General features: G+C 70.3%; 57 protein-coding genes and 2 pseudogenes (1 of these 59 cut by a window edge). 39 read left to right on the top strand and 20 right to left on the bottom strand.

Annotated features, from left to right (window positions below; genetic code table 11):
• From ACIQ7D_RS10360 to ACIQ7D_RS10335, 6 genes and pseudogenes are all read left to right on the top strand, one after another.
• Nucleotides 1-452 (top strand): annotated as a pseudogene (locus tag ACIQ7D_RS10360) (hypothetical protein); the annotation flags it as partial.
• Nucleotides 449-643, top strand: a complete 195-nt coding sequence (locus tag ACIQ7D_RS10355) for a hypothetical protein (protein ID WP_403935804.1) — start codon at nt 449-451, stop codon at nt 641-643. The pseudogene ACIQ7D_RS10360 and the gene ACIQ7D_RS10355, both read left to right, overlap by 4 nt.
• Before the next feature lie 251 nt (nt 644-894).
• A complete protein-coding gene (locus ACIQ7D_RS10350) occupies nt 895-1521 on the top strand; it encodes a plasmid mobilization protein (RefSeq protein ID WP_403935802.1) in 627 nt (208 codons plus the stop codon).
• Nucleotides 1518-3266, top strand: a complete 1749-nt coding sequence (locus ACIQ7D_RS10345) for a relaxase/mobilization nuclease domain-containing protein (protein ID WP_403935800.1) — start codon at nt 1518-1520, stop codon at nt 3264-3266. Before ACIQ7D_RS10350 ends, ACIQ7D_RS10345 begins: the two co-directional genes overlap by 4 nt.
• A 263-nt stretch (nt 3267-3529) precedes the next feature.
• The gene (locus tag ACIQ7D_RS10340) at nt 3530-3973 is read left to right on the top strand and encodes a hypothetical protein (protein ID WP_403935798.1); all 444 of its coding nucleotides are present in this window, start codon (nt 3530-3532) and stop codon (nt 3971-3973) included.
• A gap of 82 nt (nt 3974-4055) precedes the next feature.
• The gene (locus tag ACIQ7D_RS10335) at nt 4056-4751 is read left to right on the top strand and encodes a hypothetical protein (protein ID WP_403935796.1); all 696 of its coding nucleotides are present in this window, start codon (nt 4056-4058) and stop codon (nt 4749-4751) included.
• A 398-nt stretch (nt 4752-5149) separates the two neighbouring features.
• Here the strand turns inward: ACIQ7D_RS10335 and ACIQ7D_RS10330 are convergent, their stop codons facing one another.
• Both ACIQ7D_RS10330 and ACIQ7D_RS10325 read right to left on the bottom strand, forming a co-directional pair.
• Entirely contained in the window at nt 5150-5953 is an 804-nt protein-coding gene (locus ACIQ7D_RS10330) for a DUF317 domain-containing protein (protein ID WP_403936103.1), read from the bottom strand.
• A 26-nt stretch (nt 5954-5979) separates the two neighbouring features.
• On the bottom strand, nt 5980-6270 hold the full coding sequence (locus ACIQ7D_RS10325) for a hypothetical protein (RefSeq protein WP_403935794.1): 291 nt from the start codon (nt 6268-6270) through the stop codon (nt 5980-5982).
• Nucleotides 6271-6933: 663 nt separating this feature from the next.
• Here ACIQ7D_RS10325 and ACIQ7D_RS10320 point away from each other — a divergent pair.
• Entirely contained in the window at nt 6934-7080 is a 147-nt protein-coding gene (locus ACIQ7D_RS10320; RefSeq protein ID WP_403935792.1) for a hypothetical protein, read from the top strand.
• A 160-nt stretch (nt 7081-7240) separates the two neighbouring features.
• On the opposite strand, the gene ACIQ7D_RS10315 is transcribed toward ACIQ7D_RS10320, so the two are convergent.
• The 17 genes and pseudogenes from ACIQ7D_RS10315 to ACIQ7D_RS10235 form a co-directional block, all read right to left on the bottom strand.
• Nucleotides 7241-8263 carry a SpaA isopeptide-forming pilin-related protein gene (locus ACIQ7D_RS10315; protein WP_403935790.1) on the bottom strand — a complete coding sequence of 341 codons (1023 nt, stop codon included), beginning with the start codon at nt 8261-8263 and terminating at the stop codon, nt 7241-7243.
• 36 nt (nt 8264-8299) lie between these two features.
• Nucleotides 8300-9001, bottom strand: coding sequence for a DUF317 domain-containing protein (locus tag ACIQ7D_RS10310; protein WP_403935788.1), 702 nt, complete (start codon nt 8999-9001; stop codon nt 8300-8302).
• Nucleotides 9002-9651: 650 nt separating this feature from the next.
• On the bottom strand, nt 9652-10527 hold the full coding sequence (locus ACIQ7D_RS10305; RefSeq protein ID WP_403935786.1) for a DUF317 domain-containing protein: 876 nt from the start codon (nt 10525-10527) through the stop codon (nt 9652-9654).
• 14 nt (nt 10528-10541) lie between these two features.
• Nucleotides 10542-11741: an ATP-grasp domain-containing protein gene (locus ACIQ7D_RS10300; RefSeq protein ID WP_403936101.1), complete on the bottom strand. Its 1200-nt coding sequence runs from the start codon at nt 11739-11741 to the stop codon at nt 10542-10544.
• Between the two features lie 87 nt (nt 11742-11828).
• On the bottom strand, nt 11829-12152 hold the full coding sequence (locus tag ACIQ7D_RS10295) for a hypothetical protein (RefSeq protein WP_403935784.1): 324 nt from the start codon (nt 12150-12152) through the stop codon (nt 11829-11831).
• A 7-nt stretch (nt 12153-12159) separates the two neighbouring features.
• Nucleotides 12160-13377 carry an MFS transporter gene (locus ACIQ7D_RS10290; protein ID WP_403936100.1) on the bottom strand — a complete coding sequence of 406 codons (1218 nt, stop codon included), beginning with the start codon at nt 13375-13377 and terminating at the stop codon, nt 12160-12162.
• Nucleotides 13378-13406: 29 nt separating this feature from the next.
• Nucleotides 13407-13895 (bottom strand): hypothetical protein, encoded by a 489-nt coding sequence (locus ACIQ7D_RS10285; protein WP_403935782.1) that lies wholly within the window; start codon nt 13893-13895, stop codon nt 13407-13409.
• Complete coding sequence (locus tag ACIQ7D_RS10280; RefSeq protein ID WP_403935780.1) at nt 13892-14743, bottom strand: winged helix-turn-helix transcriptional regulator; 852 nt, start codon at nt 14741-14743, stop codon at nt 13892-13894. The genes ACIQ7D_RS10285 and ACIQ7D_RS10280 overlap by 4 nt, the downstream gene beginning before the upstream one ends.
• Nucleotides 14744-14780: 37 nt before the next feature.
• Nucleotides 14781-15194 carry a hypothetical protein gene (locus ACIQ7D_RS10275; RefSeq protein ID WP_403935778.1) on the bottom strand — a complete coding sequence of 138 codons (414 nt, stop codon included), beginning with the start codon at nt 15192-15194 and terminating at the stop codon, nt 14781-14783.
• 13 nt (nt 15195-15207) lie between these two features.
• Nucleotides 15208-15639, bottom strand: a pseudogene (locus tag ACIQ7D_RS10270) (hypothetical protein); the annotation flags it as partial.
• Between the two features lie 7 nt (nt 15640-15646).
• Nucleotides 15647-16156 (bottom strand): hypothetical protein, encoded by a 510-nt coding sequence (locus ACIQ7D_RS10265; RefSeq protein WP_403935776.1) that lies wholly within the window; start codon nt 16154-16156, stop codon nt 15647-15649.
• A 50-nt stretch (nt 16157-16206) separates the two neighbouring features.
• Complete coding sequence (locus ACIQ7D_RS10260) at nt 16207-16554, bottom strand: SH3 domain-containing protein (RefSeq protein ID WP_403935774.1); 348 nt, start codon at nt 16552-16554, stop codon at nt 16207-16209.
• A 150-nt stretch (nt 16555-16704) separates the two neighbouring features.
• Nucleotides 16705-17424: a hypothetical protein gene (locus ACIQ7D_RS10255; RefSeq protein WP_403935772.1), complete on the bottom strand. Its 720-nt coding sequence runs from the start codon at nt 17422-17424 to the stop codon at nt 16705-16707.
• A gap of 26 nt (nt 17425-17450) precedes the next feature.
• Nucleotides 17451-18119, bottom strand: coding sequence for a hypothetical protein (locus ACIQ7D_RS10250; RefSeq protein WP_403935770.1), 669 nt, complete (start codon nt 18117-18119; stop codon nt 17451-17453).
• A 58-nt stretch (nt 18120-18177) separates the two neighbouring features.
• Complete coding sequence (locus ACIQ7D_RS10245; protein ID WP_403935768.1) at nt 18178-18651, bottom strand: type II toxin-antitoxin system RelE/ParE family toxin; 474 nt, start codon at nt 18649-18651, stop codon at nt 18178-18180.
• On the bottom strand, nt 18648-19205 hold the full coding sequence (locus tag ACIQ7D_RS10240) for a DUF4913 domain-containing protein (RefSeq protein WP_403936098.1): 558 nt from the start codon (nt 19203-19205) through the stop codon (nt 18648-18650). Before ACIQ7D_RS10240 ends, ACIQ7D_RS10245 begins: the two co-directional genes overlap by 4 nt.
• A gap of 243 nt (nt 19206-19448) precedes the next feature.
• Entirely contained in the window at nt 19449-20204 is a 756-nt protein-coding gene (locus tag ACIQ7D_RS10235; RefSeq protein WP_403935766.1) for a DNA-methyltransferase, read from the bottom strand.
• A gap of 455 nt (nt 20205-20659) precedes the next feature.
• Between ACIQ7D_RS10235 and ACIQ7D_RS10230 the strand changes: the two genes are divergently transcribed.
• From ACIQ7D_RS10230 to ACIQ7D_RS10120, 23 genes are all read left to right on the top strand, one after another.
• Nucleotides 20660-21775, top strand: coding sequence for a C40 family peptidase (locus ACIQ7D_RS10230; RefSeq protein ID WP_403935764.1), 1116 nt, complete (start codon nt 20660-20662; stop codon nt 21773-21775).
• A 339-nt stretch (nt 21776-22114) separates the two neighbouring features.
• Nucleotides 22115-22432 carry a DUF6112 family protein gene (locus ACIQ7D_RS10225; RefSeq protein WP_403936096.1) on the top strand — a complete coding sequence of 106 codons (318 nt, stop codon included), beginning with the start codon at nt 22115-22117 and terminating at the stop codon, nt 22430-22432.
• On the top strand, nt 22432-23118 hold the full coding sequence (locus tag ACIQ7D_RS10220) for a hypothetical protein (protein ID WP_403935762.1): 687 nt from the start codon (nt 22432-22434) through the stop codon (nt 23116-23118). Before ACIQ7D_RS10225 ends, ACIQ7D_RS10220 begins: the two co-directional genes overlap by 1 nt.
• 17 nt (nt 23119-23135) lie before the next feature.
• The gene (locus ACIQ7D_RS10215; RefSeq protein ID WP_403935760.1) at nt 23136-24530 is read left to right on the top strand and encodes an ATP-binding protein; all 1395 of its coding nucleotides are present in this window, start codon (nt 23136-23138) and stop codon (nt 24528-24530) included.
• A gap of 81 nt (nt 24531-24611) precedes the next feature.
• A complete protein-coding gene (locus ACIQ7D_RS10210; RefSeq protein ID WP_403936094.1) occupies nt 24612-26084 on the top strand; it encodes an SCO6880 family protein in 1473 nt (490 codons plus the stop codon).
• A 67-nt stretch (nt 26085-26151) separates the two neighbouring features.
• Complete coding sequence (locus ACIQ7D_RS10205) at nt 26152-26598, top strand: DUF6238 family protein (RefSeq protein WP_403935758.1); 447 nt, start codon at nt 26152-26154, stop codon at nt 26596-26598.
• 28 nt (nt 26599-26626) lie between these two features.
• The gene (locus ACIQ7D_RS10200; protein WP_403935756.1) at nt 26627-28138 is read left to right on the top strand and encodes an ATP-binding protein; all 1512 of its coding nucleotides are present in this window, start codon (nt 26627-26629) and stop codon (nt 28136-28138) included.
• A 276-nt stretch (nt 28139-28414) separates the two neighbouring features.
• The gene (locus ACIQ7D_RS10195) at nt 28415-28807 is read left to right on the top strand and encodes a hypothetical protein (protein WP_403935754.1); all 393 of its coding nucleotides are present in this window, start codon (nt 28415-28417) and stop codon (nt 28805-28807) included.
• 133 nt (nt 28808-28940) lie between these two features.
• Nucleotides 28941-29507: a hypothetical protein gene (locus ACIQ7D_RS10190; protein ID WP_403935752.1), complete on the top strand. Its 567-nt coding sequence runs from the start codon at nt 28941-28943 to the stop codon at nt 29505-29507.
• A 278-nt stretch (nt 29508-29785) separates the two neighbouring features.
• Entirely contained in the window at nt 29786-30742 is a 957-nt protein-coding gene (locus ACIQ7D_RS10185) for a hypothetical protein (RefSeq protein ID WP_403935750.1), read from the top strand.
• 50 nt (nt 30743-30792) lie between these two features.
• Complete coding sequence (locus ACIQ7D_RS10180; protein ID WP_403935749.1) at nt 30793-31308, top strand: hypothetical protein; 516 nt, start codon at nt 30793-30795, stop codon at nt 31306-31308.
• A 111-nt stretch (nt 31309-31419) separates the two neighbouring features.
• Complete coding sequence (locus tag ACIQ7D_RS10175; RefSeq protein ID WP_403935747.1) at nt 31420-31959, top strand: hypothetical protein; 540 nt, start codon at nt 31420-31422, stop codon at nt 31957-31959.
• Between the two features lie 290 nt (nt 31960-32249).
• Entirely contained in the window at nt 32250-33086 is an 837-nt protein-coding gene (locus ACIQ7D_RS10170; RefSeq protein WP_403935745.1) for a hypothetical protein, read from the top strand.
• A gap of 15 nt (nt 33087-33101) precedes the next feature.
• Nucleotides 33102-33668 (top strand): hypothetical protein, encoded by a 567-nt coding sequence (locus ACIQ7D_RS10165; RefSeq protein WP_403935743.1) that lies wholly within the window; start codon nt 33102-33104, stop codon nt 33666-33668.
• 27 nt (nt 33669-33695) lie between these two features.
• The gene (locus ACIQ7D_RS10160) at nt 33696-34802 is read left to right on the top strand and encodes a hypothetical protein (RefSeq protein WP_403935741.1); all 1107 of its coding nucleotides are present in this window, start codon (nt 33696-33698) and stop codon (nt 34800-34802) included.
• Between the two features lie 40 nt (nt 34803-34842).
• Nucleotides 34843-35280, top strand: coding sequence for a hypothetical protein (locus ACIQ7D_RS10155; protein WP_403935739.1), 438 nt, complete (start codon nt 34843-34845; stop codon nt 35278-35280).
• A complete protein-coding gene (locus ACIQ7D_RS10150) occupies nt 35277-36464 on the top strand; it encodes a hypothetical protein (protein ID WP_403935738.1) in 1188 nt (395 codons plus the stop codon). The genes ACIQ7D_RS10155 and ACIQ7D_RS10150 overlap by 4 nt, the downstream gene beginning before the upstream one ends.
• A 313-nt stretch (nt 36465-36777) precedes the next feature.
• Nucleotides 36778-36999 (top strand): hypothetical protein, encoded by a 222-nt coding sequence (locus tag ACIQ7D_RS10145; protein ID WP_403936092.1) that lies wholly within the window; start codon nt 36778-36780, stop codon nt 36997-36999.
• A 193-nt stretch (nt 37000-37192) separates the two neighbouring features.
• Nucleotides 37193-38335, top strand: a complete 1143-nt coding sequence (locus tag ACIQ7D_RS10140; protein WP_403935736.1) for an AAA family ATPase — start codon at nt 37193-37195, stop codon at nt 38333-38335.
• Nucleotides 38332-40131 (top strand): hypothetical protein, encoded by a 1800-nt coding sequence (locus ACIQ7D_RS10135; RefSeq protein WP_403935734.1) that lies wholly within the window; start codon nt 38332-38334, stop codon nt 40129-40131. Before ACIQ7D_RS10140 ends, ACIQ7D_RS10135 begins: the two co-directional genes overlap by 4 nt.
• A gap of 262 nt (nt 40132-40393) precedes the next feature.
• Complete coding sequence (locus ACIQ7D_RS10130; RefSeq protein WP_403936090.1) at nt 40394-40831, top strand: hypothetical protein; 438 nt, start codon at nt 40394-40396, stop codon at nt 40829-40831.
• 101 nt (nt 40832-40932) lie between these two features.
• Complete coding sequence (locus ACIQ7D_RS10125; protein ID WP_403935732.1) at nt 40933-41358, top strand: hypothetical protein; 426 nt, start codon at nt 40933-40935, stop codon at nt 41356-41358.
• Nucleotides 41355-42134 (top strand): hypothetical protein, encoded by a 780-nt coding sequence (locus ACIQ7D_RS10120; protein WP_403935730.1) that lies wholly within the window; start codon nt 41355-41357, stop codon nt 42132-42134. Before ACIQ7D_RS10125 ends, ACIQ7D_RS10120 begins: the two co-directional genes overlap by 4 nt.
• A gap of 458 nt (nt 42135-42592) precedes the next feature.
• On the opposite strand, the gene ACIQ7D_RS10115 is transcribed toward ACIQ7D_RS10120, so the two are convergent.
• Nucleotides 42593-43168: a hypothetical protein gene (locus tag ACIQ7D_RS10115; protein ID WP_403935728.1), complete on the bottom strand. Its 576-nt coding sequence runs from the start codon at nt 43166-43168 to the stop codon at nt 42593-42595.
• Nucleotides 43169-43690: 522 nt separating this feature from the next.
• On the opposite strand from ACIQ7D_RS10115, the gene ACIQ7D_RS10110 reads away from it, so the two are divergent.
• From ACIQ7D_RS10110 to ACIQ7D_RS10070, 9 genes are all read left to right on the top strand, one after another.
• Nucleotides 43691-44206 (top strand): hypothetical protein, encoded by a 516-nt coding sequence (locus tag ACIQ7D_RS10110; RefSeq protein WP_403935726.1) that lies wholly within the window; start codon nt 43691-43693, stop codon nt 44204-44206.
• An 11-nt stretch (nt 44207-44217) separates the two neighbouring features.
• Nucleotides 44218-45003 carry a hypothetical protein gene (locus ACIQ7D_RS10105; protein ID WP_403935724.1) on the top strand — a complete coding sequence of 262 codons (786 nt, stop codon included), beginning with the start codon at nt 44218-44220 and terminating at the stop codon, nt 45001-45003.
• Nucleotides 45004-45027: 24 nt separating this feature from the next.
• Nucleotides 45028-45432 carry a hypothetical protein gene (locus ACIQ7D_RS10100; RefSeq protein ID WP_403935722.1) on the top strand — a complete coding sequence of 135 codons (405 nt, stop codon included), beginning with the start codon at nt 45028-45030 and terminating at the stop codon, nt 45430-45432.
• Nucleotides 45433-45541: 109 nt separating this feature from the next.
• On the top strand, nt 45542-45928 hold the full coding sequence (locus ACIQ7D_RS10095) for a hypothetical protein (RefSeq protein ID WP_403935720.1): 387 nt from the start codon (nt 45542-45544) through the stop codon (nt 45926-45928).
• Nucleotides 45925-46725 carry a DUF317 domain-containing protein gene (locus tag ACIQ7D_RS10090; protein WP_403935718.1) on the top strand — a complete coding sequence of 267 codons (801 nt, stop codon included), beginning with the start codon at nt 45925-45927 and terminating at the stop codon, nt 46723-46725. The genes ACIQ7D_RS10095 and ACIQ7D_RS10090 overlap by 4 nt, the downstream gene beginning before the upstream one ends.
• 60 nt (nt 46726-46785) lie before the next feature.
• A complete protein-coding gene (locus tag ACIQ7D_RS10085) occupies nt 46786-47607 on the top strand; it encodes a DUF317 domain-containing protein (RefSeq protein ID WP_403935716.1) in 822 nt (273 codons plus the stop codon).
• A gap of 108 nt (nt 47608-47715) precedes the next feature.
• Nucleotides 47716-48222 (top strand): hypothetical protein, encoded by a 507-nt coding sequence (locus tag ACIQ7D_RS10080; RefSeq protein WP_403935714.1) that lies wholly within the window; start codon nt 47716-47718, stop codon nt 48220-48222.
• Nucleotides 48223-48225: 3 nt separating this feature from the next.
• Nucleotides 48226-49005 (top strand): DUF317 domain-containing protein, encoded by a 780-nt coding sequence (locus tag ACIQ7D_RS10075; protein WP_403935713.1) that lies wholly within the window; start codon nt 48226-48228, stop codon nt 49003-49005.
• A 40-nt stretch (nt 49006-49045) separates the two neighbouring features.
• Nucleotides 49046-50374, top strand: partial view of a type IV secretory system conjugative DNA transfer family protein gene (locus ACIQ7D_RS10070; RefSeq protein ID WP_403935711.1) — the 5' portion only. It continues 462 nt past the right edge of the window; 1329 of the gene's 1791 nt are visible here — the first part of the coding sequence; its start codon is at nt 49046-49048; its stop codon lies beyond the right edge, outside the window.

The following is a 50374-nucleotide window of genomic DNA, read 5'->3' as shown; positions in this document are numbered from 1 at the left end:
GACCGACCACCACCGGCACGGGGACCGACCCCACCGGGGACCGGGGACCGACCACCACCGGCACGGGGACCGACCCCACCGGGGACCGGGGACCGACCACCACCGGCACGGGGACCGACCCCACCGGGGACCGGGGACCGAAGGTCTCTCCGCACGAGCGCGGGCTCACGAGGGCCGGGAGCAAGGGCGAGCAGCGTGGCGGTCGAAGCCCTCAAAGGCCGCGTCCGAGGCGCGAGCCGGAGCAGTCCGTGGCCCAGATCGTCCGTGAGGTCAGCCCCCATGTCCCCGCCCTGCTCGCGCGGGACGGCAACGAGGCCGTCACCCGGGCACAACTGCGCGAGATCGTGCGGCGCGAGGGCCTCCCCGGCGGCCGGAACGACCGACTCGGCCTCGTCCTCCAGCGCTTGCGGGCCGATACGACCACCAAGACGACAAGGAGCACAGCCCGATGAAGACCTGTCGCCGCTTCGCCGTGATCCGAAGGGAGTTCGAGCGGGAGATCACCTTCCTCACCGCCCACTCAGCACGGCATGCCGGCCGCCCGACCGCGAAGTCCAGCGCGAAGTACGCCATCTCGGCGAAGCATCGGATGGCCCGGGCGCTCAGCGGCCATGTCGGCCGCTGTCCCGAGTGCGGCGGATAAGCACAAAGACACAGCACACAGGCTCTTCTTCCGACCGGTGGCCCGGCCCGACGCCGGGCCACCGTCGCCGCCGTTCCAGGAGGTACCGTCATCGACTCCCGTATCGCTCACTCGTCCGTGCCGACGAACGCCGAGGTCAGCGCCTGGGCGAACGTCCTGGCCCGCCGCCGGCTCCTGCACGCCGCGGTCCTCACACCGTGCGGCCAATGGCTCGTCCAACACCGTCTCCGCACCACGGGGCCCGACACCCAATGACGAACACGGACGAGACCAACTGCACCCCGAACCGCAAGTCGGAACTCAACTCGGTCCTGGGGCGAGCAAGTTGGGGCGGAAGCGTAGCTTCCGCCGAACCCGCCCCCGAAGGGGCGGGAGAGGACCTGCACCGGGGGGCGCAGGTCCTTCGGGCTTCGACCGGGGGCGGATCGAAGCCGGATCAGGAGGAGAAGCAGACCGACCGCCGCGCTCGCCGACAGCGCGCTCCTCGCTCCCGTCAGCGTCCCCGCCAGCCGCCCGAGAAGAAACGCCTGCACCAGCCCAACACGCGTTTCAACGAAGAAGAGTTCGCTCTGATCAAGTCCGCCGCAGCCCAGTGCAATCTGTCCGTCGCCGGCTTCCTCGCCCGCTCCGCGCTCGCCGCCGCCCGCGACCTCGACCGAACCAGTACCGAGATCGCCGACGAACGCGACGTGATCACAGCCCTGTTCGACAGCCGTCGTCGGCTCGGCTGGGCAGGCAGTAACCTCAACCAGGCAGTCAAGGCGCTCAACTCCGGTGCCGAGGCTCCCCAGCTCAAAGCGGCGATCTCCGCCGTACGGCGTGCCGCCGACACCGCGCACGCAGCCGCCACACGACTGATCGAGCACTACGGCTCATGATCCCCAGCGTCAACCCGTCAGGGTCAGACACCAGAGGTCTCCTCTACTACCTTTATGAGACCGGCAAATACGAGGACCACACCGACCCCCACCTCGTCGCCTCCTTCGACGGCATGTCCCCCGACCCCGGCCGTGACCCGAACGTCACCCTCAAGGACCTCCAGCAGCTTCTGGACCAGCCCATGATGGCGCTCCCCGAGCACGCCCGACCGGCCAAGCACGTGTGGCACACCTCCGTCCGCGCGGACCCCGGAGACCGGATCCTGTCCGACGAGGAGTGGGCCGGCATCGCCCAACGCATCGTCGCCGCCACCGGCATCGACCCGGGCGAGGGACAGCCCGGCTGCCGCTGGGCCGCCGTACGGCATGCAGACGACCACATCCACATCGTCGCCACCCTCGTCACCGAGGACGGCCACCGTCCCGACGACTACCGCTCCGGCACCCGAGCACAGGCCGAAGCCCGGCTCATCGAAAAGGAACTCGGCCTCCACCAGGTCGCTCCCGGCGACGGCACCGCCGCCCAGCGGCCCACCAGTGCAGAACGCCACAAGGCCAAGCGGCAGGGACGCGAGCGCACCGCCCGCGAGGAGCTGCGTGAAACCGTACGACGTGCGGTGGCCGGGGCGGGGAGCGACGAGGAGTTCTTCGACCGGCTCGCCGCCGCCGGCCTCCTGATCCGCAAGCGCGAGGCCCCCTCCGGTGACCTCCTCGGTTACAAGGTCGCCCTGCCGGGCGACCGGAACAAAGACGGCGAGCCGGTGTTCTACCCCGGCGCACGCCTTGCCCCCGACCTCTCCTTGCCCCGCATCCGGGAGCGCTGGTCCCGCGTCCCCCAGGACCAGGAAAGCCCGGCCCTCCCGTCGGACCGCACTGTCCGTACCGAGCGGGGCGGCCCAGCCATCGCCCGTCGAAGGACCGCGTCGGCCGCATGGCAGGCCGTGCTCGTCGTCGAGCAGGGCGGCGACTCGGCCGCAGCCGCCTCCATCGCGTCGGCCGGCGAGGTCCTGGACGCGCTTGCGAAAACCTCCGCCGCCCACACGCGGCGTGAACTGCGCGACGCCGCCTACACCTTTGAGCGCGCCTCCCGCTCCCGTGTCCGCGCCGAGCGGGGTCACGACCGGGCGCTGCGGCAGGCTGCCCGCGACCTCGTCCACGGCGGCCCCGCCCTCGGCCGGGGTGAGGACGGCGCGGCCACCGCGATGGCGATCGACATGATGTTCTTCCTGATCACCGCCACCGTGCACTGGCACGCCAAGAAGGGTCACGCTCAGCAGGCCGCCGCCGCCCGCCAAGCCGCCGAGCATCTGCGCGCCGCCTACCAGGCTGCCGCCACCCGGCCCCTCTCCGCGCTCCATCAACGTGGCCGGCGCCTGTCCCTGCCCGTGCTCCAGCGGCAGGCGGAGGTGCTGCGCGCGACGCTGCCGGACCTGGCCGAGAAAATCCTCGCCGAGCCCGGCTGGTACGCCCTGGCCGCGACCAGTGCCGATGCCGAAGCGTCCGGTCATGACCCCGCTGTGCTTCTGTCCGATGCCGCCCAGCGCCGCGAACTCGGCACCGCCGAATCGGCAAGCGATGTCCTCGTGTGGCGGATGCGGCGCATGGCCGATCTGTCCGCCGACACCTCGGCGATCCCCGGGAACGGCGCGGTCAAGGGCCCGTCTCCGTCGCGCAGGGTAAGGTCCCGGCCCGTCATACCTGGCCGGCACCGTGGCGGGGAGGAGGCCGCGGGCAAGGCCCGGTGATTCTCCGCGGTCCGTCCGGCGAGAGCAGCGAATCCGCTGCTGCCCCGCCCGCAGCTGCAGCATGCCCGTATGCCACACCGGGCCCGGCAACCTGCTGGCCAGCGCATCGAATCGCGAGCACCGGCGCACACATACGCAGGAGAGATACGAAACACATCCGCCTCGCTTTCCCCGAAACGACTGTTGAGTCGGTGAATTGAAACCGTCGGCGGCGTAGGGCACGATCAGTGACGCGAGCAGGACAGGGCATAGGAGGACACAGGGTGTTTCACCGGATACGCCGCCGGGCGGCGGAACTCAACGAGGCAGAGGGCCAGTTCTTCGAGCTGTCGGCACGGCTGCAGCAACCGGACTCGCCGGAGGCCGAGCGGGTGTGGGCCGAGCTGGAGCGCGGCAAGCAGTTCGCCGCAGTGGACGACTTCCTTCCGCCGGAGCTGCGGGTGCCCAGTCGCGACCAGCTCGGCGGCATGATGATGCCCTGGACGCAGCCGCTCGTTCTCGACGGCGAGATGGTCGCTTGTTCCGAGTGCGGCGCATACCGGGACTGGCTCATCCTCTGCACGCGCGACCAGGTCTGGCTGCGCTGCCGGGCCGGTCATCAGCAGTTGGAGACGCGCCTGGACACCGCGTGGTACAACCGGAACTCCGGGCCGACGGTCTCGAGGCATGCTACGTTCGAGGACTGTCTGCGCCACCACGGACACTGACCACCAATCCTACGACCCCCACCGGGCCCGCGGGCTCGGGTACTGATCACCCGTCACCTAGCACCAAGGGGTCAGTACCGCCATGCGCGTTCGTATCACCGCCACCGTCCTGGGCATCAGTGCCGTTCTCTTTGCCGTGCCCGCATGCTCCACCGACACCAGCAACGCTCAGCCCGGCGCAGCCTCCTCCGCTCTTGCCGGGAAGACGGTCCAGCCCGGCCAGAATGCCGTTCCGCTGTCCTCGGCGGCCCTGAAGACGCGTCTGCTCGACGAGCGTGACCTCGGCAGCGGCTATCTGCGCAAGCCGGAGCGTGTCACCCGGCACGACGACGTCACCGTCGTCGGCTGCCCGGCTCTGAACGAGCTGGGCGGCGACGCGGCGACCGGCTCGCTCACCTTCCCGCGCAAGGCGAAGGTCACCTTCACTTACATCGGCAGCAGCAACTCGGAGGTCTCCGAGGAACTGTACAGCGACAGTGCGAGCACGTTGTCCGACGGCATCGACCGGATCTTCGAGGCCATGACCGGCTGCCCCACCTATCAGGTCGTCGCGGGCAGCACCGTCATCGACATGGCCACGCGGAAACTGACCGCACCCCCCCAGCTCGGTGACGAGCAGTGGAGCCAGCTCCTGACGTTCTCGGTCAACGGCCGGAGCACCGTGGTGAAACAAACAGCGATCCGCGACGGCGGCATGCTGCTGATCGTCTCGGGCTCACCGGCACTCGTCGACCGTCACCTCGCCAAGGCCCTCACCAAGGCGGCAGCGGTCGGCTAACCGGCCCCCGCATGCTGCCTCCGTCCACGATGGTCGGAGGCAGCAGCACCTGGCGCGCACGAACTCCGCCTGGGAAAGCCGGAAGCCCGACCCTCACGGAGAGAGGGCCGGGCCGCGCGCGTGTGGGCGGTGGGCTGACAGGCCGGGTATCAGAAAGCGTCGGCCCGCCAGACCCGGCCTTCGGCGGCGCGCGCCCGACGGCGCTCCATGGCCCGCCGTCGGCCACGCTGGCGAGGATGAGTCACCGCCCCACGAAACAAATAGCAGGTACAGCCACGGCTGGCGTACCGACACTCGTGTCCGGCATAGCGGCGGGTGGACTTCGCAAGCATGCGGACCATGGGGATGCTCCTTGGATTTCTGTGTCCGGGCAGGGCGTCGGTGGCAGACAAGAGGCCCTAGCTGGCCGGCGCGCGCAGGAGCCGCTCGCGGGTGGCTTCGGGCAGCACCCGGCGCAGGACGGGCGCGGTCGAGCTGAGGGAGGCGGCGAACGCGGCCACCAAGTCGTGCGGGACGCTGGTACCGAAGGACGCCGCCCACAGGTACGGGGCGCCGGGGGCGGGCTCGGACCATGCCTGCCATCCGACGGGGCCCGGCTCGCCGGCCCCGGTGGTCAGGGCACGGGGGTCGCCGTCCTGGATGAGAGGGGGCACCTCGCCGAGGCTGAAGTGCGAGGTGAATGCGGGGTCCACCGCTGCCGCCTGGAGCTGGCCGGAATCGCGGAGCCAGCCGTGTGCGGCGAGGGCGTCGAGGACCATCTCGGGGCCGGCGAGCGGCACGGCGGGCTCGTCGCGGGCGTCGAGCGCGGCGAGGAAGTCGGCCACGGCCTCCCCGGGGACGGCCGGGGTGAAGTAGGCCGACCACGCGGTCAGCGGACTGCTCGTGTCCGCGCGGGCCGAGACCTGCCAGGCGATCGGCCGGTCCCCCAGGAGGAACGGCTCGTCCGCCAGGCTCCACTGGGCCCAGCGCAGGGAGTCGGGGCTGATGTGCAGGACCGTGCTGCGCAGGACCTGGCGCTCCTCCGGTGCCTCGTTGGGCTCGTGTCGCCCGCGGACGATCGTCAGGCTCGTCCAGCCCAGACCGGCGAGCGTGTCGGCGACGGTGTCGTAGAGGCGTCCGTCGTCCCCGGCCAGATGCCGGGGACCGACCCAGCACGGGGCACCGTTCGGAACGGACGGGTCGAGGGGGAAGTCGGGGTACAGGGCGCCTCCAGGGGCTCGGTGCGGTTCTACTGGCCGTCGGCGCGGCGGCGGGGGCGGCGGGGCGGCGCCTGGGCCGGCCCCTGCCAGGCGAGGGCGACAGCGACCTCGGGCGGCAGATGGCCGAACTGCGTGTCCTCGTCGGGCCCTTCGGCGAGATAGACCACGGTCCGACCGGTCTCGTCCACGGACTGCACCACCTGTGCGAGGCGATGCGCCATCGGGAAGAAGGGGTTCATCGCCTGCCGTACCGGAGCGCTCCGGTCGCAGCCGGACAACAGGTCGATGAGATCGGCAACGGTCATCTCCGTGTGAGCCACGGGCAGCCTCCTTGTACGGGGCAAACGGTGAGCGGTGGTCCCGGCCGGGTCGCTGTCACTGCGCACGGGTCGTCCACGATCAGGTTGAGGGGCCTACGGACAACTCGCCCATCCCTCGCATGGGCTGGCCAGAACTGAGCTGCCACTTGCGGCAGTACCAGTGCTCCGACAGTGGCGAAGCGGCCGGGGCCAGAGAAGATCCCCACCACCGGTCATCGCCTCTTCGACCTGGGGATCCTTGCAGAGTTGTCTACGTTGACATGACCTCCCACGCGTTGGCCAGCCTTTCCCCGCTCTTCCTTGTCTGCCCCGGGCGAACTGCTGCTCCTGGATTCCCGCGGGATCCCATATTTGATTTCGCCGTTTTGCGCGAAAGTGCATTCCAGCCGCATGCGCCTTGGCGTGTTCGGCTGTCGTGCCGCACAGCAAGATCCGCCATCCGCCCCGGGTACGGCGGCATATTCGCCGCCACAGCACAGCACGAATCGACCAAGCACTCGATCCCACAAGTGAGGTCCATCACAGTAGCCACCGAGCCACCGGCTGCCACTTCCCCTCACCGGGGGCCCTGACCAGCGGTTATGAGTATTGACGCTTTTAATTTGACAAAAACCCCCTATGGGAGTAAAGAAGCGATTGCCTGAGGTGCGATAACCTCCCCGCATGGCACTGGAAATGCAGATCGCGACCTCCATCAGCCCCCTTTTCGGCTCGCTGACGGTGTTGTTCGCCGTAGCCCTGATACACCCCGAACCGCAGGTGAGAGCACGGGCCGAGCGACTCCTGAAGGTGATCTTCCACGCCCGGTAGTCAACCGAGGATGTTCCACATCACCCCCGACGCCGCGCACGATTCGAACATATAGGGAGCTTAATCTCCTTATTCGTTTTCTCGCCCCATGGCAGGCAAGGGACTGCATAGCAATGCCCCCGGAATGACTCCGGGGGCATTATGCGGTGAGGAATAGGGGTCAGTTTTCGGTGGAGCTGTCGTCGGCAGCATCGTCCGTACGGCGACGGGTGGCTATCAGGGCTCCGCCGACGACGATGAGCAGTCCGGCGCCGCCGAGCACCCACGGGGCGGTGTCCGCTCCGGTGTTGGCGAGGGCTCCGCTGGGTGTGGGGGCCCAGGTGCTGGCGGTCGGCTTGTCCGGGGTCGGCGTGGGGGCGGAGGGGGCCTGCGGCGCGGTCGGGGAGTTGTCGTCGCCGGGCTTGTGCGGCGGCAGGGTGTCGGTCGGCTGGTGCGTGGGTTCATGGGTGGGCTTGTCCGACGGGTCGATGCTCGGCGCTGTAGTGGGGGACTTGGCGTTGGTGAGGGTCACCGTGACTGGGGCGCCGGGGCCGGCGGTGAACGTCTTGGCGGGCTTGTAGAGGCCGTAGCCCTCGGGGGCGGTGACCTGCCTGGCCCAGAATTCGATCCTCCGGCTCGTGACGGGCAGTTCTCCGGTGGCTGTGCCCTGCGATCCGGTGGTGAGGGTGAGCAGGGTTTCGCTGCCGGTTCCGATGTTCACGGTGGAGCCGGGCAGGAGCTTGCCGGTCTTGTGGTCCTTGGTCTGCAGGAGGATCTTGGCGGCCTTGAACGGGTCGGTGATCGTCAGCCGTGTTGCCGCTCCAGGGGTGACGATGATGTCCTGGTCGGCGACGACCTCGTGGTGCGGGCTGCCGGAGGCGGTTTCCTTGAGCCGGTAGACGCCCGGAGCGAGGTCGGGAAAGGTCAGCTTTCCCTGAGGGTCGGTTGTCCCCCGCCCGGCTTCCTGTCCGTCCGCGTCGAGGAGAAGGAATGAGGCTCCCGCGAGGAGGTCTCCGGCTGGGTCCTTCTTGGTGATGACGACCCTGCCTGCTTCTGCGGCGAGGGAATCGCCGGGAGCGGTCGAGGGGGCGGGCGTCGGTTCCGCAGACTGGGCGACCGCGGTTGGTGCCCAGGGGAGAGTGCTGGTCACCACGGCGGCGAGGGCGGCGGACCGGACTGTGCCGCGGACGAGACGAGCGTGCACGAGAAGAGGAACTCCTTGATCTGACGATGGTGAAAGTCAGCGGCAACGGCCCGTACCGGGCCCCAGCCCCATACCTGGGGGAGGCTGGGCGGCGGGCGGGACGCGGGGTGGCTGCTTGGTCGCCGTCGCGTAGTAGAGGTTGTGGCGAGTGTTGAGGGGCACGTCCTTCACTGTGCGGCTCAGCGGCTCGGTGGAGATCAGCGAGACGGTGAAGGCCGCGACGAGCGCGGTGGGCGTTCCGGGAGTGATGTGGGCCTGCCACTGCGGTGCGGCCAGGGAGCCGCCCCATATCCTCCACGCAGGGTCGTGAGAGCGGGTGGTGGCGTACTGGTGGCGTACGCCCGCGAGGCCGTCGGGTGCGAAGAAGGTCTGGGTGCCGTCGGCCTTGAGGTGGTGGCTCCAGCCGCGGGTGAGGAGCGGTACGTACGCCTCTTGTGCTGCTGTTTCATCCTCGAACAGCCCATCCCGGTCGCCGTGGCGGTCTTCCATGTAGAGGTCGAAGAGTTCGACGTGCAGATCCCGCAGCAGCTCGACGGGGGTGGTGGTATCGAATCTCATCTGCCAGACGGGAGTACTGGAGGGGGCCCGGTGCGCGCTGAGGGTCCATGTGCCCCTGCTGGGCTTGTCGGGCTGCGGATAGTAGGTGGTCTGCAGCCGCAGGCAGGGACTGAAGGCGGCGGCCGTACCCTCCTCGGACTGGGCGAACGGCCACCCCTCGGAAAAAGGGAAGTCCCACACGGTACGAGGATCGACAAAGCCGGGTCCGGCCAGGTGACGTGGGAGAACCTTCACCTTCTGCGCGGGATCAAGATTCTTGAACGGGTCGGTCGGCAAAGGTCTCCTGTGGGGAAGGGCGTGCGTTGCGCGGGGGCGGAGGGCTCAGCGTCTGTGGCCGCTGTTCCGGGCAGTCGGCAAGGAGGGAGCCTGGCTCTCGGTACGGTGCGCTGCGCGGTTCGGTGCCGGGGTTGGCCATGCGCCGGGGAACCAGACACCGGTGTACTGCTGGATGGCGTCTCGTAGTCCGTTGGTGTGAGCGCCCGACCACGGCACCCAGTCGGGCCTTTCCCGGAATTCCCTGACGTTGGCGTACCCCGATTGCCCTGGGGTGCGGCGAGTGTCGCGTCGCGGTGGTCGAAGGTCTTGTGGTCTTCGAACCGCAGGATTCCGGTGTCGAGCGTGCCCAGGTCCTGGTGGATGAGGGCGAGGCGCAGGCCGTTGTACTCGTGGTCCCATTGGGTCCGGGCGAAGTCGATCCGCAGCCGCAGTGGGCCGTCCGGTACAGGTGTGGCGTAGTAGGTGTCGCCGACGACAGCCCTGTCGGTGAAGGGGAGGCCGAGTTCGGCGAAGAACTCGCGGGCGTGCATTGCCATGAGGGTCTCCCGAGGGGGTCAGCGGCGCGGCCCGGGCAGGGCGGGGCGGCTGGTGGTGCTCCAGCGCGGCACGCTGGGGGCGGGGAGCGCAGCCGGGCGGCGTGATGCGGCGGCCCGCTGTACGTCGAGCGGGGTGGGCACGGGTGGTTGTGGCGGGAGGATCGGGGTGAGCTGGGCGCCCTTGGCGTAGCTGAAGGTTTCCTCTTGCCACCGGGGCAGCGGGGCCGGGTCCGAGACGCACTGGGTGACGGCGGTGAGCAGGGCGACGGGTGTGTCGGTGCTGGCCGTGGCGTACCAGGCGGGCCGGTCGATGGAGTTACCGGCCCACAGGTGCCAGCGGGCGGTGCGGCTGGTCAGCTCGGCCTCCGGATCGAGGGGGCCGGCGGTGAACTCCAGTGCGGCAAGCCGGTCCGGGGACCGGATCGCGAAGACGCCCGGCTCGGGTTGGTCGAATTCCCAGCCGCGGTCGATGAGCGATGTGACCGCGAGGAACGGATCATGGTCCTTGTCCGCCGGGGTCGGTGTGGCGAGGTAGGCGTCGGGTCCCTGTTTGTACGCTGCCGCAAGCTCGGTGGTGAAGGCGCGGACGAACTCGGTGGGGGTGTCGTTGTTGAAACAGACGCCCCAGGCCGGCGCGTTGAACAGTTCGTGGTGGGCTTTGTAGGCGTTGATGCGCCACAGCCCGTCGTCCTCCCCTTCGGGGAGGTAGCCCAGGCGGACCCGCCGGTCGGGGGCGTTGACGTAGGCGTTGCCGAGGTCGTCGTGCTCTAGGTCCCAGCCGAGGTCAAGGAGCGGGGCGAGGGCGGGGACGCCGGCGGCGGTGCTGCGCGCGAGGTAGCGCGGGAAGATGTAGACGTCTCCGTCGATGGTGCGATGGTCGTCGTCGAGAGGCATGTGGGTCCCGGTGGTCAGGCCGTGGTGGCGGACTCGACGCGGGTGTGGAGGCGTTCGAGGGCTGTGGTGGCGCGGGTGTCGGCGGTCGTGGCGTTGGGGCCGGTGGTGATGAGGTAGCCGATCCGGGCGGTGAACAGGTGCCCGCCGTCGGCCGGGAGGAGGAGGCGGTCACCGGGGTGACGGTGGAAGTGGATCCGCTCCAGCCACGGCGGGCGGGGGCCGTCGAAGGAGCAGTGGGTGAGGGTGCCGGAGGTTTCGGGGTAGAGCAGGCGGATCGCGGCGGCCGAGGACCGGGTGGGGGCGAGGTTGGGTGTGCGGTCGCAGGCGATGTCGGCTGCGGCGCGCGGCAGGTCGATGCCGGTGGCGAGGTGGACCAGGTGGCTGATCATGTCGCCGGCGATGCGGCCGTTGACCTCGATGAGGCGAGGGCTGCCGTCGACCAGGCGCATCTCGATGTGGCTGACGCCGTCGGTGATGCCGAGCGCGCGGATCGCGGCCAGCGCCGCCGGCGCAACCGTATCGAGGAGCGGGTCGTCGGCATCGACGGTGTGCGCGAGTTGCTCGAAGTACGGCGGGGCGCTGATGGACTTGCGGGTGACCGCGACGACCGTGGTCTCGCCCCGGTAGGTGACGCACTCGACCGAGACCTCGGGTCCGTCGAGATACTCCTCCGCCAGAACCACCGCGCTCTCCAGCCCCTGCCTTGCGGCCCGAAGGGCGAACTCGTAGGCCGTGAAGAGTTGTTCGGGGGTGTCGGCACGGCTCACGCCGATACTGGCGGCCCGGGCGGCGGGCTTCAGAACGACCGGGTAGCCGATCCTCGCCGCAGCGGCTATGGCTTCCTGAAGGCTGCGGATGCTGATGGAGGCGGCGGAGGGGACGCCGTGGCGGGCGAACAGGCTGCGGGCGGTGGCCTTGTTACGGCATGCCTGCATCGCCTCCGGCGCGGTGGTCGGCAGGCCGAGGTGGCGGGCGAGGCGGGCAACGGGGACGAGGTACCACTCGGTCCAGGTGAACACCCCGGCCACGTCGTAGCGTTCGGCCAGCGCACGACCCGCAGTGGTCAGTACTGCCTGGTCGGTCGGATCGGCCACGACGATGCAGTCCCGGATGTAGGGGACCTCCCACGAGGGTTCCTCGTTGGTGATGAGGACGATGTCGTAGGCGGCGGCCACCGACTGCAGGCAGGAGGCGCGATACGCCACGGCTTCCATGTCGGCAGCGGCGACGACCAGGACAACGGGACGGACGGACAAGAGACAGGCTCCTAGGAAGGTCGGACGAGCGCGTACGGGGAGGGTTCACGGGGTTCGTCGCCGGCGGACCTCGATCACGGAGGTCCATTGCGGATGCTCGGCGAGCAGCCGACGGGCGTACAGCGCGGTGTAGTTGTTGTTGAGCCCCTTCACCCCGTACGGGTGTCGCCAGCGCAGGGCCTCGAACAGGGCTTTCATCCCGACCCGCTGCGCGCCCGCGCCGAGCCGCTGCTCGACGAGCTGCACCAGGGCGCGGTAGACCCAGGGGTGTTGCGCGTCGAAAGCCTGGAACTGTTCGGTGATCGTCGGCCGCAGATCCGGGTGAGGAAGGGCGAGGCCGGGCAGCCCGTCCTGCGTGGTGAGCGACATAAGCGGGTCATAGCTCCTCTCCTGGTGGAGGTCCGGCAGGCTGCGTCGTCAGGGCCAGAAGGGTGCGCAGCCGGGTGAAGGCGGTGGCGAGGCCGAGAGCCTGCAGGATCGCGGCGGCGGTGATGGCGTGTCCGAGCTGGGAGGGCGGGAGGGTGGCGACGAGGAGGCCGGCGGCGGGGTAGGGCAGCAGGAGCAGCAGGATCGTGACGGCGAGGGTGCTGCCGAATGAGTGGGCCGGGATGAGGTGGGAGCGCAGAGTGCGCAGGACGACGGCGAGCCCTCCTTCTCCGGCCATCAGGACGGCGATCAGCAGGACGTAGCCGTGATAGGTGCTGATGTGGGCGAGCGTGAGGGTCGCGCCGGCGGCGGTGGCGGCGGCCACGGCGCCGACGGACCACAGCCCCCAGCGGTCGATCGCGTTCCTGCAGGCGGTGATGGCGAGGAGGGAGGCGAGGGCTGCGGCGGACCAGATGAGTCCGGCGTCCGCGCTGGAGCGGCCGAGTTCGGTGACCACCATCACCGGCATCGCCGCCTGCAGTAGGGCGACTGCTCCGTTGGAGACGATCAATCCGGCGACCAGCCAGGTCAGGGCCGGCAGCGAGCACAGCGTTACCCACCCCGTGCGCAGACCACTGCTCTTCCGCGACGCGGCGCCGTCCGGCGCGAGATGCTCGCCGGGGGCGAGGGCGGCGGCGAGCAGAGAGAAGGCGGCCAGTACCCCGAGCATCGTGGCGGGGCCAGCGTGCTCCAGCAGCAGACCGGAGAGCGCGGGCCCGGCAAGCATCGCGCTCTGGTCGATCCCGAGCAGAACGGACTGTACTCGGTGCGCGCCGGTACCGGCCGCACGGCTGGCCGCGCCGCCGACCGTCTCCGCCGCCACGTAACTGGACTCCGTGAGTGCCCCGGTCAGTGCCGCGAGCACCATCACCGTGGCCGTCGCCGCCTGTGTTCCCTCGGCCAGGCCCGCCAGAAGGGCGGCGGCGACCAGGACGACTACAGCCCGAGTGAGGCATGCGACGCGGAAGACGCGGCTGGTCCCGTACCGGTCGACGAGAGTGCCGGCCACGGTGAACGCGCCGAGACGCGGAATCCATGCCAACGCGAAGGCGAGCCCGGTCAAAGCTGCTGACCCCGTGGTGGCCAGGACAAGCAGAGGGATGCCGTAGCTGGTCATAGAGAACGCCGCGGCATCCGCCCCGCGCGGCAGGTAAACCCCGCGCACCAGAACGGCGGGACCGGTGCCCGCGCTCGGTCTCACGCCGCGGGGCCGAAGGTGTCTCGGCCCGGCTGGGGCTGGTGCGTATCCATCCACTCGGTCAGCAGGATCCGAACGTGTGCGAGTCCGGCATCGGCCCTGTTGTCCACCAATCCGGATCTCGCCCCTGCCTGAGCATCGAGCAGCGCGAAGGTGTGACGTATCCGTCCGGCGAAATCGCTCTGCGCCGAGGGGTAGTTGTGGCGTCGGGCCCAGCGGGCCGTCGCGTCGTAGACATCGGCGAGGCCCTGGCCGGCCGCGGTGAGTTCGAGGCCGGCGTACGACTGGTCGAGGAGTTCGAGAGTGTCTGCCTGCTCGGTGGCCTGGCGGATCTGGTGGGTGGAAAGATCCCCGAGAGTACAGGCCAGGCCGCGTTCCGGGATGGCTCCGTTGTCGTCTATCTCACTGACCAGCCGGATCAGGCCCGGAGACGCCATTACGGAGCTGGCTAGTTGAAGCTGCTGGCCGGAGGTGGAAGTGGTAATCATCGGCGGGCTCCTCCGGTCGGCAGGGCGGTCTTCGGGCGGACCGGGACGGCGTGGGAGAACAGCTCTCCCCCGCGCCAGACCGGCCCCGGGCGCGGTGCGGGCGGAGCTGTGGAAACCGCGGGCGCAGGTGTGCGGGCCTGGTGGCTGGCCCATGGGAGGCAGCCGGGGGCGGCGCTGGGGGCCGGTCGGCCCCACAGGTGATGCCGGGCGGCGTGGTCCATCGGACGTCCTGCAGCCCACATGGACAGTGCGCCGAAGACCGGCCCCAGTGCGGCGCCGGAGGGTGAGAGCCGGTAGGGCTGCCTCGAGCCTTCGCTCACCACGAGTCCGTCGGCGACGAGCTGCCGCAGGGGCGGATAGATGTTGGTCCAGTAGCCGTCGGGGATGACAACGTGGGCCAGTGCCCTCGCGCTCACCTCGTCCCGGGTCTTCAGCACCCACAGGATGGCCGGGGCCTGCCTGCGGGTGAGGAGGGTGAGGCTGTCCTCGACCTGCTCGATCACGGACAGCGGCACCTGCGGCTTCTCCAGGTACGTCTCGGCCCAGGTGGCAATCACCGGCAGCACCGGCAGCAACTGCCGGCCACGCGTGGTGAGGCCATAGGCGACGTGGCGCGGGCTGTACTCGGTCCGCTCGACCAGTCCGGCGTCACACAGGGACCGGATCTTGGGGTGGAGCTGGCCGCTCTGGAGATGGGGCAGCTTGGTCGCGATCTGGCTGTAGCGCTGTGGTGGCTCGTTCAGGGCCAGCAGGATGCGCACATTCCACCGCGGGGTGGCCATGTGGAGGGCTTCGGTGACCCGGGCGATATCGGCTTCGGTGTCCGGGGGCAGTCCGGTGGTGACCAACAGGGGGCTCCTGGAGAAGGTAGGGGACCGGAGGGGGTCAGCGGCCCGGGGCGGTCCCCGCACTCGTGGTCGATGCGGGGACCGAGGGAACGGAGGTGGGTGCGGCGGGTTGCTCCGGTGCGGGGGTGCGGCCGAGGCTCTGCAAAACCGCCTGAATGGTGGCGCTTTGGGTGTCTCGGACGGCGACCGCTTCGGTAAGACGTCTGGAGCAGTCGAGGATGTGCGGCACAACCTCGGTCCCCATCTGCTGCTCCGGCACGACGAGTTGCCGGATCCGTTCGCAGTGGACAGTGATGCTCCGCTCGGCCAGGGCCAGCGTGTGATGGCCGCCGAGAAGGGCAGCGAGCATGCCGGACGGCTGGTCCCGCACATGGGCTTCGAGATCGACGAGCGGCGCGCCGTACAGGTCCTCGATCTGCGCGGCGATCTGAGCGGACGACGGGGGGATCAAAGAAAGAGGGCTCTCACGGTCGGTGGGGGCGGGCCGCCCCGGCTCGGCGAGGTGCCGGGACGGCCGGGGGCAGGGTGGTCGTGACTTGGTGCTGCGTCGTGCACACGAGCCGAGCCGGCTCGCCGGGCGCAGGCATGGTGCGTAGCAGGTCATCGAGGGCGGTGATGTAGCTGTCGCGGGCGTCGAGTGCTGCCTGCAGCCACAGGGTGTCCATCCGCATGCGGTCTGCGGACAGTTCGTCCATGTTCCGGTCGGGCGCCACGGATTCGTGCACGCGGTCACGAATGTGGGCGAACTGTTCCTCGGTGAGTGCGAGGAACGAGCGCAGCTCCAGCGCTCGGGCCAGCGCGGCCGGGGCTTCCGGGCGGGCGGCCGTTTCATACAGATCGGCGACCGGGGCGCCGAAGGCTTCCTGAAGACGGCCGTCCTGCGTGCAGGGTCTGTCCGGACGCTCACCTCACGGCTCCCCGACCGTGCCGTGCCGGTACCTTCGCCGACGGGGTGGGCGCCGATGTGGCAGCCGCCGCGGGGCCGCGCCGAGCGCCGGCCACGCGGCTCCCTTGGGCCCGGCCGTCCTGCGTGCCGCGAGCGTCCTGGGCGAGGAGCTGTTGCACTGCGACGGCCCATCCGTCCCGGACTGTCACCGCGGAGGCGACGCGGTGGACCAGTGCCATCGTCGGGTCGTCGACCCACTCGCCGGGCTGCGTTTCCTCCAGAGCGGCGAGGAGGTCGTCCTCCGCACGGTCGAGCGCCGTCTGGGCGTGGACGAGGAGCCGGTGCATCGTGATGACAGCGCTGGCATCACGATGCACCAACGGCGCGGCGGCGACGGCGGCCTTCAACCAATCCATGCCCATACCGAAGTGGGCCTCGATGCGTTCGGTGAGCACGCCCACGACATCTTCGATGCCGTCGGATATGTCTTCGGACACGGGCGGAATCTCCTTCGGCGGGACGGACATATGACTGGCTCCGTCGGTATCTCATCTGGTCACTCGGGCCCGGGTTCCTGTCAGTCGAGGCACATGTGGACGCTCCGGAAGACGTAGGTGCCGGAGACCCAGCCCTTCACGCCGGTGGTGTTGTCCGTGATGTAGTGCCAGTTCCCGCTGGTCTTATGGACGGTGAACTTGTGGCCGCGGTAGAGGATGCCGACGCTGGTGGAGGTGGCCGACGCCTTGGAGCGGATGTTCACCGCCTGCGTGCCGATGACCCACGGACCGGGACGGTCACACGGTCCGGCCGCCGACGCGCTGTTCGGCGCCGAGGCCGGCGCGGCCATGGCCGTGGTCGCCGCGAGAGCGGGCAGAGCGAGTGCGCCGAGCAGCGCGACCGATACTGCGATTCGGTTTGAGGGCATGCGGAATAAACCTCCGTACGAGGGAATGGAATGCGTGGAAAAGCTGCCGGGAAGTTGTTGTTCCGGCGGCTGTATAAGAGTCCGGAGAATCGCCGGTTTGGCCAACCGGCCTTCATCGCCTATATTCGCCCGGCCTGACGGATGTGAGGCTCAGCGTGATCGTCCTGGCGGGCGAGGCACGGTGATCTTCGACGGGGAAGCCGGGAGGGGCAACAGCGCGGCCGGCTTGACGGGCGGGAGCGGACCGGCCGTGCCGGAGAGCCGGTCGCCACACCACAGGAGGGCGTCTTTGACCGTGGCGAAGCCGCCTTCACGTAGGGAGTGGGTCCACGCGTCGAGGTCGACCTCCTCGACCAGAACCCGGAACGGGGACGAGGCCCGCTCGTCGAGGGCGCGCAGTGCCACCAACGTGACCGTGTCGTTCGGGTCGTCGCGGGTGTAGGAGAACCCAAGGGCGCAGTGATCGCCGTCTGTCATGAGGCGCTTCTCCAGAGCACGTGTCGCCTCGTCCGCCGGGTCAGTGCCCAGAGCGGGGTCGAGCCCGATCCGCTCCGCAGGACAGCCACGGTGGATCAGCCAGGACTGCGCCATCGCGCCCAGGGGAACATTGGCGCACTCGAAGTCGAAGGTCTTCGCCTCCAGGTCGCGGCGCAGGTGGAGCGCCACGATCTGCGCATCTCCCGGGTGCCCATAGGTCGCCGACCGGTCGTGCAGGACGTAGTAGCTGTCCGACAGGTCCGGTGTGTGGTGTTCGGCGAGCGGCATCAGCATGTCCTGGTTGATCCGGATCTTGAGCCTGAAACCCTCCAGGATCTGCTCGTTGGCAGGCTTGAATCCGTCGAGCCGGGGATTCATCTCAGGTGAGTGCATACGTCCTTTCGGCAGATCCGGCCAGGTCATCGCCGTTTGCCCGACACCTTGCCTGGCTGCGGCGGAGAGGCAGCGGGCGCGGGGGCTGTGGTGGTGTGAGGGCGCAGGCCGGCCAGAGCGGAACGACCGGCCTGGGTCAGCGTGACCGGCTTGCTCGCGAAGGGGGAGCCGTCGCTGGTGTCGCGCGAGACGAGACCGGAGGCTTCGAGCCGCTCCAGGTGTTCGTAGGGGATCACGCTGCCAGAGGCGGTGATCACCAGCCTCTGATTGGTGAGGAGTTGCCCGTGGAGCACGGCTCCGCCGGCGATGCCCCGCAGCGCCGCGTGATCGACGACGGCGAGCCGTTCACAGCCATCGCCCCGCGTGCTGCGGGTGGCAGCGGCCTCGATCGGCTCCAAGGCGGCGATCACCAGGTCCTCCGCCCATTTCCTCTTCACGACGTCTTCTTCCAGCGCGGCAACGGTAATGTCGATCCGCTTCAGCAGGGCTTGATCGACGGGGAACTCGCCGCTGCTGAGCCGGCTCAGCAGCCCGCGTTGAAAGGTGACGGTTATTTCCGCCGAGGTCAGTGCGCGGTGCAGTTCCACGAGGCGGATGTGCGGCTCGTCGAGGAGACCACGGTCCGCGCGGGACCAGAGGGTGTCGATGTCGTATCCGGTCGCGGCCTCGACACGGTGGTCCAGAGTGGAGACCACGCGCCGGACGGCTCCTGGTTTGTGATCAGGGCGCATAGCGGGCAACTCCCCCTCGGAGTCAGCGAACAGGGTGGGCAGGGCTGCTGGCCGGCCTGGGCAGGCCCGGTGGTGCGGCGGGCAGGGGGCCCGGCTTGGGCACGGGGGCAGAGGTGGTGAGCTGGGGCGGGCGGGAGCGTGCCGCGTGGGTGCGCGCGCTCACCGGTCGCCGGACCATCCCGAGCCTGGCGCCGACGGTGTCGTAGACGTCGTTTCGCCCACGCAACCGTACGGCGACGACGTGGATCTCGTTGTGATGCGCGGAAGCCGTCGGTGCCGGGCGCAGGGTGTAGACCATGCGCCACTCCTTGCGGGAGTCCACGACGACCTTGCGGAATCCGGACAGATCACCGGTGAGCTTGGCGCCGAACAGTTCGGCGTTCACGATGTCCTGGAGCTGGGCGAGCGCGAGGTCGCGGATGTCTCCTGGGGCCTGGAGCAGGTCGGTGAGGGCCCGCGGGTCGAAGCTGAGTGCGAAGACCGGCTCACGGCTCACGACGCCGGCTCGCCCGGCTCAAGTTCGCCGGGCGTCTCGTTGTTCTGCGGCTTCGCCTTGCCTATGCGGGTGGAGGACGGCGGGCCGGGAAGGATCCGGTGTGCGGGACGCTCGGGTGAGGTCATGCACGCCGAGAGCGGACCACCGGGCGCCCGGATCGCCGCGATGGCGTGGGTGAGGAAGTCCCGGTGCCACACGAACATGCCGGAGAGCCCGGCTTCGGGGTCCTTGTGCTGCTGGTAGGCGAGCCACAGGGCGTGGAGCCACGCGACGACATCGTCATGCTCCTGCCACCGCAGACACCAGGGGGACGCCGTGGTGACCTCCGTGCCGTAGACCGGCAGGAGGAAATCGTCCACCCAGTCGCCGAGCGAGTCGAGTTCGTCCTCGTACTCCTCCCCCTCCAGCTCCAGGATCGGGCGCGGATCCGGCGGAGCCGCCGGTGCGGGACCGCCCAGTCCCGGCGCGCCGAACGCGGCGAAGGTCGAACGGCTCAGCGGCGGGGCGGTGGCGAGGTGGTCGAGTTGCTGCGCCTGCTGCGCGGACTGCTCCATCAGCCGCCGGACACTCGCCTCGATCCCCTCAAGGTGAGTGTCCGGCACCCGTACCGGATCCAACACCCCATCGTCTGAGAGTTCTACGGATTCAGGCATGAAAAGACGGTCCTCCTACAAACTGGGGGAATCGTGGAGCGGAGCGTTGACGGACAAGAACTGCCCGCGTTTTCTGGGCGCGGTTCGGCATGCGATCCGCAGAAGTGGCCGTGCGCTCCTCATGGCAATGCGAGTGAGGTCAGGTCACGCGGTGAGGACCATGTCGTCCTGCGCGAGGGTTTCGCGGACGGTCTCAGTGAGCCGGTCGGCCGCGATTCGGGCGTAGTGCTCGGTCTTCTCCACGCCAATGAAATCGCGGCCCTCCAGCAGCGCGGCGACACCGGTGGAGCCGGATCCGGCGCAGAAGTCGAGGACCGTGCCGCCCGGCGGGGCGATCTTGACCAGGTCGCGCATCACCTCCACGGGCTTCTGCGTGATGTGCTGGCGCTTGGCGCCCGAGGGCTGCGAGGCGCTGTAGAGGCCGGGCAGGTAGACCGGGTTACGGGAGGCGTCGATCGGCCCGTTCGACGCCCAGACGATGAACTCGCAGTTCTGCGTGAACCGGCCCTTCTGGGGTCTGGCCTGCGGTTTGTGCCAGACCAGCACCCCGCGCCACAGCCAGCCGGCCGCCTGGATCGCGTCCGTCGTGATGGGAAGCTGGCGCCAGTCGGTGAACAGCAGCGCCGTGCCGCCGGTCTTCGTCAGCCGGTGGGCCTCGGTCATGATCTGTGTCAGCCAGAACCCGTAGGACCGCTGGTCCATGTTCTCGCCGGTGAAGTCGGCCAGCGTGTGCTTCGCGTCGGCGGAGGTGTACTTCTGCTTCGCGGAGCGTGTCGTGCGCTCCTTCGCGGTCCGCGCGCCGCTGTTGTAGGGCGGGTCGGTGACCACGGAGTCGACGCTGTCGTCCGGCAGGTCGGAAAGGACGCTGAGGGCGTCGCCCTGGTGCAGGGAAAACGGCAAAGAGGAGACCCCGATTCGGGTGGGAACGTGCGGAAGTAAATACCCCGTCGCACAGAGGAATCCCCGGGGCCGGAAGAGTGCGGGCATGCAGAAGCCCAGGGCCGCAGACCGGGGAGAGGCGGGGGAGTCCTAAAACTTTAGGGGCGAATGCGCCGACGGCCAAAAAAGCCGGGCGAGGGTGCCGGAATCCGGCACCCCGGCCCGGCTTTTTTGGTCAGCCGCCGATCCGGGCCTACAGTTTTTGAACCGTCAGGAACACCGCCGTCACCGGCACCCCTGGCAATGCCAGGCGAGTGGCAACTCGCCCGCGCCGAACATCCCCCTTCATCACCCGCCTCCGGCCGCCGCGCCCTTCCCCTACGCCCCGCGTACTGGACTCTCCCGAAGGACATCTTCTTGACCTCTCGTCACCCGCCCCCACCCGGAACCGGCCGCATCCGAGCGGGCCGTGCGGCTTGAAGGCGCTTGCCGCCGGTATTGGTGTCGTCCTCTCCCCGCTCCTGCTCTGCGGCGCGGCCATGATGATGGCCGCCTCCAGCGAAGCCGCCCAGGGCACCAGTGCTATCGGCCAGTGCCTGCCCACCCTCGACGCCGGCGACATCACCGGGGAGGTGTCCAGGATCCTCGACGGTGCGGATACTTCCGGCGTTCGTATCGAGGGCCTGGAACTGCCCGGTGAGCAGATCCCGCACGCCCAGACCATCGTCGCCACCGGCATCAGCCGGCAGGTTCCCCGGCGCGGTCAGGTCGTCGCGCTGGCCACAGCCCTGCAGGAGTCCCGGCTGCGCAACCTCTCCTCCGGCGACCGCGACAGCCTGGGTCTGTTCCAGCAGCGGCCCAGCCAGGGCTGGGGTACCGCCGAGCAGATCCGGGATCCCGTTTACGCCTCGGATCGGTTCTACACGGCTCTGCTCAGGGTGAGCGGCTGGCAGCAGATGACGGTCACCCAGGCCGCCCAGGCGGTCCAGCGCTCCGGCTATCCGGACGCCTACGCCCAGTGGGAACCGCTCGCGACCGCCCTGCAAAAAGCAATCGCCGCCACCTTCCCCGGCGCCAGCACCGGCGAAAACACTGCCGACAGGGACACTGAACCCACCACATCAGAGTGCGGCAGTGTGGACGGTTCGGCCTTCGGGAAGATTCCGGAAGGCGCCGTACCGAAGGACTACGCGATCCCCCAAGGGACCGATCCGAAGGCACGGAAAGCGATCGTCTGGGCGATGCGGCAACTCGGGACGATGTATCAGTGGGGAGGTTCCTGCACCGCTCCCCACGGCGGCGACCCCATGGGCCGCTGCGACTGCAGCTCGCTGACGCAGCAGGCGTACGACCACGCAGGTGTGACGCTCACCCGCACCACGTACACGCAGGTCGGCGAAGGCAAGGCCGTCTCGCCCAGCCAGCTCCGGCCAGGCGACCTGGTCTTCAGCCGGGGCACCGCAAGCCGCCCCGAGCATGTCGGCCTGTACCTCGGAGTGGGCCTGGTCATCGAAGCCCCGCGCACCGGCAAGCCGGTTCGGATCACCCCGCTCAAGGACTGGGACATCCTTGCCGCCCGCCGGGTCCTCTGACACCGGTCCCTTCACGCGCTACTCGCGTGGCCCTCCAGCTGTAGGTTCCGAATAGAGATGTCGTTGTCCGGCCATCTTGTCGTCGGTTTGTCGCCTGCTGGGCCAAACCCGCAGGTCGGCCGTCCGAGACATCTGTCGGCACGGCCCGATCGGGCCCTCCCGGCCGAAGAATCCGACAAGTTCGCTGGACGATTCGGCCGACAAGTCTCCCGGACAGCCACCCAAAGGCGCAGGTCAACCGGGCGTCAGACGACAAGTCGAACCGGAACCTACACCAGCCTCTCCCTCATCTTCCCGTCTGCCGGGCCCTGTTGGCCTGGGCACGCAAGGAGCATCGTCATACCCACTCCTCCCCTCGCCGACCGCCTCGTCCAGCTCGCCTACGACCCGGGAATCTCCCCGAAGGGCGGTGGTCTGCCGGGCCTGTCGGTCCTGAAGACCGTCGTCAACTCGATCAATCTGTTCGGCATCGTGGCCGTCGTCGGCGCGCTCGCCGTGTCGCTCGGCGTCTGGGCGTGGGGCCACCACAGCGGTGGTCACCAGGCCGAGGCGAACGGGAAGAAGGGCGCGGTCGTGGCAGCCGGGGCCGCGCTCGGGCTCGGTGCCGCCAACGGCATCGTCGCGTTCTTCTCCGCCCTCGGCTCCCAGGTCCAGTGATGCGTACCCCCTTCCCCTCCCCCGCCCAGTACAGCGCCGGCTGGTCCGCGAACCGCCGCATCGCTCTGCTCGCGATCGGCCTGGCCTGCCTGCTCGTGATCGCGGGCACGACCGTGTTCCTCGCTGGCCGCGGCGAACAGCACCGTCCAACCGGCGGACCGCCCCCGGCCGCCACGGATAGCCCCTCGCCTTCGCCCCGTACGCAGCGGCCGTCCGGTGAGACGGGCTCGGTGCCCGCGCCGCCGCGGATCTCCGACCCTGTGCAGTTCGCCAAGGCCGCCACGGAGATGCTCTGGTCCTACGACACCCGCACCACCCGCCACGAGCAGCAGCTCGCCGGTATGGAGGCGTGGATGACGAAGGAGAGCCGGTACAGCGACTGGGCATCGGTGTCCGCACAGATGCCGACGCCGGCGCTGTGGGCGCGGATGGCCATCCAGCAGCAGCGCGCCACCGCCACCGTCGCCGAAGGCCACTACCCCGCCGCGTTCAAACAGGCCCTGTCCGAGGATCCCTCGGCGATCACGAAGGCGTACATCTATGCCGTGACCGTCACCGGCAAGCAGCAGATCGCCTGGGCCAAGGGCGGCCTGGGGGCGGAGGAGCGTGCGGTCACGCTCGCCGTGCAGTGCCGCCCCTCGCAGGACTGTTCGCTCGTGTCCATCGCCCCGCGCGTCGCGCCCTGACCCGGAAGGAGTTCCTCGTGGAGTTCTGTGATCTTCCCCTGACAGGCGCGGTCTGCGCGGTCGGCGAGGCCGTCGACTTCGCCTCCGATCCCGGCAAGGCGATCGGTGACTGGATGGCGAAGTCCGCCGGCGAACTGGCCGCGGCCTCGGCCGATCTCGCGGCCAAGGCCGTCGACTCGACCACCCGCGTCGACCTCAACGCCGACTGGTTCCGCGACAACTACGAGACGATCCTGCCGATCGCCCTCGTGGTGCTGGTGGGCACGTTCTGCGCCCAGTTGGTGCGGGCCGCAGTCAAGCGTGACGGCCAGGCCCTGACGCAGGCGTTCACCGGCACCGCCTCCGGTGTGCTCTTCGCCTTCGCCGCCATCGCCGTGACCACCGTCGCGCTCGAAGTGGTCGACGCCCTGTCCGCCGGCCTCCTCAAATCCGCCAACCTCTCGATCGAGACCGCCGTACGGCGCATCGTGCGAGTCGGACAGCTCGGCGCGCTCTCTGGCCTGGGCTGGCTGGTCATGGTGCTCGCCGCCCTGGGATCGGCCATCGGAGCGCTCCTGTACTGGTGCGTGATGATGGTCCGCAAGGTCGGCATCCTCATCATGGTCACGCTCGCCGCGTTCGCCGGGGCCGGCGGCGGCTGGGAGGCCGGACGCCGCTGGCGCAAGGGGTGGATCGTGGCCACCGCCACCCTCGTCGTCAGCAAGCTCCTGATGACGATCATCTTCGTCCTCGGTGTCTCCGCGATGAGCGAGACCGAGTCGAAGGACGGCCTGGCCGCCCTCGCCGATGTTCTCGCAGGCATCGTGATCATGGTTCTGGTGCTGCTCTGCCCCTACGCCACCTTCAAGTTCGTCCACTGGGCGAGCGAAGGGAGCGACGGCGAGTCCCTCCATCGCGCCGGCGGTGCTGGCGCCCAGCTCGCCCGGCAGCACGCGGAGCGCGCGGGGAAGAAGGCCGCCGCGATGGCCGCAACCGCTGGCACCGGCGGCGCCGCGGCCGGCGCCGGCTCCGGTGGCGGTGTTGGTGCCGGATCCGTCGGTGGCGCCGCCCCGCAGGGCCCGGACTCGATCCCCGGGATCGCCTCCAGCCCCACCGGCGCGGGTGAGGGCCAGGAGAGTTCGCAGGGCGGCGGCACCGGCCTCTCGCCCGGTGGGGATGCCGTCAAGTCCGGCCTGGAGAAGGCGGTACAGCCCGCCCCGACCAGCCCCTCCCAGGACGCGGCCGGCCAGGTCGGCGGCAGCGCGGCACCCAGCAGCTCCTCACCCGGCGCCGCGGCCAGCCGTGGCGGCGATTGGGAGTTCACCCCGCCGACCACCAGCCCGCCGCCGCAGGGCGCACCACCGCCCGCGTCCGGTCCGCAGTCCGCCGGGGCCGGCCCGGCGGCAGCCGGGAAGCCTCCGGCCAGCCTCTGACCATGTGCCCGACATTCCGGGGGCGGAACGCATCCTCGTCGTCTCCCGCCCCCGGGTCCCACCCACGCCCCTGGACAACCCCTGTCTGATCTCTCCGTCGCCCCTCTCACGGTCAAGTTCCCGCACCGGTCCCGTCGCGGCATCCTCCTCGGCCTCTCCCTTCCTCAACTCATCCTCGTCTCCTCTGCGCTGGCGCTGCTGCTGGGGACCATGCTCTCCGCCGGTCTGCTCGGCGCGCTCGCGCTGAGTCCGCTGTGGGCCGCAGTCGGCGCGATGGTCGTGATCAGGCTTCACGGACGTTCGCTGATCGACTGGGCGCCGGTCGTCTTCCGCTACGCGTACCGGCACAGCACCGGGCAGACCCTGTGGCTCGCCCGGCCCGTGACCCGGCCCCGCCAGGACGGCGTCCTCCACCTGCCCGGGACAGCCGCCTCCCTGAAGGTCATCACCCCAGCCGACTCCGCGAACCAGGCCGCGGCCGTCCACGATCCGCATCGTCAGACCCTGACGGCCGTTGCCCGTGTCTCCTCCCGTGCCTTCGTCCTGCTCGATCCCGCCACACAGAACCACCACGTCACCGCATGGGGACGCGCGCTCGCCGGCACCGCCCGGACTGGACACGTCGCCACCGTTCAGGTCCTGGAGCGCACCGTTCCCGACGGCGGCGACACCCTGACCCGTCACTGGGCCCAGCACGGCCGCCCCACAACGCCGGTGGCCGGCCAGATCTACGGAGAACTCGTCGCCGCCGCCGGGCCGGCCGCAGCCCCTCACGAGACCTACCTCGCCATCTCCCTCGACCTCAAAGCCGCGAAACGGCTCATCAGCCAGGCCGGGGGCGGGCTGCCAGGGGCATTCACCGTCATGGAGCAGACCACCGCGTCGATCGCGCAAGCCGCCCGGGACGCCGGCCTGATCGTGAACGGATGGCTCAGCGCCCGGGAGATCGCCGCGGTCATCCGCACCGCCTACGACCCCGCGGCCCTGCCGGCCCTGCAGCAGTGGTCGCCAAACGGCCGGGCCGAGGCGGACCCGGCCGCCGCCGGTCCCGTCGTCCAGTCCGAGGAGTACGACCGGCTGGTCACCGACACCGCCCGTCACACCACCTACTGGGTGGAGAACTGGCCCCGCACCGAGATGGGTGCCGGGTTCCTGGCGGGGCTGATGTTCACCCCCGGCGTCCGGCGCACCCTCTCCCTCCTCTACGTGCCACAGTCCCTGGAGTCCGCTCTGCGCGACGTCCAGCGACGCAAGGCCGCGATCATCTCCGACGCCAGCGAACGTGCCCGGCGCGGTCAGGTCGACAGCGAGGAGGACTCGATCGAGTACGCCGATGTCAAACAGCGCGAGCGGCAGCTCATCTCCGGACACGCCGATGTCGCCCTGACCGGTCTGGTCACCCTCACCGCGGAGACCGACCGCGCCCTCGACGCGGCGTGCGCGCAGATCGAGACCGCAGCCGTCAGCGCCGGCGTCGACCTGCGCCGCCTCCACTACCAGCAACCCCAGGCTTTCACCCTCGCCGCGCTTCCCCTCGCGTACACGGCTCTGTGACGCCCCCCACCGCCAGGTCCGACCACCCCACCTGCCCGCTGTCCGGCGGCAGGAAGGAACGCCTCTTTTGACTACATCCCCGCGCCCGTCCGACGCGCTCCCCTATCTCCGGGCCGCGAGCGCGGGCGTCCGCCACCACACCCGGAGCGTTCGAGCCGACACCATGATGGTGGACCGCGTCCACCTGGACGTCCTCCACGCCCACCTCACCGCCCTCCACCAGCTCCTGGACCAGCTCGCCGCGACCACGCGACCGCCATATCCCGCGGCGGGCCGGAACCTCGCCGCCGCGCGCACCCGCCTCTGGCAGGCCACCGCCGCCGTCCACGACGCCTTCCATCTCCTGCCGGCCGCCACGCGCGACGCCCCGGCCGAGTGCCGCCCCGAACGGCTCCCCGAAGGGCCCCCCGTCCTCACCATCTGCCAGCGGCACCTGGCCGCCGGACACATCACCCGCCGCACCACCACCCCCACCGACCTCCACAGCCCCCGCACCACGGCGTGCGTGCGATGAACCCCCGCCGCCGCATCCAGGGGCACCGATGAGCAGGCCCGCGCGCCGCGCCCGCCGCGCCTCCGCCAGCCCGCTGTTCACCCCGCACGGCACCGACCGCGCCAGCCGCAAAATCGCACGCCGCGAACTCGCCGAGGCCACCGCGAAGGCCCGCTCCGACGCCGCCGCCCTTGCCCCGGGCCCGGAGACCGCGGAACACGAAGCACCCGCGCCCCTCTATCCGGTGGTCGGACGCCCCGGCCCGGCCTCCGCCCGCGGGAACCGGCTGAAGCTGCCCGCCCACCGCATGACCACCGCCATCGCCGCCGGGGCCTATCCGTTCCTCGCCGAAGGCGGGCTCGGCGCCGAAGGCATCTACATCGGGCGAGACGTCCACGCCGAAGCATCGTTCGTGTTCGACCCGTTCGCCCTGTACGGGAAGGTCGAGGGCTTCACCAACCCCAACATCCTGCTCGCCGGTGTGATCGGCCAGGGCAAGAGCGCGCTCGCCAAGAGCTTCGCCCTACGGTCCGTCGCCTTCGGTTACCGCGTCTACGTCCCCTGCGACCCCAAGGGCGAATGGACACCCGTCGCCCGGGCGCTGGGCGGCACATCCGTCGCCCTGGGCCCCGGCCTGCCCGGCAGACTCAACCCCCTGGACGCCGCCCCGCGCCCGGAGAATGTGACCGAAGCCGACTGGGCCGGTGAGATCCGTAAACGGCGTCTGCTGCTGCTCGGCTCGCTGGCCCGCACCGTCCTCGGCCGGGACCTGCTGCCCACCGAGCACACCGCCCTCGACATCACCCTGGACACCGTCGTCACCCGAGCCGTCCAAACCGGCCGCGCCCCGCTCCTGGGCGACATCGCCGCCGCCCTGAACGACCCCGCCGCCCTCGACGAGGCCGCCGGCATGCTCTCCGGAAGGCTCGGCGAAGCCGCCCGCGATCTCGCCCACGCGATGCGCCGCCTGGTCCACGGTGACCTCGCCGGCATGTTCGACGCCCCCTCCACCATCACTTTCGACCCCAGCGCGCCGATGCTCACCATCGACCTCTCCCGGCTCGGCGGATTCGGCGACGACACCGCGCTCGTCCTGGCGATGACCTGTGCCTCCGCCTGGATGGAGTCCGCCCTCACCGACCCGGACGGCGGCAGGCGCTGGATCGTCTACGACGAGGCATGGCGCCTGATGCGCCACGCCGGCCTCCTGCAGCGCATGCAAGCCCAGTGGAAGCTCTCCCGCGGCCTTGGCATCGCCAACCTCATGGTCATCCACCGGCTGTCCGACCTGCTCACCGCCGGCGACGCCGGATCACAGGGCCGCGCACTCGCCGAGGGACTCCTCGCCGACTGCTCCACCCGCATCATCTACCGCCAGGAGACGGACCAACTCCACGCCGCAGCCTCCCTGCTCGGCCTGACCACCGTCGAAATGGACGCCATCGCCCACCTCAACCGCGGACGCGGCCTGTGGAAAGTCGCAGGCAGGAGCTTCATCGTGCAGCACCTCCTCCACACCCACGAACTGGCACTCTTCGACACCGACGCCCGCATGCACTGACAAGCCCATGTCGAGTTGCCAGTTGAGGAACCGGGGACTTGCCGGTCTGGCAGGCCGGGAGCTCCAGACCGCTTCCTGCTACCGCACCCCGCGCAGACAGCAGCCAGCCCACACCGACACCGCCCCCGCCTGCACTGGAAAACCCAGCGGTACCCGCCTTCACCCCTCGACAAAACCCTGGCCACCGAGGGCTCAGGCCCAACCTACGCCCCCGGACATTACGGCCGCTCCTTCATGAGCGGGGAATTCCGCCAACAGAACAGGTACACAACTCCTATGACCTTCTCGTACATAGATCACCGCCTTCTGACCGCCGAGGACATAGCCACCTTCGAACAGCGCGTCGCCGCATACCACGAGTACGGCGGACACCCTCCGCGGGAGGAGCCTCTCGCCAACGAGTGGGTGATGACCATCTGCATGACCCTCACCGCTCCTGACGGGCAACTGCGCGAGAGCGAGGGAGTCTTCAAGCGCTGGGGATCCACCCGGTCCACCCCCAACGGAGGCACCCACACCGAGTTCGTGCTCATGCAGTTCAACGCCCAGGGCGAAGCACGTCCGGACCACGGACACGGTGCCCGCGCCGCAGCCGCCCCACGCCCTGCCTCCGCCGGAACCACCCGGCCGGTACCACCGCCCGCACCCCCGTCAGGACGGGGACGCTGATCGCCTGCCCGCACCAGTGCGTAGGGTCCGGCACGACGGCAGGGGAGGGTCCAGAGGTGACGGGTACCGCCCCCCTGCGTGATTCCCGACGAAACATTCTGCAGGACCGCCCCGTCAGGCAAAGCAGAGGCTGATGAATTCCGAATCACCGCGCGGGCTGATACCCCGCAGCACCACCCTGCGCCTCATCGACACCCTCGAAGCCCTGCAGGCCAGAAACCTCGAAGCCTCCGAGCAGTGGGAGCTGCTGGACGACACCGGCCGAGTGCCGGCCGCTCCGTCCTACGCCGGACTGCTCCAGCACGCCGTCGACGCCCAGGCGCTCTCCCACGAAGTCGTCCGGCTGAGCGCCGGCTTCGCCCACAGCGCGGACAGCACTACGCACGCCGGCACCGTCGTACTCGCCCACCTCGCGACGGCGGCCACCCAGTCGAGCCACGCCGCACCGTTCTTCGCCGAGACAGCGGAGAACGCTCTTTCCCTGTTCCCCACCAGGCCAGTCGACCGGATGCACTGGGAAAACCGCATGGTCATCAACCATGCGACGGCGCGCCGCTATCTGCGGCACACCTCGGAATCGCTCGGCAACGCAGCCAAGGAACTCCGTTTCCACCTTGACCTCCACCGTTTCTTCCCCGCGTCCGCCGGCCGGGAGATCCCGGCGCCTCCGCCGCCCGGACCGAGCGCACCTCACCGCTAGCCCGCACCGGAGCAGCCGCACTTCGGTATCCCGTCCTCAAGGAGCCTTCTGAACCGCCCCGCCAGTTTCAGCACCGCCGACTGGGCCGAGTACGAGCAGCGTCAGGCCGAGCACGACGCCCTCCTCGTACAGGCCGCCGACCGCGAGGCCCCAACTGAACACGACCGGGCCGATCCCTGCGACCAGTACCCGTGCACCTCCGCGGACCGGCCCGAGCAACAGCCTCGCCAGCCGGATTCCGTCGTCGCACCGGGCGCCCGCCTCGCGCAGGAGTAGCCATGGTCACTGACGACACGAGCACTTCGGACACCGGCCGTGCGGACGCCCACCGCGCTCCCGGAGTGCCGATGGCCCCGCTCCCCGATCACCGCAACGTGCACACCGACTGGTGGCAGGAGCTGTGGCGCCGCCACGCGCACATCACCACGCCGCTGCGGCAGCGCGGACTTGAGTGCGACATCGAGTTCGCCCTCAGCTCGTCCGTGGTGCGCGTACCGCTCGCGGACGGCAGTTACCTCATCATCGGGCCGCCGCAGGAGAGCACCGCCGACCGTCCGCCCGGTGACCCGGAAGGCTGGACCGTGACCCGCCAGCGCCAGTACGCCGATACTGACGAGTTGTTCGAGGTGATCTACGACTCCGCTCCCACCGCCTACTCCGGTGCCCCCGAGCGGCCGGAGACCCGACACGGCGGCAGTGCCACGCCCCTGATCGAGGCGATCGACCAGCACCTCACCCCACTCGGGCTGCTGCCCGGCCTCCCCGTGCCCGCCCAGACGCCACTCGCGTCGGCAGGCCCGACGCCCCCGCTACCCAGTCCCCCGGAGCTCCACAGCGACACGGGTGGTTCCTCCGCGTACGTCTACGGTGACGCCCTCCTCTCGCTCACCGACCAGCTCAACGGAAGCGAGTCGTACGCGGACGCCGCCGACCTGCTGCACCAGATCCTGGAACCGACCCACGGCCTGGTGGAGCGGCTCGGCGACTTCTTCGAGGCGGCGGGTGAGAAGGCCAAGGACGCCGAACAGGACGACGGGCTCGACCTGTCGTACGACCTCGCCGACGCAGCCGCGCAGGTCCGCGAACTCGGGGAGTTGCTGCATGTGGCCGAAGACCGGATGCGCACGCTGACCTCGCAGCCGGCGCCGGTGCTTTCCCGAACGCCCCGCGGGCCGCGTCTCTCCTCACCGGACCTCCCGCCGGCGCCGAAAACCCTACGGGCACATCACCGTTGAGCCCGGCACCACACGCCGGCGAAGGTCCCCCGCTGTCCGGCTTCGACGCCATGGCTCAACTCCGCGGCCTGGCCGAGCACATCCACCTCACGGCCGACGACCTGCCCCTCACCGGGCCGGTGCACACCGTCAGCGACAGCCTCGACGAACTCGAAGACCGCGTCCGGGACATCGCCGGACTGATCGTGCACGTCACGGGCGCCGCAGCCGCGGCAGACCGCGAGGCCCGCAGCCACCCCGGAGTGCGAGACGATGCCGCCCGGCGCCGGGCCACCGCGCTGACCCATGCCGTCGGCACCCTCGGGCGTGCCCTGGCCGATCTGGCAGAGGCCGTCACCCAGGCCGGGGTACTGCGCCGAGCCGCCGCTCCTCCGTCCTCTCTTCTGCTTGCCGGTGCCCTCGACACCAGCCTCTCGCCTCTCAGAACCCGGCTCGACAGCGCCCGCCAACACCTCCACCAGGCAGGCCGCCAACTCCAGCACGACGCAGCACAGCTCCGTCCGCCGATCACACCCCGCCCCACGCGCGTGACCGCCGCCGCACCCGAGGCCACCCGGCGACGGTAGGCCGCTGCGCCCCGTACGACGGGGCACTCGGCGCGCTGCCCGCCGCGCACAGCCACAGGTCAACGCGCGGTTCTCTTCGCCCACTTCACCCGAATCACGCCCGGGGACCACATGCCCGTACCGCGCACCGACCTCTCCGCCTTTGCTGACGCCCTCGCCGCCCGGCTGCCCGACCACTGGACCAGCACGTACTACCTCCACGCCCAGTACAGGGACCAGTTCGCCGCCACGCACAGGCTCTGGGACACCGGCCACATCGCCGCCGTCGCAGATCAATATGTTCTCGGCCATCACGCGATCCTTCTCGGTCCCGGCGGCCGGCAGCTCTACGTCGCGGATCGCCCGCTGCGCCAAGACCAGTTCGTCGTCGCCGTGCTGGAGCCCGAAGGCGACGGCATCCGGCCCCACCACTTCGTCGGGATCGACGTGCCGAACGGTATCGCCCTCTCCGACGATCCGGCCCGAGCCGCCGCCCAGGTCACCCGCCGGCTGCTGCCCCGCTACCAGGCGGCCCTCGACACCGTGCGCCACAACGCGGCGACCCGGCCCGACCCTCCACACCGCTCCGACCCGCACACCACCAAGCCGGTCACCTCCCCTGCCCGGCCGCCCGTTGCGCCGCAGGTCAACAGCCCCGCGCGCCACCGCTGAGCGGCCACCGCCCCGGTGCGGCCAACCGGCCCCTGCCACCCCGTTTCCCTTTCCGGCCCTCCCTAGGAGTATTCATCCGCACCGTCCGCCGCACCCTGCCGCTGATCACCACCGTCCTCTGCATCGCCCTCGCGGGCACGGCCTGCACAGGCGAGAACGGCAACGACGCCCCCGCTGCCCCGAAGACGACCCCCCACACCGTCACCGCGCCCAGGCCGGCCCCCGCACTCAGCCACGCGCAGGCCCGCGACGCCCTCACCAACTACTCCAAGATCAACAACGTCGCACACATGAGCCAGGACCGCGCGCTCCTCGACACCGTCGAGGGCGGCCCCCGGTACGCGATGTCCCTGGCAGACCTCAAGCAGGACCAGGCCCTGCCGAAGGCGGACCGCGAAACCTACCGGCCCTGGGCGTACGACCTCGCGGCCACCGACCTCTACATCCCGCGCCTCGGCGCCGGGCAGCAGCGGTGGTTCGCCGCCGTCACCCGGGCCGGCAGCAAGCAGCAGCACGCCCGCGTCCTGATCCTCACCGAGAACGCCACGTCGAAGACGTGGGAGATGGTCGCCACCATCGACCTCGACGATCCGCAGGACCTTCCGGAGATCGTGCTCGACGAGGACGGCTACGCCAGCGCGGTCGACGCCGCGTCGAAGTCCCTGGCCACCCCGGTCGGAGTGCTGCGCTCGGCCGTCGTCGACAACTTCGCCACCGGAGGCGACCGCACCGGGCGCAAGCTCCTGGCCCCGACCGAGGCCGCCCGACGGCAGATCAAGGTCCATGACGAAACGGCCGGCAAGTTCGGGCCCAAGGGCACCACTCGCTTCGCGCCGGCGCAGGCCGAGTTCACCGACGCCTACGCGCTGAAGACCAGGATGGGGGCCTTCGTCGTCTTCTCCCACACGCACACCCAGCACGATGCCGTCACCTCCCCGGGGCTGCGGATCGTGCCGGAGAAGCCGGACCGCGCCTGGCTCGGCACCAGCCCGAGTCCGGCCTTTACCTACCGCTTCACCTGCTCGGACGCCGCTGCCGTCCCCGACGCTCCCGGGCGTTCCAGCCTCCTGGGATACGGCTGCCGCCGCACCGACGCCCAGGCCGCGGCGCCGAGCACCTCCCTCTAGGAACCCCCACAGGCCATGCCCCAGGACCCTGATTTCGAGCTGTACGACAACGTCGGCCGGACTGCCGAGCAGATCGCCGCCGCCCACTTCGGTATCGCCACCCGGGACGATCTGCTGCGCTGGGCGGCGCGGGACGCCGAACAGTTCCTCGTCCATCATCCGTTGCCCGAGGAACCTCTGCCGGTGCCGGATACGGCGCCGTATCTCGCCGCCCTCGCCGCGGCCAGGACACCCGCCGAGGTCAGCGCCGTCACCCAGCACCTCCTGGACTCCGTCCAGCCCGCGCTGAACGCGGTCAGTGACCTCTTGGTCGCCATCGCCCGGTGGGACGACCGCCACCGTGGCGCGGTGGCCGGCTCGCCGCCCAAGGCACTGATGGAAGCGGCCAGCCGCAGCCTGTCCGTCCTCGCTATCGCCGACGGCGCCGACCTCGCTGTCCTGCGCGCCGAGTACGACCCCGCACCCAGTGCGCCACCGGCCCGCCCGACGCCCAGCCCGGGGCCGGGACCGATGCGGGTATCGGGCGGCCTTCCGCCCGCTCCGCCGAGCAACCCGCCCGCCGGACCCCCTCCCGGTCGCTGACCCCGACACTCCCGGAGACCTCTTTCCATGCCCGCTCCTTCCGCCACGCAGATCGTGCTCTTCTCCAGCGGTGACACCGGCACGGTCGCCGCCGCTCACGGTGAGCAGTACGACTTGGCACATCGCGCCCTGGAGTCCTCCGGATTCGAGCGCCGTGCCAATGGCACCTACCTCCTGCCGCCGAGTCCAGCGGGAGAGGCCCGGACCACGGTGAAAAATCTGATCCGTACGGCGGAGCTCCTCCAGATCACCGTGGCGACCAGCAGCCGTCGCTATCTCGGTGACATCGCCGACAGCCTCGCCGAGCAGTTGCCCGGCACGTGGGAAGCGTCGGTGTCGGTCTACAGCCACCCCGTGTGGCAGGAAGACCTTGCCGCCTGCCTGTGGGACTCCGGCGAACTCATGAACGCCGTCACGGCCGAGCGCATCCTCTACGGCGCGACCCTGGTCAGCAGCGAAGGCATCGAGCTGCTCCTCATCGATCGCCCCGGACACCCCGCGGGGTATGTGGTCGGCGCATTGTCCTTCGCGGGCTTCGACAACAGCCACGAAGACGCCTGCGCGCCGGACAGCTTCGTGGCGGAGGAGTCCGATCTGGCCGCCGGGCTCACCGAGCGCTTCCTGCCCGCCTACCAGCAGGCCCTGCGCGCCCGGCGGACCATCCACGTCGCCTCCGCCCTCGACCGCATCCGGACCCGGTACCGCGCCTGGGAGGCCATGGTCGCCTCCACCCGGTACAGCAACGCCACCCCGGTCGACATCGATGCACTCGGCGTCAGGACCGAGGAATTCCTGAACAGCGCCTGGCGGGACTTCCTCACCGTTCTGGACCACGGGCCCACGCTGCTTGAGCAGTACCCTCACGCCACCACCCGGCATCCGGAAAACGCCGGCACACTGGCCCGGCTGTCAGCCGCCCTCACCGACGCCGAAGCCGTACTGGCCGACACCACCCCTCGCGCTCGCCACGAACTCAACGCCCGTATGTGGCCGGCCATTGAGACCTGGCTCACCCACGGTGAACAGCTCCTGCTCCAGGCCCAGCCCACCGCACCAGCCGCGCCCCCGGCCCTTCCCCTTTACCAGCCGCCCCGCGAGCTCCCGCAGGGCGGCCGGCCCGCACACCGCCGCTGACCTGCCTCAACACCTTCATCACCAGGAGACATACACCCTTTTGGATCCCCGAACCCACTTCATCTTCGGCACCCACCCCGACCACGGCTTCGTCGCCTCCGCCACCCCCTCGGTGCCCGGCCACCTCGCCCACTGGTACCTCACCCGGGAACAGTTCGAGCCCGTCCCCGGCACCCCCGGACTCTTCCAGCTCGCCGAGCCCGAACGGGACGGACCCCGCCGCACCCGCCAAGCCGTCCACGATCTGCGCCGCCAGGGATTCACCGTGCACACCGACGTCGCACTCGACCCCGCCGCCACAGCGAGCACGGCTCCTCTCCCGCGGAACGGGCTTCTGGAACGCCGCAGCCATCTCGCCCGGGCCGCAGCGAGCCGGACGACACAGCACAGCGCGCCGTCCAACACCACGGTCCCGCCGACGCCTTCCTACGCCCCGACCGTTCACCGGACCGGCCCGGCCGGGAAGCGATCCCTATGACGACCGGCGGCGACCCGATCTCCCAGAACCCTCAGCCCTTGATACTCGACCTCGCGGGCCAGACGCGGGACTTCCACCTGCGGATGTCCGTCATCCACTGTGAGACCGCGACCGCGCTGGGCCTGACACGCGACCGCCACGGCCGAACCGTCCACCCGGACGTCGCGGCAGCCGCCCTCGCCCGGCGCAACAAGACAGCGGTCGAGGCATACGCCCGCCATCTCGCCGCGTACGCCGAGCCGCTGCTCGACGCAGCCCACCGTGCGCTCGACGACCTGCCTCCCGGCCGGCACATCACCGGGTGGCGGCGTGTACTGGACGGCCTCGCCGTCTCAGCGACCGAGATCCACCGTGCCCTCGACCGGCCCGCCGCCGCCGGCTCCCCGGCCGAACGCTCACAGCACACGGCCCTGTGGCCCCACCTCGCCGCCTGGGCGGACCACGGTGCGATCGCCGCCGGCCTCGCCGGCCAGCACCACCAGCCAGAACCCCCGCTCACCGGTGAGGAACAGAAACAGTGGACCGAGAAGGCCCAGGCCGCCCAGCAGCGCGGTGAGCTGGACCTGATCGAGTCCTGGTGGGCGGCCGACGGCCAGCGCATCACACTGGCCTACCTCGTCGAGGAGGACACCTCGACCGTGATCGCGCTCACCGGCGACCGCGACGCGCCCGGCTGGGAAACGATCGGACACTACGCCAACGAATACGCGGCCGGCCGGGCCCTGCCCCGGCCGATGCCGCCCGGCGTCCTGCGCCCAAACGCCCCGTCCCGCTTCACCCGCCCGGAACCTGCGCCTGAAGTCTCCCTCCAGGAACTGCTGCGGGACATCGTCGAAGCCCGTACTGCCGGTGACACGTCGGAAGCCCTGCTCACCGCCGTCCAACGCGGAAGCGCCACGGGCCCGATGATCCGCATGGAGGAACTCCTCCACACCGCAGCGCAGTTCGCCCAAGCCCTGGAAACAGTGCAGGGCCAGCAGACCGCCGCCCGGCTCTACGCCCTCAGCAGGCAGTTCGACTTCCTCTCCGAGGAAGTCCGCGACGCGGCCGAAGACCTCGGCGCGAGCGTCGCCGTCCTTCCACCCCACCGCGTACCCGCACCGCCGCAGAACCGGCCGAGCCCCGCCGCGGACACCACACCCCCGACACCGCCGCGCACCACAACCCCCGCGCACAGCCGGTAAAGCACCCGCCCGTGCCGCCCAGGAAACAAACCCACCCAACTATCCGCTTCACGCGCGTTTTCAGGAGATTGATCCACGGCTTTTGTTGGTACACCCGGCTATCAGAACGTGCGGAAAGGCGAGTCAGGTAGCTGCGGGGCGGTGAGGCCCGCCCTGGAGCATGTCGGCAGTCATTGCCCATCGTTCGTGGTCCAGCCACGCACCGTTGATGTGCTGGAAGCTCCGGGCCCGCCTCGTTCGCCCAACACCCCACCGCTTTCCCGCCACCACCGATAGGAGACCCGCCTTGCCCGAAGCACCAGCAGAGCCGTTCATGACGATCCGGCACACCATCACCGGCGAGATCACCACCACCGGCTACAACGCCGCCGCCCGGCGGATCCTGCTCCAGTCCGGCTTCGAAGAGACGCCAGACTGCGCCTGCCGAGCGACGGAACCCGGTACGGAGCCGACGCACGGGCCTGCTCGGCAGCCAGCGAACTGCTCGTCGCCGGCCATCCCGTGCACCTGGACCGAGCCCTCGGCCGGCCGGTGATCGCCGACGGTACGCGACGGTTGGCCCGGTCGCCGATGTCGGCACAGTCCGTGATCCCTCCGAGAACGGCCAGCCCCTCCCGCGCATCGCCAACCCCGCCCGCACCCGCACCTGTTGAAGGAGCCTCGTTGTGACCACACCCGGACCGCCTAGCCGTTCAGCGCGTACCAAGGGCGGCGAACTACGGGCCAAGGTGGCCCGACTGCTGGCCGACCGGCCAGCGGACACGCTCACCATCGGGGACATGGCCCGGCAGCTGGGCCACTCCCACGGCGCCGTCCGCAACGCCGCCCTCACCCTGGTGCGACGCGGCGAGGCCGACCAAGACGGCACCGGACAACCGGAGTTCCGCGCGAACGCGAAAACTGCCCCAGCCGCGCAGACCGCTGTGATCAGCCCACCGGGCACCCACGCTCCCCGCGCCCAGGCGGCCACGGCCCGCACGACCATTGCCGCAGCAGCCACGCCCAGGCAGACCGGCCCGATCCGCCGCGCGGGGGGCCAGGTCTACCACCCCCGGGAGCTGGCCGATCTGCCCGACGTCGAGGCGCTGAATCGCCTGCGCGACGCCGACGTGCCGGTGCTGCTCTACGGCCCTCCGGGCACCGGCAAGACGTCTCTGGTCGAGGCGGCGTTCCCGGACCTGCTCACCGTCGCCGGTGACGGCGACACCACGGTCGGCGACCTGATCGGCGAGTACACACAGGCCGACAGCGGAGGTTACGTCTTCCAGTACGGTCCGCTGGTCACCGCGATGACCGAGGGCCGTGCCCTGCTGATCGACGATGCCACCTTGATCTCACCGAAGGTGTTGGCGGCGCTGTATCCCGCGATGGACGGGCGCAGACAGATCCAGGTCAAGGCCCACAAGGGCGAGACCATCAAGGCCGAGCCGGGCTTCTACGTGGTGGCGGGCCACAATCCCGGCGTCCACGGGGCGGTGTTGACGGAGGCGCTGTCGTCCCGGTTCAGCGTGCAGATCCAGATCGGCACGGACTACGACCTCGCCCTGGCGCTGAGGATCGATGCCCGGGTGGTCCGGGTCGCCCGGAACCTCGCCCGCCAGGTCGAACTCGGCGAGCTGGGCTGGGCCCCCCAATTGCGAGAGCTGCTGAGCTACCAGAAGACCGAGGCCGTCCTCGGCACCAACGCCGCGCTCGCGAACCTCGTCGGCATCGCACCTGTGGAGGATCGCGACGCCGTCGCCGACGCCGTCATCAAGGCTGCCGGCGTCAAGAAGATCGCGCCCCTCACCCTCGGCAAGCAGCTCCCCGCCTCGGCTGCCCGGCAGCCCCCGGGCAGCACCGGCTCCGCGCACCGGGGCCGCTCGCGATGAGCGCCCACCACCACGTCCAGTCCCCCGCCACCACCCGGGACGACGACGCCGACCTCGCGCGCTGGGACGACGACGGCGCCCCGCCCGCGCAACCCCGATCCTCCCCGGCCGCGTGGCTGCGCGTGGGAGCCGAACTAGGCGACCGGCTGGTTGAGCTCTCCGGCCGCCAGGACCTCCTCGTCACCTGCCGCCCCGGCACGCGCAGCGGCGCACCGGCCGCGTTCTTCCCCACCCTGGGTGAGGTCGAGTTCGACGCCGGCCTGTTCGCCCCGCTCCAGCCCCACGAGATCCATCCGCGGATCGTGGGCGACGAGGAGCGGTATCCCGCCGCCTGGGGCGTGTTCGTCCACGAGGCCGCGCACGCGGCCCACTCCGTCTGGACACAGCCTGCCGGAGCGAACCCCCGTGTCGTCGAGGCCGCGCTCCTGCTGGAGGAGAGCCGTGTCGAAGGCGCACACCTGATCACACGGCCCACGGACCGCACGTACCTGCGCACCAGTGCCCGCACCCTGCTCATGCCCGACATCGCCCACCCCACCCTCCAGGGCATCGAGCACGCCGCCGCCGTGGCGGCCCTGGTCCTCGGCCGCCGAGACGTCGGCATCCTGGACGCCGGCGAGACCCGGGCCGTCGCCGATCTGTGCGAAAAGGTGCTGGGCGTGAACCTGCTGGCCACCCTCACCCGCATCTGGACCGCAGCCCACCAGTGCGCCGACCACGACGCCACCACCATGCTCACGCACGGTCAAGAATGGTGCGACGCTCTGGACACCGCGGCCCCCGCCCTGCCCGTGCCGGAGAACCTCACCGATCTGCTGTCCGGCGCCGTCGGGGTCGTCATGGACAGCACGGCCGCCACCGACGCCGCCGACCTCGCGGCACAGGCCGCAGAGACAAACGCCAAGGCCGCGCAGTCCAAGGCGCAAGCACAGGACCGCGCCCAGCGGGCCGGCCAGCGACGCAAAGCCGCCGCCACCGCCAAGTCGGTCTTCAACACCCGTGGCACCACCGTCACCCCCGACGGCACACCGGCGCCCTACGGCAACCCGGTCACCGGCACCCGCAGGCCCACCGCCGCCGAGCAGAGCGCCGCCGCGCGCCTGAGCCGCGCCCTGCGTGCCGCCGCCTACCGCGAGCGGACCGAGGAGCGGACCACCAGCCCCACCCCGCCCGGCCGCCTCAACATGCGCGCGGCCCTCGCCCGCGACGCTCAGCGCGCGGCCGGGTCGGTCCCCACCGCGGAACCGTTCACCCACACCCGCCGCCGGAACTCCCCCACACCACCGCTGCGTGTGGGTATCGCCGTCGACGTCTCCGGCTCCATGAGTGCCGCCTGCGCGCCCGTCGCGTCCGCTGCCTGGATCGTGGCACGCGCAGCAGCCCTGACCGACCCCGACTCCCTTACCGCCACCATCGCCTATGACCAGCACCTGACCGCATTGACCCGACCCACCCACCGAGCACCAGAGCGCGTGACGACGTTCGAGGCCGACGGCGGCCACCACAACCTCGGCGACGCCATCGACGCACTCGACCACGGCCTCGAACTCAGCCGCCCGGGCGCCGGCCGCCTCCTCGTGATCGTCACCGACGCCCGATACAGCGGCGGCGAAACCGCTCAAGCCGTCACCCGCGTCAAGCAGCTCACGACCGCCGGCTGCGCCGTACTCCAGCTCACCCTCACCGCGGAGTCCCGCCACTTGCCGGGGACCACCTTGCTGCACCTGCCCCAGCCCTCCAGCGCTCCCGTCGCCATCGCCGCGGCGGCCACAGACGCCATCCGCAGGACACGCTGAGACGACGCAGAAGGCGGAAGCGTCCCCGAGACCACCGCCAAGCACTCCAGACCACCTCCGTCCGCCGCATGAATCGTGCATCTGATGCACGACCCTCCGCAACGACGCAGGCCACCACCCCAACCGCCGACGAAAGGCACTCGATTTGAAGCCCCAGACCAGCAGCCCGACCTCGAACGTAACGCCCATCAAACGGAATTCCCCGGGGGTCCGTACGACCTGGACCGTCGAGCACCTCTGCGGCCACGAGTTCGTCCATGACCTGTCCGACCGATCCGCTGACCGGCGGGCAGGTTTCGCCCGCTGGCTCGCCGGCCGGGACTGCACCGACTGCTGGAGGGCCGCCCGCGATGCCGACACCGAGTCCAAGGAGCAATGGCTCGCCGCCAAGCGCGCCGAGGAGCGGCAGGCCGCAGCGGAGTGGGCCCAGAAGTTCGACATGCCGCCGTTGGAGGGTCCGGAGCGGGCTCTGGAGTGGGGTGAGCGGTCCCGTCACCGTCTGATGAAGGCCGCGCACACCGCTCTCGTCGCCGAGGGCGCCTGGGAGGAGGCCGACTGGTGCGAACTGGAGGAAAGGGCCCGCATGATCGGCCGGGCCGGATGGTGGATCGACCAGCGGGACGCGGAAGGGGCTGAACTGCCCGAACTCCTCGACGCGGCGCGCGAAGGCGACCGCGGTACGGAGAACCCGTTCCGCTGAGGCTGGGTGGACCATAGCCTCGGTTCGCCGGTTAGCCAAACCGGTGATTTTCCGGACCATTGTTCCTCCACCGCCACCCGCCCTGTGTGGAAGGAAACCGAATGGTCCTGCCCCCGAACCTTCGCGCGTTCGTGCCGACTCCGGACCCGCTCACCCCCGCCCGGGACATCACCCACCCGCACTTCCAGCCCGGTGATCAGGTCGTCATCCTCAAGGGGGTGGTGGAGGGCGAGCTGTGGGGCGATGCGATGCGTGTGGTCGCTCCGTCCTGGCACACTCCGACCGACGAGGACGGATGGCGTCTGTACGACGCCACCGGCGGCGCCCAGTCGTACATCACCGCGCACCCCCGGTACATGGTTCATCTCCGGCGCCGGTGCCCGGACTGCCTGATCCACCTGCGGGCCATGGAGGATCACCTCCTGCCGAAGCACGCCGGACACGAAGCGCTGGTCGACTGCGGCTGGTACACCGTCACCGCGCTCAACCAGCTCGTCCATATCGCCGACGTCCGGAGCGGCCGGTGAGCAGCCTTGAGCGCCGCACCGCTGTCCTGCGCGCCCGGACGCGCGCGACCGTGAACCCGGCGGACCGGTCCTGGCCGGGCCGGCTGGTCGGTGATCTGCGCGAACTGGACGCCGACTGGCGGGAGTCGGCCGAGATGTGCGCGGATGCCGCCTGGACGGCCCGGGCCGCCGGGCACAGCATCCTTAGCCTGCTGAGCCCGGACCGGATCACCGACGGCGGCCTCGATCCGGTGACCGCGCGCACTTTCCGGCATCTGTATCTGAGTGCTCTGCGCTACGATTTCCGCTGCTCCAGCATCCAAGCCCTGGTCGAACAGCTCCCGCAGCCCGCGCGTACCCGGCTGGACTGCTACAGCCGGGCCCTGTACGCCTTCGCCCTGCTGGGTCAGTCCCGTCCTGAGGGCCTGGGCCTGATGGACGAGGTCCTCGACGAGGCCGGTACGCACGCGAAGACCCTGCACGTTCTGCTGCACGGGCTGTGGCTCGGGCAGGACCTGGACCAGGGTGCGAGCCGGCTTCTCGCCCTGAGTGCCCGGCCGCCCTTCGACACCGGCACGGATCCGATCGTGCTCTTCCGCAGGGCCGGCGCCCTGCGCCGCCTCGGCCGCTACGACGAAGCACTTGCCACCATCGACACGGCGATGGAACTTCTGCCACCGGGGGACATCAGCGTCCACGCCGACCTGGTGCGCGAACGCTCCCTGATCACAGCCATCCAAGATCTCCACACGCACGAACACACCCGCGCCTGCCGCTACGGAGGCGTATCAGCGTGATCTCTCGCCTCAATTACGTGCCCATGCGCCGCTCGATGTGCTCAGCTCAGCTGTCCGTTGACAGCGAAGCTAGTCGGCCGGAGGCCGCTGACCAGCGACGACTAACTTCGTTGTCAAACCGGTCTCACCGCCCTGGCCGTGGATAGCGTCGGCGTCCCCGCGGAAGGGGGAAGTTGAGCTTGTAATCCCCATGCCGCCCGCCACTCACTCCCGGTTCTCTACCTCCCGCCGCTGCCGACGCTCACGACGCTTGCGCTCTTGCTCTCGCGCGTGCTGCCGCTGCATTAGCAGCTCCTTGCGGTCACTCGACCGCTGCGGCCAGACCGCGCGCAGGACAACCCCCACACCGGTCACGACGATGAACAAAAACGCGATGCCCAAGACAGCCCACCACGGGGCAGAGTCCGGCAGAAAGAACACGACTTGAACCTTCCGACCTGCAAGGGTCGGCGGGTCGCTTAAGCAGCTAGTACGGCGCTCCCCAGCGCACTGCGCCCGCCCCGAAGACTGATCATGGGGAAGGCGGGGTTCGGACCACGAGGAGCGACCTGGGGTGATGTATCAAGAGGTCGCGGTGCCCAGTTCACGCAATCGGCCGGCCGCGGCGTCAATGACGCGAGTAGAGCCATCAAGCTGCGGCGCTGAAAGCTCACATAATAGGCGAGCAGATCTGCCAGGGCAGCAAGATATTCAGATACGAGACTTGGGTCGTGAACACCCTGCGCGTCGCGAAGGGCGTCCGCCGCCTTGGCGAGTCGGGTCTTCGCGCTTTCAACATGTGTGTCCGTGAGTGCAGGGCCAGCGTGAGCCTTGCTGCCCAGTAGCCGCTCTTCGAAGATCCTCCGGAAGTCGTCAGACTCCCAGCCCAGGGCCGCAGCCTCACGAACTCGCGGGTCACGAACTGCAAGGCGAAGCTCATCTTCGAGGATCAACAATTCAACGCCGGTGATGTCGAACCCGACATCCAGCTGGTTGGTGGCGATCACCATCTCAAGATCACACGCACCTGGCGTTGGCGGCTCGGACTCGCTCATCTCAGTCAACTTCCTCCTCTCAGTTTCTCGTTCGTCAGATCGGCAGAAGTCTACCTGGCCGGTCCGACATCACTGCGACAAAGGCTGCGCGACAGGGATCGTTGTCAAACGCCTCAGTCGGATGCCAAAGGACATCAGCGACTCGCTGGGCCCGGTATCGCCCGGCAGCCGGCGGGTCATGCGAGTCCCGGTACGGCGCGCCGCCTGGAGCTGATCGCGGCCGTCTCCACGGCATCCAGCAGGACCTCGATACCACCGCCGCCGGCCTCATCCCGGCCCGCCCTGCGGCGCTCCGCACGCCGATCTCTGTAGGAGAAACGTCTCTTTGGCTCTTGCCGACCGCTTCCTGGTTCTGCGTCGTGGTCCGCACTCCGAGGAGGCCCTCGCCCGCGGTGGGGACCCGGAGGCCCACAGCATCCTCAAGCGCGCCGGTTTCGTGCCCGTCGTCCGTCTCCACGAGACTTACCACCGAGCCCCACCCACCTCGCGGAGCACGACGAGACCCGCCTCGCCTCCCTGGCGGTGGGCCGGCTGCGGGCCGTCGGCTACACGGTTGCGTGCGACGACAACTTCGACACCAGCCACCGTCCGGCCCATGAACTGCCCCTCGGCCATTCGGTCACACATCTGGCCAAGTGCATATGGCAGGCCACCACCACCGACGAGGTGGCCGACGTACTCACGGAGCTGACCGCCTCGCACGACGGCGTCCTCGACGCCCTCGAACAGGTCCTCGCCGCGACCGCGGAGTTCCACGACGACCTGGGCGGCGCCGCCGACCCGCACGCCGCCCGCCGCCTGCACCACCTCGCCGACAAGTACCTGGGGATCATCCGCGCCGATCTCACCTACACCCGCAACGCCCTCATGGACCGGCACGCCCCGCACCCCGGCCGCAGCGCCTGCACCGAGGAGGTTCCCGCGACCGAACGCGAACGTTCCGCGTGTGTGCCTGCCCGCCCCCTCCGGGGACCGTACCGGCTCTGCCACTCCCGCCTCTGGCGGCCGGTCCGCGCCGCTGACCCCGCCCTCATCTGACCAAGGACTACATGCACGACTACGAAGTTTCCGGGCGTCTCGCCTCGTTCGCCGACGTCCTCGCCGGTGAACTGCTCAAGACATGGAACAGCGCTCCCGGGGCCTGGACCAGCACCCATCACACATCCGCGCACAAGGATGACCTCGCCGCGCTCACCGAGCGGATCTGGGACATGAATCTGGTCGCCGAGAGGCTCGCTCAGCGTCCGCTGCGGCAGGCGGCCGTGCTGACCCGCCAGGACGGTGCGCAGCTCGTCGTCCTCGACCGGAACGACGCCCTCGGCGGATTCCTCATCGCCGCCCTCGCCCCCCGCGACCTCCCCGACAAAGCGTACCGCGGTGTTCGTGAGCCGGACGGAATCGCGGTGTCGGACGATCCGTTTCTGAGCGCCGCATTGGTGACCGATGACCTGCTGGGCCGCTTCGAAATCGCGCTCGCCGAGGTCCGCCACAACGCTACCCACCCCTCCTTCACCTCAGCGCCCACTCGTGCGTCGCACGCGGAGACGGTGATCCTGACGTGGCAGCCGGACGGCAGTCTCGCCACCGCCCGCGTCAGCGACTCGGCAGCCTCCGTGCTGGTCGCGCACGGCTTCGTCGACGACGAGCAGACCGGCGGCTACCGGCTGAGCGGCGACGACACCGCCGTCCAGGCCCGCGCGGTCCGCGACAGCGGCCGTCAGCTCGAGGCCCTGGGCATCACCACCACGCTCCAGCACCCCACCGCCCGGCCCGCCGCCACCGCGCCCGCCGCCGTCGCGACGCGGAGCCGCGCCCAGAGCGCGCGTACCCGCTAGAGCGGCTGAACAGGAGAGCCCTTCATGGGTAATCGTGCTGATGAGAACGGCACCGATGTCGAGTTCTACCGCAAGCCGCTGTCGGACACCGTCGTCGCCGACACCGCGAGCGGGGCTCCCGAGGAACTCTTCGACATGCTCGACTTCCTCGGCCTGGAGCGGAAGGAGGTTCGGACCAGCGGACCCGTCTACGCCTGGTACGAAGTGCCCGCACGCCTCGACGCCCAGGAGCAGAAGCACCTGGTGTCCCGGGCGATCCCGGTCCTCCTCATCTCCGGATGCAAGGTCAACTGCACACCCGAGCTGTTCGACGAGGCCGCCTACCAGCAGGCCGTACGCGAAGTCCGCGCTCAGCCGCCCCGCCTCACCGGCCGGAACCCGCCGCCGGCCGCCCCCGGCTGGGCCGGCCCGGGGCGGCGTGTTCCGTAACGGAGGACGGGTGCGCACCGAGCGCCGGTGCCCGCACCGTGTCCGTCCCCTTCGGCGCCCGGGCGGCCGGGGGCCGCGACCTCTGATTCCAACCCCGTCCAGGAGGAGCATGACCCGCCCCATCCCGTATCCGGTGCTGCTGGCCGACGAGATCGCCCGCAAGCTCGGCCAGCTCGCCGACCGTCTCTCCCATCTTCCCCCCACTGAGGCCGCGCAGGTCATCGCACGGGTCCTCGGCGGCGACGAGGACGGTGTCCTCGGCCGGGTCACACATCTCATGGCCACCAGCGGCATCGTCGCCCAGGCCCAGGCCGAGAAGGGGCTTCTGCCACCCGAGGTGGCGCTCGGCCTCGCCCGCGCGGCGAACGACGTGCATGACGTCCACCTCGACCTCGACGAACACCTCGAAGCCCTGCGGGACTTCAGCACCGCTGGGGCCCGGTCGTCGGTGAAACCGGCGCTGCCGGCCCCGCTGGTCGTACGGCGGCACCGGTGAGACGCGGGCAACACGGCTGGGGCCGGGGGCCCGAGAAGGCCGAGCAGCACTACCTCGTCCAGCCTCGTTACCTCGCCGGCGGCGGCGACCTGCGTCACGTCACGGAGTTCCTGCGCGCGGCCGGCTGGAAGGACCGGTCGAAGACCGGCGGCCCGCTCGTCTTCGACAGCCCCGACAAGGGCGTGCGCCTGGGGTACGACCCGTTCGTCCGGCCCGGTGGCTGGACCGTCAGCGGTCGGGCCACCGTCACGCAGGAGGCGTGGCACGCGACGCTGTCGCGGGAGGTTCCCGCCGAGATCGTCGCGGGGCTCACGGACGCGCTGACCCGGCCGCGTCCCTCGCAGGCGCCCAACGTGTGGGCTCCGCTCCTGCATCACGGCTGGGAGACCGTGCGGGGTAAGCATCTCACCGCCCGCAGCCCGGACGGCAACGCCTTCGTCCGCTACCACCAGACCGGCCCCGGTGAGGCTGTCTGGTGGGCCAGCGTCCGCAGTGAACAGAACCGGGTCTGGGACGCGGTGTTCACGCCGACCACGCCGATGCACCTGGTGCAGAGCTTCGCCGCCGCGCTCGCCAGCCCCGAGGCCGTGATGCGTCCGCACGGGCACGTCCCCCGCGGCACGCAGATCCGGGCCATGGCCATGTCCGTCCTGCCGTCCCAGCTCCGGGCCTGGCAGCAGGCACGGATCGCCGCCGCACGCGCCGCAGCCTGGGCCCTCAATTCCCCAAGCACTCGCCGCCCCCGCACCACGGCCCTCCCCCATGCCGCCGCCGGGCGCGTTCGCGCCCGCCGCTGATCCCTCCGACTTCCTCCTCCAAGGAGCCTTGTGCCCGTACCAACCGCGGGAGCGTCGCCGATGCCGGTGAGCAGACGGCAGCTCGACGAGTTCGCCGACCAGCACCTGTGGCATGTCCCGTTCGACACCAGCCCCCGCCACCTCGCCGGGGCTGGAGATGCCCGCCACGTCACCCACGGACTCGCCGCCGCCGGATGGACCCCCACCTCCTCCGACCCTCTCAGCCCGCAGATCGTCCTGCGCAGCCCCGACCGCCGCCACAGCCTGCGCTTCGATCCCCATTCCTATTCCTCCGCCTGGTGGCAGCTCAGCGCCGAACCCACCGACACCAGGTCAGGCTGGTACGCCCAGTTCGGCAGGCTCGTGCCCGCCGAGATCCTGGGCAGCGTTACCGACGCCCTCCACGCCCCGCCCCCGGCCGAGGACCCTGATCCCCAGCAGATACTGGCCTCGGCCGGTTGGCTCCTCGATGACCGGGGTGTATCCCGTTCACCGGACGGCATGTGCCGCGTCGAACCGTACTCCGCCGACCGGAAGGAGCCGCCGGAGTGGCGCATCGTCGCCCACGAGCACGGCTACGGTCAGCCCGACGGGCGTGATATCTGGACCGGCTGGTTCTATCGCCGCACTCCCGTCCATCTGGTGAACGTCTTCGTCACCGCGCTGGTCGACACCGCTCCGCTGCAGCGTGCTGGTGGTTGCACCGCCTCCTACGGCGCCACCCAGGAGCGCAGCGCGCTCACCCCGCGGCAGGTCGTCGACGCCCACACCACCCGCCTCGACACCCTGCGCGCACGGGCCCGTGACGCCCAGCGCCGCCGCCCGGCCACCACGAAAGCGCCCGCGGCGCCCACGAGTACGACCACGCCGGTGCGGCGCTGAACCGCACGGCGCCGCGCTCCGTCCCTCGCCGTCTGCCCCAAGGAACCTCCCATCCCCACGACGCCTGATCCTCACCGCACATCGCTCGACCGCTTCCTGCGCGACAGTTTGACCATCCTCGACGCCTGGAACACGTACTCCGACGAACACACCGACCTCGACGGCTGGCCCCACGACACCCACGCCTACGGGCACCGCGCCGCCCGACGGGACCGTGAGACCGCCGAGGCGTTCGAAACCGTCCGTGACAGCGCACAGCATCTGTTGACCACCGCCGAAAATCAGTTCGCCGCCCTGCCCGCCCGCGCGGTGCAACACCGCTGGATATGGCAGCTCAGCACCCTGCGCGCAGCCCTCGAACAACTCGACACCCTGCACGAAGAATGGCTGGCGACCCGCGACAGCCTGCCCGCCGACGCCAAGCCGGGCACCGCGGTGTTCGACGACGCGCTCGCCGAATACCACGGTGAAGCGTGGAGCTACCTGGACGACTGGGCCACCCACGGCCACGTCATCCGCGAAATCCACACCGCCACCCCTCCCGCCCCCTCAACCTCCCCCCGTTCACCGGCCTCCGCCGCCGCGCCCGGCCGGACCACCACGGCACGGAGGTGACACGTGACCGGCCAACCCGAAACGGTTGAAATGGACTTCGTCGCGCCGCGGCATCTGGCCGGCGGTGGCGATCCGGCCTGGGTCACCGTCCCCCTGCACCGCGCCTGCGGCTGGAGCCACGGCAACGACCCCTTGATGCCGCGCGTGATCCTCTCCAGCCCCGACCAGACAGCCCTCCTGCGGCTGGAACCGGCAAACGGCCTGCAGTGGTGGGCCCTGCACCACACCGCCGAGGGTGACCGTCCGGCCTGGTCCACCAGCTTCGGCGCCGGCACTCCTGTCGAGACCATCGCGGCCGTCGCCGACGCCCTGACCGATCCCGCCACCAGCCTGGCCACCGGCACGGACCCCTACGAGCCACTCCTCGACGCCGACTGGAAACCCCACTCCAGCACCGACGGGCTCGTCTCACCCGACGGTAGGGCGTACGTCGAGCACATCGTCACCGAGGCAAGCGACTGCTGGCTCGCCAGCACCACACTCGGCCCGTCCCAGAGACCGGTATGGCAGGCCGTCTTCAGCCGGCACACACCGCCCGTCCTGATCAGCGCGTTCACCCGCGCACTCGCCGACACCAGCCCGGTCCCCCGCCAGTACATCTCACTGACCGTCCCCGCCTACGGCACGCGCCTGATCACCCACACGCAGCGTGAACTCCCCGCCCAGCAGGTCGCCTCCGCGCTGGAGGACCGCGTCCGCGCCCTCGCCGAGCGCCGCCCGGCCCCGCCGACGCCCCTGCGCCCACCGAAGCCCCCACCGACCGGTCCCCGCCGCCTTCGCTGACCCTCCCCCCTTCTCCTCCTTCCGGAAGCGCTTCGCCCTTTTGTCCTCTCCCCCCAGCAGTTCCACCGACGGGTACGACATCGCCCTGCGCTTCCTCCTCGGAGCAGCGGCGGTCGTCGTCCCTCTGTCTCATCTCGCCTGGCTGTCCGGCAACATCACCGCGTACCTCGCCGGAACCCCGTGGGCGCCGTACGAACCGGCCACAGCCCTGCTCCGCCCCGACCAACTCTGGCCCCGGGCCGGGGAGATGTCCCTGCTGATCGGCGCGCGGATCATCCCCGTCACGGTCCTGCTCGCCCTCCTGACCGTGGCAGGCGTGCTGTGGTCCCGCCACAAGACCCGCGGCGGCGGCCGGAGAAAGAAGATCACAGGGATGGCCACGGCAGGGGACATCGAGCCCCTGATGGCCAAGGCGATCACCGACAAGGCCCGCTCCCTGCGCCCGAGCCTGAAAAGCGCCAAGCACATCGACGCGAACGACACCGGCATCCTCCTCGGCAACCTCCAAGGCACCCGCCACGAGGTCCGCATGGGGTACGAGGACGTCGCCGTCGCGATCATGGCCCCGCGTTCCGGCAAGACCACCAGCCTGGCGATCCCCTCGATCCTCTCCGCGCCCGGCGCGGTCCTCCTCACCTCGAACAAGGCTGCGGGCGACGCGTTCACCGCGACGCTCGGCGCCCGGGGACGGGCCGGGCGGACGTGGACCATGGATCCGCAGCAGATCGCCCACGCCGAACGCCAGATGTGGTGGAACCCCCTCGCCGACGCCAAGACCCTCGACGGGGCCGGCCGTCTCGCCGGACACTTCCTCGCCGCGAGCGTGGACGCCTCACAGCAGGGGGACTTCTGGTCCAAGGCCGGGAGCAACATCCTCTCCCAGCTCTTCCTCGCCGCGGCGCTCGACGAGCGGCCGATCACCGATGTGATGGCGTGGCTCGCCTTCCCCGCCGACCGCACCCCCCTCGACATCCTCCGCGACCACGATTTCGCCCCCGTCGCGGCCCAGCTCAAGGGCACGGTTGAAGGACCACCCGAGACACGGGACGGCATCTACGAGACCGCCCGCCAATATGCGGCAGCCCTCCTCAACTCACAGATCGCGGCCTGGGTCACCCCCCAGAAGGACACCGCCGAATTCAAACCGTCCGGCTTCGTCACCTCCACCGACACCCTGTATCTCCTGTCGAAGGACGGCGGAGGCGGCGCGAGCGCACTGATCGCCGCGTGCGCCGACTCGGTGATGCGCGCGGCGACCGCCCAGGCCGAACGCGCGGGCGGACGTCTCGACCCGCCGATGCTCGCGATCCTCGACGAGGCCGCCAACGTGTGCAAAATCAGTGATCTCCCCGACCTGTACTCCCACTTG

It is taken from the genome of Streptomyces sp. NPDC096310 (assembly GCF_044763125.1).
Classification (GTDB): Bacteria; Actinomycetota; Actinomycetes; order Streptomycetales; family Streptomycetaceae; genus Streptomyces.
The sequence above is the reverse complement of the archived record's forward strand: the minus strand, read 5'-3'. Positions and strand labels throughout refer to the sequence as shown.

Bases quoted from the DNA above. Each gene is read 5' to 3' on its own strand.
- ACIQ7D_RS10220 (WP_403935762.1), top strand. From the start codon at position 22,432: ATGCGTACCCCCTTCCCCTCCCCCGCCCAGTACAGCGCCGGCTGGTCC.
- ACIQ7D_RS10300 (WP_403936101.1), bottom strand. From the start codon at position 11,741: ATGGAAGCCGTGGCGTATCGCGCCTCCTGCCTGCAGTCGGTGGCCGCC.
- ACIQ7D_RS10105 (WP_403935724.1), top strand. From the start codon at position 44,218: ATGCACGACTACGAAGTTTCCGGGCGTCTCGCCTCGTTCGCCGACGTC.
- ACIQ7D_RS10160 (WP_403935741.1), top strand. From the start codon at position 33,696: ATGCCCGCTCCTTCCGCCACGCAGATCGTGCTCTTCTCCAGCGGTGAC.
- ACIQ7D_RS10150 (WP_403935738.1), top strand. From the start codon at position 35,277: ATGACGACCGGCGGCGACCCGATCTCCCAGAACCCTCAGCCCTTGATA.
- ACIQ7D_RS10165 (WP_403935743.1), top strand. From the start codon at position 33,102: ATGCCCCAGGACCCTGATTTCGAGCTGTACGACAACGTCGGCCGGACT.
- ACIQ7D_RS10345 (WP_403935800.1), top strand. From the start codon at position 1,518: ATGATCCCCAGCGTCAACCCGTCAGGGTCAGACACCAGAGGTCTCCTC.
- ACIQ7D_RS10305 (WP_403935786.1), bottom strand. From the start codon at position 10,527: ATGCCTCTCGACGACGACCATCGCACCATCGACGGAGACGTCTACATC.
- ACIQ7D_RS10195 (WP_403935754.1), top strand. From the start codon at position 28,415: ATGACCTTCTCGTACATAGATCACCGCCTTCTGACCGCCGAGGACATA.
- ACIQ7D_RS10200 (WP_403935756.1), top strand. From the start codon at position 26,627: ATGAGCAGGCCCGCGCGCCGCGCCCGCCGCGCCTCCGCCAGCCCGCTG.
- ACIQ7D_RS10350 (WP_403935802.1), top strand. From the start codon at position 895: ATGACGAACACGGACGAGACCAACTGCACCCCGAACCGCAAGTCGGAA.
- ACIQ7D_RS10320 (WP_403935792.1), top strand. From the start codon at position 6,934: ATGGCACTGGAAATGCAGATCGCGACCTCCATCAGCCCCCTTTTCGGC.
- ACIQ7D_RS10175 (WP_403935747.1), top strand. From the start codon at position 31,420: ATGCCCGTACCGCGCACCGACCTCTCCGCCTTTGCTGACGCCCTCGCC.
- ACIQ7D_RS10180 (WP_403935749.1), top strand. From the start codon at position 30,793: ATGGCTCAACTCCGCGGCCTGGCCGAGCACATCCACCTCACGGCCGAC.
- ACIQ7D_RS10255 (WP_403935772.1), bottom strand. From the start codon at position 17,424: ATGCACTCACCTGAGATGAATCCCCGGCTCGACGGATTCAAGCCTGCC.
- ACIQ7D_RS10335 (WP_403935796.1), top strand. From the start codon at position 4,056: ATGCGCGTTCGTATCACCGCCACCGTCCTGGGCATCAGTGCCGTTCTC.
- ACIQ7D_RS10125 (WP_403935732.1), top strand. From the start codon at position 40,933: ATGGTCCTGCCCCCGAACCTTCGCGCGTTCGTGCCGACTCCGGACCCG.
- ACIQ7D_RS10265 (WP_403935776.1), bottom strand. From the start codon at position 16,156: ATGTCCGTCCCGCCGAAGGAGATTCCGCCCGTGTCCGAAGACATATCC.
- ACIQ7D_RS10355 (WP_403935804.1), top strand. From the start codon at position 449: ATGAAGACCTGTCGCCGCTTCGCCGTGATCCGAAGGGAGTTCGAGCGG.
- ACIQ7D_RS10100 (WP_403935722.1), top strand. From the start codon at position 45,028: ATGGGTAATCGTGCTGATGAGAACGGCACCGATGTCGAGTTCTACCGC.
- ACIQ7D_RS10095 (WP_403935720.1), top strand. From the start codon at position 45,542: ATGACCCGCCCCATCCCGTATCCGGTGCTGCTGGCCGACGAGATCGCC.
- ACIQ7D_RS10240 (WP_403936098.1), bottom strand. From the start codon at position 19,205: ATGGAGCAGTCCGCGCAGCAGGCGCAGCAACTCGACCACCTCGCCACC.
- ACIQ7D_RS10260 (WP_403935774.1), bottom strand. From the start codon at position 16,554: ATGCCCTCAAACCGAATCGCAGTATCGGTCGCGCTGCTCGGCGCACTC.
- ACIQ7D_RS10085 (WP_403935716.1), top strand. From the start codon at position 46,786: ATGCCGGTGAGCAGACGGCAGCTCGACGAGTTCGCCGACCAGCACCTG.
- ACIQ7D_RS10185 (WP_403935750.1), top strand. From the start codon at position 29,786: ATGGTCACTGACGACACGAGCACTTCGGACACCGGCCGTGCGGACGCC.
- ACIQ7D_RS10190 (WP_403935752.1), top strand. From the start codon at position 28,941: ATGAATTCCGAATCACCGCGCGGGCTGATACCCCGCAGCACCACCCTG.
- ACIQ7D_RS10170 (WP_403935745.1), top strand. From the start codon at position 32,250: ATGAGCCAGGACCGCGCGCTCCTCGACACCGTCGAGGGCGGCCCCCGG.
- ACIQ7D_RS10115 (WP_403935728.1), bottom strand. From the start codon at position 43,168: ATGAGCGAGTCCGAGCCGCCAACGCCAGGTGCGTGTGATCTTGAGATG.
- ACIQ7D_RS10135 (WP_403935734.1), top strand. From the start codon at position 38,332: ATGAGCGCCCACCACCACGTCCAGTCCCCCGCCACCACCCGGGACGAC.
- ACIQ7D_RS10295 (WP_403935784.1), bottom strand. From the start codon at position 12,152: ATGTCGCTCACCACGCAGGACGGGCTGCCCGGCCTCGCCCTTCCTCAC.
- ACIQ7D_RS10145 (WP_403936092.1), top strand. From the start codon at position 36,778: ATGACGATCCGGCACACCATCACCGGCGAGATCACCACCACCGGCTAC.
- ACIQ7D_RS10285 (WP_403935782.1), bottom strand. From the start codon at position 13,895: ATGATTACCACTTCCACCTCCGGCCAGCAGCTTCAACTAGCCAGCTCC.